We start from the raw sequence: 55249 nt of genomic DNA, 5'->3' as shown, positions 1-55249 counted from the left end.
GGTCGACAAGGCCCTGGATTCCATCATCAACGAAGACAGCGGCCTGTTCTGAGCGCCTGCAAGGAGCCCTTCATGAAACTACAGCGCACCCTGGCCTGCGGCCTGCTGGCCCTGAGCCTCAGCTTGCCGGCCCTGGCGATGAACCTCAACGAAGCGATGAGTGCCCTCGGCACGGCCAAGAGCAGTGGCCAGCTGGGCGAACAACCCGACGGCTATCTCGGCGTGGTCAGCCCGAGTGGTTCGGCTGCGGAAATCGCCACGCTGATCAACCAGGCGCGCCAGGCCGAATACCAGCGCCTGGCCAAGGACAACGGCCTGCAACTCGGTGACGTGGAAGCCCTGGCCGGGCAGAAGGCGCTGGAGAAGACCCCGGCCGGGCAGTACATCCAGGTCAACGGCAAGTGGCTGCGCAAGTAGCCTGGCGCCTGGGTTTGCTGGCGCCCTGTAAATTATTCCGCTGCGAGAGTTTTACCTGCTGTTTTGGCGATAAAGCCCTTTAGCAGGTTGCATGGCTCTCCGAAAAAGGCGAACTGGCCAGAATTTATCGCCAAATAAGCCATTCTAAACAGTGAATAACACTGCTGTTGTCTTCCTATACTGCGCTCAATCGTGCTCAGTAAAACAAACGCCAGCGAAAGCTCGCGACGAGGGAGACAACCATGCGTGTTCTGGTTCTTGGCAGTGGTGTGATCGGTACCGCCAGCGCCTACTACCTGGCCCGTGCCGGCTTCGAAGTGGTGGTGGTCGATCGCCAGAACGGCCCGGCCCTGGAAACCAGCTTCGCCAACGCCGGCCAGGTCTCCCCCGGCTATGCCTCGCCCTGGGCCGCTCCAGGCGTGCCGCTGAAAGCCATCAAATGGCTGCTGCAGAAACACGCACCGCTGGCGATCAAGGCCACCGCCGATATCGACCAATACCTGTGGATGGCGCAGATGCTGCGCAACTGCACCGCCAGCCGCTACGCGGTGAACAAGGAGCGCATGGTGCGTCTGTCCGAGTACAGCCGCGACTGCCTCGACGAGCTGCGTGCCGAGACCGGCATCAGCTACGAAGGCCGCCAACTGGGCACCACCCAGCTGTTCCGCACCCAGGCCCAGCTCGACAACGCCGCCAAGGACATCGCCGTCCTGAAGCAGTCCGGCGTGCCGTACGAATTGCTCGACCGCGCCGGCATCGCCCGCGTCGAACCGGCCCTGGCCTCGGTTACCGACAAGCTCGCCGGCGCCCTGCGCCTGCCCAACGACCAGACCGGCGACTGCCAGGTGTTCACCACCAAGTTGGCGCAGATGGCCAAGGACCTGGGCGTGGAGTTCCGCTTCGGCCAGAACATCCAGCGCCTCGACCACGCCGGTGACCGCATCAACGGCGTGTGGATCGACGGCAAGCTGGAAACCGCCGACCGCTACGTGCTCGCCCTCGGCAGCTACAGCCCGCAACTGCTCAAGCCGCTGGGCATAAAGGCGCCGGTCTACCCGCTCAAGGGTTACTCGCTGACCGTGCCGATCACCAACGCGGCCATGGCGCCGGCGTCGACCATTCTCGACGAGACCTACAAGGTCGCCATTACCCGTTTCGACAACCGCATCCGCGTCGGCGGCATGGCCGAGATCGCCGGTTTTGACCTGAGCCTCAACCCGCGTCGCCGCGAAACCCTGGAAATGATCACCGCCGATCTGTACCCGCAGGGTGGCGATCTGGCCCAGGCCGAGTTCTGGACCGGGCTGCGCCCGACCACTCCGGACGGCACCCCGATCGTCGGCGCCACCGCCTATCGCAACCTGTTCCTCAACACCGGACACGGTACCCTTGGCTGGACCATGGCCTGCGGCTCCGGCCGTTTCCTCGCCGACCTGATCGCGAAAAAGCGTCCGCAGATCAGCGCCGAAGGCCTGGATATTTCCCGCTATGGCAACACCAAGGAGACCCACAAGCATGTCCATCCAGCGCCTGCGCACTGAGAAGCGCTACAGCGAAATCGTCATCCACAACGGCACCGTCTACCTGGCGGGCCAACTGGCTGACGACTACGCCGGCGATATCCGCGAGCAGACCCGCCAGACCCTGGCCAACGTCGACCGCTTCCTGGCTGAGGCCGGCAGCGACAAGTCGAAGATCCTCTCGGTGACCATCTACCTCAAGGACATGGCTGCCGATTACGCCGGCCTCAACGAGGTGTGGGATGCCTGGGTCGCCGAAGGCGCCGCGCCTGGCCGCGCCTGTGTCGAGGCCGCTATGTATGACCCGCGTGTGTTGGTGGAAATGATGGTGATTGCCGCACAGGCCTGATTTCCCGTTCTTGCCCGGCGCCCCCGCCGGGTCTTTTTATTCCTGACCGGCTGGCGTGCGCGCCGACCGGCGATTGCCCAAGCCGAGAGCCGCATGCGTCCCGCCCGTGCCCTGATCGACCTCAATGCCCTGCGCCACAACTACCGTCTGGCCCGCGAACTGAGCGGCGCCAAGGCGCTGGCCGTGGTCAAGGCCGATGCCTACGGGCATGGCGCGACGCGTTGCGCCCAGGCGCTGGAAGGCGAAGCCGACGGATTCGCCGTGGCTTGCATCGAGGAGGCGCTGGAACTGCGCGCGGCCGGTATCAGCCGGCCAATTCTGCTGCTGGAAGGCTTCTTCGAAGCCTCCGAACTGGCGCTGATCGAACAGCATCGCCTGTTGTGCGTGGTGCATTCGGCCTGGCAGGTCGAGGCCATCGAGCGCAGCGCGCTGAGCAAGCCGCTGACGATCTGGCTCAAGCTGGACTCGGGCATGCACCGGGTCGGGCTGCACCCGGCCGAGTACCGCGACGCCTACCAGCGCCTGCTGAGCAGCGGCAAGGTGGAGAAAGTCGTGCTGATGAGCCACTTCGCCCGCGCCGACGAGCTGGACTGCCCGCGCAGCGCCGAGCAACTGGTGGTGTTCGAGCAGGCCCGTGGTGATCTGCAGGCTGAAGTCAGCCTGCGCAACTCGCCGGCGATTCTCGGCTGGCCCTCCGTGCCCAGTGACTGGGTGCGGCCCGGTATCATGCTCTACGGCGCCAGCCCGTTCGAGCAGGCCCAGGAGCAGGCCGCGCGCCTGCAGCCGGTGATGACCCTGGAATCGAAGATCATCAGCGTGCGCGAGCTGCCGGCCGGCGAGCCGGTGGGCTACGGCGCGCGCTTCGTCAGCGAGCGTCCGACCCGCGTCGGCATCGTCGCCATGGGCTATGCCGACGGCTACCCGCGCCACGCACCGACCGGCACGCCGGTCATGGTCGACGGCCAGCTGACCCGCCTGATTGGCCGGGTGTCGATGGACATGCTCAGCGTCGACCTGACCGATGTGCCCGGCGCCGGCCTCGGCAGCCGGGTCGAATTGTGGGGGCGCAACGTCCTCGCCAGCGACCTGGCCCAGGCCTGCGGCAGCATTCCATACCAGCTGTTCTGCAACCTGAAGCGGGTGCCGAGGCTCTATTCCGGGGGCTGATTCGGGGTGCTCGGGGTAATTGCGGTCACAGTGTTGTAAATACTGAACACTGTTGCCATGATACGGCCACATTTCCGTATCTGCTCCCCAAGGAGGACTCCAGCATTGGACGTCGGTGTTCGACTGCAATCCATTCGTAAACTCAAGGGCCTTTCCCAGCGTGAACTCGCCAAGCGCGCGGGCGTCACCAACAGCACCATTTCGATGATCGAGAAGAACAGCGTAAGCCCTTCGATCAGTTCGTTGAAAAAGGTGTTGGCTGGCATCCCCATGTCGCTGGTCGAGTTCTTCTCCCTCGATGTGGAACAGGACAACCAGGCTCAGGTGGTCTACCGGGCCGACGAACTGACCGACCTTTCCAGCGGCGCCGTGACCATGAAGCTGATTGGCAAGGCACACCCCAGCCGCGCGATCACCTTCCTCGACGAAATCTATCCGCCAGGCTCCGATACCGGCGACGAGATGCTCAACCACGACGGCGAAGAAGCCGGCATGTTGGTCGACGGGCGCCTCGAACTGAGCGTTTCCGGTGAAGTGTTCATCCTTGAACCGGGCGACAGCTACTATTTCGACAGCACCAAGCCACACCGCTTCCGCAATCCGTTCGACCGGCCGGCCCGCTTGATAAGTGCCACCACACCGGCCAACTTCTAATAACCTGTCTAGGATCTCTTGATCGTCGGCCATGCTGCGTTGAAATCGGGCTCGGACTGCTCATTTACACTTCGTAAACTGCGCGTCCTCGCCCAATTTCGCCTTGCCTGGCTCTAGCTCAAAAGATCCTAAACAGGTTCTAGCAACCTGTTCCACGTCGGCCTGACGACACCGAGCGCAAGACCCGCTAGCGGGTTCAGAAGGCAGACTTCAGGCCTGGTCCTGAGGTCCAATGCCCCTGCGACAAGTTGGGTTGTTCCGGCCGGCGGGTCTAACCGCTATACTGCGCCCGCTCGCGAAACCGTGGCCGCGGGCGTGACTAGCCACAATGAGGGTGTACCGTGAACCTGATCAAGAAGATGCTGGTAGCCAACGCTGCCGTATTGGCCCTGTGGGCTGTTAGCGCTCAGGCTGCGACCAACGACGATATCGCCGAGCGCATCAAGCCGGTTGGCGAAGTCTGCGTCCAGGGCGAAGAGTGCAAGGGCATTGAAGCGGTTGCCGCTTCTGCCGGTGGCGGCGCGAAAACGCCGGACGACATCATCGCTGGCCATTGTGGCGCTTGCCACACCACTGGCGTGCTGGGTGCTCCGAAAATCGGCGATGCCGCCGCCTGGAAGGAGCGCGCTGATCACCAGGGCGGCCTCGACGGCCTGCTGGCCAAGGCGATCTCCGGGATCAACGCCATGCCGCCGAAAGGCACCTGCGCGGATTGCTCGGATGATGAGCTGAAAGCCACCATCAAGAAGATGTCCGGCCTCTGATTTTCAGACGCTGCTGACCTCTGCAAAGCCGCCTCCGGGCGGCTTTGTCGTTTCTGCGGGAGCAAAGTTGCAGAAGTGCCTGTCCAACCTGCGAGACCTTCGCAGGAGAACACCCCGGTGCATATCTGCTCGCTGGAACAGGCTGTGGAAGAGGTGCTGGAGCGCATCGACGGGCCGATTCGCCTGGCTCTGCCCCTCGGGTTGGGCAAACCCAACCATTTCGTCAACGCGCTCTACCAGCGCATCAAGGAGCTGCCGCAGCGTTCGCTGACCATCTACACCGCGCTGTCGCTGGCCAAGCCCCAGGCCGGCAGCGAGCTGGAGCAGCGTTTCAGTGGCCCGTTCCTGCGCCGCGTATACGGCGACTATGTTGAACTCGACTACCTCGGTGACCTGCGCTGTGGCGAGCTACCGGCCAACGTGCAGATCGAAGAGTTCTACCTGCAGCCGGGTAGCCAGTTACATAACCCGCAGGCGCAGCAGAGCTACATCAGCCTCAACTACAGCCATGTCGCCCGCGATTTGCAGCGCAAGGGCGTCAACCTGATTGCCCAGTTGGTCGCCACGGACCCTGAGCGACCCGAGCACCTCAGCCTGAGCTGCAACCCGGACATCACCCTCGACCTGATGGCCTTGCTGCAGGTACGCCGCGATGCCGGCGAGCAGATCTTCTACCTCGCCCAGGCGCATCGCGACCTGCCGTACATGGGCGGCGTTGCAGAGGTCGAGCGCAGTCGGTTCGACCTGCTGCTGGAGCGCCCCGAACGAACCACCCTGTTCTCCACCCCAAACATGCCGGTGAGCCTGCAGGACCATGCTATCGGCCTGCACGCCAGCACCCTGGTGCGCGACGGCGGCACTCTGCAGCTCGGCATCGGCGCCATGGCCGATGCGGTGGCAGCGGCGCTGATTGCTCGTCAAGCGGACAACGCCAGTTATCGTGCGGTGCTGGAAACCATGCGCGTGCCGCAACGCTGGGGCGAGCTGATCCGCCATGAGGGTGGGCTGGCGCCTTTTGCCACCGGTCTGTATGGCTGCAGCGAGATGTTTCTGCTCGGCCTGCTGGTGCTGGTCGAAGCGGGCGTGGTGCGGCGACCGGCCTATCCCGACGTGCACCTGCAGCGCCTGGCCAACCTCGGCGGCCTGGACGATGAAGAGCACCTGCGTGGCGCCGAGTCCCTGCGCCAGGCCGGGATTCCCCATGTGCTGGATGGCAACACGCTGGCCTGGCTGCAGCGCCATGGTCTGCTGGCCAACGAGATCACCCTGGAAGGCCGCGAGTTACGCCTGCCGGATGGTCAGAGCCTGTCCTGCGACCTGGCCAATCCCGCCACGGCAGAGGCCATCCGTCCGTACCTGGGCAGCGCCATCGGCGGGGTGCTGGTACACGGCGGCTTCATCCTCGGTCCGCAGGCGTTCTACGAGCGCTTGCGCGAGTTGAGCGAAACCCAGCGCCAGCGCATCGGCATGACGGCGATCAGCTACATCAACCGGTTGTACGGCGACGAGTCGTTGAAGCGCCTGCAGCGTCGCGATGCGCGGTTCATCAACAGCTGTTTCTGCGTAACCCTGCTCGGCGCCAGCGCGGCCGACCAGCTGGAGGACGGCCGCGTACTCAGTGGTGTAGGCGGGCAGTACGATTTCGTCGCCCAGGCCCATGAGCTGGAGGGCGCGCGCTCGATCCTGATGCTGCGCAGCTGGCGCGAGACCGGCGGCGAGGTGACCTCGAACATCGTTTGGCACTATGGCCACGCCACCATTCCGCGGCACCTGCGTGACCTGGTGGTGACCGAATATGGCATCGCCGACCTGCGCGGCAAGAACGATGCGCAGGTGATCGAGGCGCTGCTGCGGATCGCCGATGCGCGCTTCCAGGATGAGCTGATCGCCCAGGCGCAGAAGGCCGGCAAGCTGCCGGAGGATTTCGTCCTCGCCGCGGAATACCGGCAGAACACGCCCTGGCGCCTGCTGGCGTTGCAAGACGAGTTCCCTCAGTTGTTCATCGAGTATCCGCTGGGCTGCGATTTCACCCGCGAGGAGCGCGACCTGCTGCGGGCCCTGCGCTGGCTGAAGAGCAAGCTCAAGCTCAGCGAGATTCTCGAACTGGGCCGCGCCGCGCTGTTCGACCTGCCGGAGCCGGCGCACTACGCCGTGCATCTCGAGCGCATGGGGTTGGGCGACCCCAGCGGCCTGCGCGAGCAGCTCTACCAGAAGCTGGTGCTGGCCGGCCTCAAGGCCGCAGAGGGCGGCTGAGGCTCGCAGAAGCCAGCGTAGGCTGGGTTAGCCGCCAGCATGATGCTCCGTTCTGACCACTGGATTGGCGCGGCGTAACCCAGCAGCGGGTCCACGGGGTTGTGCATGCCGCGCTGGGTTACGCCGCGCCGAGCCTTTGCGGTAAGCACGGACCACGCTAAACGCGGCTAACCCAGCCTACGGGTTCAGCGCTGGCGGTATATCTCTCGGGCGAGACGGAAGAGCGTAAACGGGGCTCAGTCGAGGAAGCGCACCTGGCCGTCATCCAGCGAGGCAATGCGGGCCAGGGACTCGACCCGGTAGCCCTGCGCATCCAGCTCGGCGCGGCCGCGCTGGAAGGACTTCTCGATGACCACGCCGATGCCGGCGATGCTCGCTCCAGACTGGCCGATCAGGTCGATCAGGGCCCTGGCCGCATGCCCGTTGGCGAGGAAGTCGTCGATCATCAGCACATGGTCGTCGGCACCCAGGTGCTTGGCCGAGATGGCCAGGGTGCTTTCGGTCTGCTTGGTGAAGGAGAACACGCTGGAAATGTAGAGGTTGTCCTTGAGCGTCAGCGACTGGTACTTGCGGGCGAAGATCACCGGCACGCCCAGTTCCAGGCCGGCCATCACCGCCGGGGCGATGCCCGAGGCCTCGATGGTGACGATCTTGGTGATGCCCAGGCCGGCGAAGCGTTCGGCGAATTCATGGCCGATCTGCTGCATCAGGCGCGGGTCGATCTGGTGGTTGAGAAAGGCGTCGACCTTGAGCACCTGATCTGACAGCACCAGGCCTTGTTCGCGAATCTTCTGCTTCAGTGCTTCCACGCCCATTGCCCTCAGGTGTGTTGGTATTGATCGGTTGTTTATAGAGCCTGTTTACGATTTTTTGAGCATGGCACGCATGTTGGCCAGCGCGTCGTTGCCGCGCGCGGCCTTGACCTCCACCGGCGCGTCTTCCAGGCCTTCCCAGACCAGGTCTTCCTGCGGCAGTTCGTCGAGGAAACGGCTCGGCGAACAGTCGATGATCTCGCCGTACTGCTTGCGCTTGGAGGCGTATGTCAGCGCCAGGTTGCGCTTGGCACGGGTGATGCCGACGTAGGCCAGGCGGCGCTCTTCCTCGATGGTATCGGCCTCGATGCTGGAGCGGTGCGGGAGAATCTCCTCCTCGAAACCGATGATGTACACCGAGGGAAACTCCAGGCCCTTGGAGGCGTGCATGGTCATCATCTGCACACCGTCGGCACCGTCTTCCTCTTCCTGCTGGCGTTCGAGCATGTCGCGCAACACCAGCTTGCCGATGGCGTCCTCGACGGTCATGTCGCCGTCTTCGTCTTTATCGAGGGTGTTCTTCAGCGCCTCGACCAGGAACCAGACGTTGCCCATGCGCGCGTCGGCGACCTTGTCGCTGGAGGCGTTCTGCCGCAGCCAGTTCTCGTAGTCGATGTCCATCACCATGCTGCGGATGGCGCCGATCGGGTCGTTGCCGGCACACAGCTCGCGGATCTTGTCCATGTAGCGCTTGAAGCGACTCAGGCGCTCGGTGTAGCGGCTGTCGAGGTGCTCGGCCAGGCCGATCTCGTCGCTGGCGGCGTACATGCTGATCTTGCGTTCGGTGGCGTAGTTGCCGAGCTTTTCCAGGGTGGTCGAGCCGATTTCGCGGCGCGGCACGTTGATTACCCGCAGGAAGGCGTTGTCGTCGTCCGGGTTGACCAGCAGGCGGAAGTAACTCATCAGGTCCTTCACCTCCTGGCGGGCGAAGAAGCTGGTGCCACCACTCAGGCGATAGGGAATCTGATGGTGCTGCAGTTTCAGCTCCATCAGCTTGGCCTGGTAGTTGCCGCGGTAGAGGATGGCGAAGTCGCTGTACGGGCGCTCGGTGCGCAGGTGCTCGGTGAGGATCTCCAGGGCCACGCGCTCGCACTCGGCGTCTTCGTTGCGAGTGCGGATCACGCGGATCTCGTCGCCCATGCCCATCTCGCTCCACAGCTGCTTCTCGAAGGCGTGCGGGTTGTTGGCGATCAGGGTGTTGGCGCATTTGAGGATGCGGCTGGTGGAGCGGTAGTTCTGCTCGAGCATCACCACCTTCAGCGACGGGTAGTCCTCTTTCAGCAGCATCAGGTTTTCCGGGCGTGCGCCGCGCCAGGCGTAGATCGACTGGTCGTCGTCGCCGACCACGGTGATCTGGTTACGCATGCCCACCAGCAGCTTCACCAGCAGGTACTGGCTGGAGTTGGTGTCCTGGTATTCGTCGACCAAGAGGTAGCGGATGCGGTTCTGCCACTTCTCGAGGATGTCCTTGTGTTCCTGGAAGAGTTTCACCGGCAGCAGGATCAGGTCGTTGAAGTCCACCGCGTTGTACGCCTTGAGCGTGCGCTGGTAGTGCAGGTAGACGATGGCGGCGGTCTGTTCCTTGGGGTTGCGCGAGTTGGCCAGGGCCTCGTCCGGCAGGATCAGGTCGTTCTTCCAGCTGTCGATGTAGTTCTTGACCTCGTCGGCGCCGTCATCGCCGGCGTATTCCTTCTGCATGATGTCGGTCAGCAGGGCCTTGATGTCGCCGTCGTCGAAAATCGAGAAGCCCGGTTTGTAACCCAGCGCCGCGTATTCCTTGCGGATGATGTTCATGCCCAGGTTGTGGAAGGTCGACACGGTCAGGCCGCGCGCCTCGGCGCCTTTGAGCAGGGTGCCGACCCGTTCCTTCATCTCGCGCGCGGCCTTGTTGGTGAAGGTCATGGCGACGATATGGCGGGCCTGGATGCCGCATTTCTGCACCAGGTGGGCGATCTTGCGCGTGATCACGCTGGTCTTGCCGGAACCTGCACCGGCGAGCACCAGAAGGGGACCGCCGACGTAGTTCACGGCTTCTTGCTGCCGGGGATTGAGTCGGGACATGACGGGGAATTCAACGAGGGGAAAACGAGGCCGGCATTCTAGCAGGCCGCAACTGGCGGCGGGCTGCGGCGCGTGGGCGGGTCGTCGGAGCAGGAATCAGGATAAAAAGCTTCAGGAATGTGTGGTAAGTCACTATTTTTAAAGCCCATCTTTACCCGAATCGACCACCTGCGGTTGCCGCTGCTATGCCTTTCCCGCAGGATGCGCAGAAAGCTGCACAAGGATGTGTAGGTATAGAGACGCCGCATACGGCGCACGCATGTCTGCTTTGAACGTCCTGGGGAGGTCGTTTGTCCGCGCTAGTCGAACCTTTGCGCTTGGTCCTGCTGGCTGAACGGCCAGAATGGGCCGCCTTGCTGCGTACGCGGTTGGCGGCGCTGGGCAACGCCTATCCGCTGATTACCGCCCCGACCTGGGAAGCGGCCTGCAGCCTGTTCGACGACCCCTACAGCGGCCTGCTGCTGACCACCCCCGCCTGCCAGCCTGCGCCCGGGCTCTGCCCATTGCCGGTGGTGCTGCTGCTCGACGAAGAGCCGGAGCAGGCGCCGGCGGATGTCTACGACTGGCTGGTGCGCGACCGCCTGAGTGTCGACCTGCTGCGCCGTTGCCTGCGTTACGCGCGCGAGCGCAGCCAGTTGCAAGGCACCCTGCAGCGCCTGGCCGAGCAGGACCCGCTGACCGGCATCGCCAACCGCCAGGGTTTCCATACCCTGCTGGCCACGCACCTGGCCGAATACGGTGGGCGTGGCCTGAGCCTCGGCCACCTCGACCTGGACAACTTCAAACACGTCAACGATGCCCTCGGCCACCAGGCCGGCGATCGCCTGATCCTGCAGGTGGTCGGTCGGCTCAAGTCGCAACTGGACGCGGGTGATCGCCTGGCGCGCCTGGGCAGCGACGAGTTCGCCCTGCTGCTCGACACCCGCCGCGACCCGCAGCGCGCCGAGCAGATTGCTGAGCGCATCAGCGAGGCCCTGTCCGAGCCCTACTGGCTGGACGGCGAGAGCCTGCTGCTGGGCAGCAGCCTGGGCATCGCCCATTCCCGTGCCGATGCCGGCGCCGACCCGCTGATGTGGCACGCGCACATCGCCATGCAGCAGGCCAAGTCGTCCCAGGGCTGCACCTTTCACATCTTTGATGAGCGCATCAACCGTGGTGCGCGCAGCCTGGCCGACCGGGAAAGCGAGCTGCGCCGCGCCCTGCGCCGTGATGAGTTGGAGCTGCATTATCAGCCGCGTCTGTGCCTGCAGACTGGACGCATCGTCGGCATCGAGGCGCTGGTGCGCTGGCGCCACCCCGAGCGCGGCCTGCTCGCCCCGGATGAGTTCGTACCGCTGGCCGAGGAAAGCGGGCTGATCGTACCGCTCGGCTACTGGGTGATTGCCCGTGCGCTGCGCGACATGCAGTGGCTGCGCGGGCGCGGCCTGCCGGCGCTGCACATGGCGGTCAACCTGTCGTTCCGCCAGTTCCAGGACAGCCAGTTGCTGAGCACCCTACAGCGGCTGATCGAGGAACGCGGCGTCGATGCGCAGTGGCTCGAATTCGAGCTGACGGAAACCGCGGTGATGCGTCGCAGCGAACTGGTGCAACAGACCATGCAGGCCCTCGGCCGCCTGGGCGTGCGCTTCTCGCTGGACGACTTCGGCACCGGTTTCTCCTCCTTCGTGCACCTCAACAGCCTGCCCATCACCCTGCTGAAGATCGACAAGAGCTTCGTCGGTGGCATGGGCGAGCGCGCGGAGAACCGCCAATTGGTGCGGGCGATGATCAACCTGGCGCACAACCTGCACCTGGAAGTGGTCGCCGAAGGGGTGGAAAACGCCGAGCAACTGGCGCTGCTGCGGCAGTTCGGTTGCGACCAGGTGCAGGGCTACATGATCAGCAAGGCGCTGCCGCTGGCCGACTTGGCGCGCTTCCTGGTGTTCGGCGCGCGCCAGCCGCTGCTGACGGCGCTGCCTTCCTAACGAACCGGCTTTTGTAGGAGCGAGCTCTGCTCGCGAAGCTTTTGCGTGGCTAGATTCGCGAGCAGAGCTCGCTCCTACAGTTCCAGGCATACGCCCGTTACCGGCCGCAGCAACCGCGCTGTCTTCCACTCGAAGCCCAGGGTCAGCCCCAGCGCCGCGCAGGCCAGGCCACCGGCCAGCCCCCACCACACCCCGGCCGCACCCCAGCCGGCGGGAAACGCCAGGGCCCAGGCCAGCGGCGCGCCGATCGCCCAATAGCAGACGAGTCCGACCAGCAGGGTGGTCTTGCCATCCTTGAGGCCACGAATGGCGCCCATGGCGATGGTCTGGATACCGTCGAACAGTTCGAACACGGCGGCCACGGCCAGCAGGCTGACGGCCAGGCTGACGATCTCGGCGAACGCAGGGTCATGGCGGTCGAGAAACATCCCCACCACCCACTCGGGCGCCAGCCAGAACAGCAGGGCGAAGCCGAGCATGCAGCAGGCGCCGCTGGCGATGCCCAGCCGCCCGGCACGGCGCGCTTCGCGGATGCGCCCGGCGCCATAGTGCTGGCCGATGCGGAAGGTGGTGGCGTAGGAAATCCCCACCGGCACCATGAAGGCGACGTACACGGACATGATCGCCACCTGGTGCGCGGCCAGCGCGTGGCTGCCGATGGCGCCCATGCACAGGGTGGCGAAGGCGAACATGCCGGACTCCACCGCGTAGGTGCCGCCAATCGGCAGGCCCAGGCGCAGCAGCTCCCGGAACTCGCCCAGGTAGGGCTTGAGCAGGCCGTGGCGCAGCGGATAGGCGGCATAGGCCGGATGGCGTGTGAGGTGCCAGGCCAGCAACAGGGCCATGACATTGCTGACCAGCGCGGTGACCAGGCCGATGCCGGCCAGGCCCAGCGCCGGCAGGCCGAACCAGCCGTGGATCAGCGCATAGTTGAGGGCGAAGTTGGCCAGCGCGCCGCCGATGCTGATGGCCATCACCGGGCCGGGTCGACCGATGGCGGCGGTGAAGCCGCGCAGCGCCATGAAGCCGAGGTAGCCGGGCAGGGCGAACACCAGGGTGGAGAGAAACTGCATGGCGCCGGTGATGTTGTGCGGCTCCTGGCCAAAGCGCTGCAACAGCGGCTGCAGGTTCCACAGCAGTAGGCCGGCGACCAGGGCCAGGCCCCAGGCCAGCCACAGGCCGGTCTGGGTCATGCGGGTCACGCCCGCCGTGTCGCCCGCACCGTGGCGGATCGCGACCAGGTTGCCAACCGCCGCCAACACGCCCACGCAGAAGATCGAGACGAATGAATAGCTGGCGGCGCCGAGGCCGCCGGCGGCCAGTTCGGCCGGGCCGAGCTGGCCCATCATCAGGGTATCGGTGAACACCATCAGCACATGGGCCAGCTGGGCGGCGATCAGTGGGCCGGCCAGGCGGAAGATGGCGAGGAGTTCGTGGCGAACGGCATATGGCATGAGTCTGGCTCAGTAAACGGGCTTGCCCGCCGCGCTTGGGCGGCTGGAGAATGTGGCTATTCTCGGGACTCAGTCACGCCGGCACAAAAGGAAAAAAGCGATGCCTAGCATGATCAAAACTCATGGATAGATCCCTATGAGTCGCCACTTGCCGCCGCTGTATGCCCTGCGCGCCTTCGAGGCCGCCGCCCGGCACTCGTCCTTCACCCGGGCGGCTGAAGAGCTGGCCATCACCCAGAGCGCGGTGAGCCGGCACATCCGCACTCTGGAAGAACACTTCGCCTGCCGCCTGTTCGAGCGCAACGGCCGCAACCTGCGCCCGAGCGAAACCGCGCGCCTGCTGTTGCCCGGCGTGCGCGAGGGTTTCGATGCGCTGGAGCGGGCCTGCACCGCGCTGCGTATCGACGACGCCACCCTGCGTTTGAAGGCGCCTTCGACCCTGACCATGCGCTGGTTGCTGGCGCGCCTGTCACGCTTCCGCCTGCACAACCCCGACATCGAGGTGCAACTGACCAGCGCCTGGATGGATGTGGACAAGGTCGACTTCCACCACGAGCCCTTCGACTGTGCCGTGTTGCTCAGCAGCAGCGGCAACTTCCCGGCGGAGTGGGAGAGCGTCGAGCTGTTCGCCGAATGGCTGATCCCGGTCTGCGCGCCGGAGGCGGCGGCCGGGCAACCCTGGGACCTGGCGCGCCTGCAGGCCAGCGAGCTGCTGCACCCGACGCCGGACCGGCGCGACTGGCGGCGCTGGCTGCAGGCCATGCAGCTGGGCGAGCAGGTGCCGCTCAAGGGCGGCCAGGTGTTCGACACCCTGGAGCTGGGCATCGTCGCGGCGGGGCGTGGCTACGGGGTGTCGATCGGCGACCTGGTGATGATTGCCGAGGATGTCGAGCAGGGTCGCCTGGGCCTGCCCTGGCCCAGCGCGGTAGCCAGTGGCGACAGCTATCACCTGGTCTGGCCGCGTGGCCGGCGGGGCGAGGAGCGCCTGCGCCGCTTGCGTGATTACCTGCTGGCCGAAGTGGCGCAAATGCGTTTGCCGGCGGTGACCTACAGCGAGGGCTGATGCGCAGGCTTGCAGTATTCTGGACGGCCTGCGTAAAAAATAATGGACCATCAGGCCGCGATCAGGCTGGCTTCGTGCGGGCTATGCGCCGTCATCAGGCGCATACAGCTTGTCGCGCCGATCTGATTTGCGAACGACATCGAGTTGATTTGTTTGACATATTTTACGGCTCAGGCAGACTGTGCTGGCGGTTCCGACTGTTAAGCGGCCGTCGCGGAAGGTTCGTTACCTTCTACTCCCATGCCTCCAGGTGAGGCCCAGCTACGCCGCCGACAGACGGTCCGTGCCAAACAGGTAGTGCGTCGATCTCCCGACCCGCCTGCACAGCAACGGCAGACCGATTCTGCCCCAAGGTGACGTATGTCCAACAACAACAGTGCCAAGAACACTTCTGCCAAGTGCAAACCCGTCGTGTTGATGTCCATGGGCGCCCAAGAGCGCAAGGGCCACGACTATCAGGTAATGACCCACAAATACATCACGCCACTGGTGGAGATCGCCGGCTGTGTACCTGTGCTGGTGCCTACCTGCTGCGGTATCGAAGACCTCGAGCAATACCTCGACATGGCGGACGGTGTGTACCTCACCGGCGCCGGCTCGAACATCGACCCAACGCTCTACGGCCAGGAAAACCTGACCCCCGATAAGGGCCAGGATCGTGACCGCGATCTGTTCGACCTGCCGCTGATCAAGGCCGCCATCGCCCGTGGCCTGCCGATCTTCGGTATCTGCCGCGGCATGCAGGAAATCAACGTGGCCCTGGGCGGCGACATGTACCAGAAGCTCTACGCCGAGCCGGGCTTCAATGATCACCGCGAAGATTCCAACGCCCCGGTCGACGTGCAGTACGCGGCGAGCCACAGCGTGCGCCTGCAAGCCAACTCCTGGCTGGCCAAGCTGATGCAGAGCGAAGAAATTCGCGTCAACTCGCTGCATGGCCAGGGCGTGAAAACCCTGGGCAAGGGCCTGGAGTCGCTGGCCCGCGCCGAAGATGGTCTGGTCGAGGCGTTCCATGCGCCGAGCCTGTCGCCCTTCCTGTTCGCCGTGCAGTGGCACCCGGAATGGCAAGCCGCGCAAAACCCCGACTCGGTGAAGATCTTCCAGGCCTTCGGCGAAGCCTGCCGCCAGCGCGCGGCCGGCCCGGCCTACGAGATGGCCTGCTGATTCAGAGATCGTAAACAGGTTCTCTGGTTGACCCACCGGGGCGGCAACGCCCCGGTTCGCCCTCCGCAGACGGCATCTGTCCGTTTGCAGCGGCGCAATGTGCACCGCCACGGTGCATAGCTGACCGTTTGAGCAGTTTTGATCTTTTTCCCCGCTCTCCGCGCTATGCCGCACTAATCTGCTCAAGTACTCTCGCCGCCCGCCGACGTATCGTCTAGCGGCCGCGCCCTCGCGCACCTGATTACTTACCCGGAGAGCTCGCCCCATGTCCCAGCCCAGGTCCCGCATTGCCTGGCAACTCGCCGTTGCTCTGGCCCTGATCCTGATTCTGCTGATCAGCGGCAGCACCCTGTTCGCCCTGCGTTCGCTCGACCAGGCCAACCTGGCGACCCGCGAGGAACACCTGGCCAGCGAGGCGCGTCTGCTGGTCGACCAGCTCAACACCTTCCACGGCAGCCTGCGCGAAAGCACCCAGCGCCTGGCCGGGTTGTTCGAGAAGCGCTTCGCCAGCGGCCTCAGTGTGCATGCCGAGGAGCGCCTGCCCGTGGCTGCCCTGACCCCGCCGGCGCTGTACCTGAATGGCCAGGTGCTGAACAACGACTTCGCCCTGGTCGACGAATTTCGCCAGCTCACCGCCGGTGTCGCCACCGTGTTCGTGCGTGATGGCGCGGATTTCGTGCGGGTGACTACTTCGCTGAACAAACAGGACGGCACCCGCGCCATCGGCACCGTGCTCGACCACGCGCACCCGGCCTATCAGCGCCTGCTGGCGGGGCAGAGTTATGTCGGCCGGGCGCTGCTGTTCGATCGCTACTACATGACCCAGTACACCCCGGTGCGTGACCCCGCTGGTGCGGTGATCGCGGTGTTGTTCGTCGGCTTCGACTACACCGATGCGCAGGCTGCGCAGTTCAGCAACCTGCAGCGCTTTCGCATCGGCAAGACCGGCTCCCTGGCGCTGCTCGACGAGCAGGGCAAGTGGCTGGTGCCGCCGGCCGGCATGCGCCAGGCCGATGGCTTGAACGCAGTCATGGCCGAGCTGACCCAGGCACCGGGACACGGCCATTTCTGGAGCGATGGCACCGAGGAGTTCTTCAGCGTGGCCACGCCGTTTGCCGATGGTCCGTGGCAGGTGCTGGCCAATATGCCTAAGGCGGAGATCCGCGAGGTGACCTGGCGCGTCGGTGGGCAACTGGCCTTTGGCAGCGTGCTTGCGATGATCCTGGCGGTTGCGGCGGTCACCTGGCTGCTGCGCCGCCGCCTGCGTCCGCTGGGCGATCTGGTGCAGCAGGCCCAGGCGCTGGGGGCCGGCGATCTGAGCGCACGGCTGAATGTGTCCAGTCAGGACGAGATTGGCGAGCTGGCGCGCAGCTTCAACCAGATGGGCGAAGCGCTGGCGACCATGGTGGCGCACATCCGCAGCGCCGCGCAGCAGGTCAGCAGCCGTTCCCAAGTGCTCAGCGGGCTGTCCAGCGGCGCCTATGAAGGCATTGAGCAGCAGTCCGGCGAAATCGGCAGCATGGCTGGTGCGGTGGAAGAGTTCAGCGCCACCGCCCTGGATATCGCCGACAACATGCGCAGCACCGAACGCATGGCCAGCGCCAATGCGCAGCAGACGCGCATCGGCCGCAGCTCGATGGACGAGGCCTCGGCGGCGCTGGAGCAGATCTCCGCTGCGCTCAATGGCACCGCCACGGTGGTCAACACCCTGGGCCAGCGCTCGCAGGAAATTGGCGGCATCGTCGGGGTGATTACCGCCATCGCCGATCAGACCAACCTGCTCGCCCTGAACGCCGCGATCGAGGCCGCGCGTGCCGGTGAGATGGGTCGCGGCTTCGCCGTGGTGGCCGATGAAGTGCGCAACCTGGCGGCCCGCACCCGCGAGGCGACCACGGAAATCTCCACCATGATCGGCAGCATCCAGAGCGAAACCAGCAGCGCCATCAGCACCATGGAGCAGGGCCAGACGCTGATGCGCAACGGTCTCGACCTCAACGCCAAGGTGGCCGCCGCGCTGGCGCAGATCGCCGAGCAGAGCACCGCCGCCGGTGAGCAGTTCGCTGCGATCACCACCGCGACCCAGGAGCAGAGCAGCACCGCAACGCTGCTCAGCAGCAACCTGCAGAGCATTGCCCTGGCCAACAGCGAGCAGCGCGACGTGGTGGCCAACCTGGCAGAAACCGCGCGCGAGCTGGATCGCCTGGCCGAGGAACTGCGTCAGGAAGTCGGCCGCTTCCGCTGAGGATGAAAAAAGCCCCGGTGCCGTGCTGCGGCGCCGGGGCTTTTTTGTGCGTGAAGCTCAGCGCACCACGTGCAGGTAGTGCATGTGTTTCTCGTACTGGTCGAGCAGGTCGCCGATCACTTCATCGCGGCTCCAGCCCATCACGTCGTAGTCCTGCCCGCCTTCGCGCAGGTACACCTCGGCGCGGAAGTACTTGCGTGCGTCCTGGTTGTCATCGCCGGTGTCGCGGAAGGCGAAGCTGGGTTGGGCGAATGCGCGTGGGCGGATCTGGTAGGAAAAGTCGGTTTCCTCGCCATGGGCGACCGTGAGCTGGATGCGCTCGTCGTCCCCCCGACTGACCTGCACCGTGTAGCCCTGCTTGCGCAGTTCTTCGGCGACATCCTCGAAGGCTGGCTGCACCGTCTCGCTGATGAAACGACCGACATGCGAGCGGCGCGGGAACATCGCCATGTTGCGCAGTCGGCGCTGCCAGCCGCCGTGCTGGCGTTGTGCCGGGCGCGAGATGTTCAGCGCCTGGTAGCGAATGCCGCGCTTGGTGGCATCCAGACGCAGGGCCTTGAACAGGCCCCAGATGGCTGCCAGCAGCACGATGGAGAACGGCAGTGCGCTGGCGATGGTGGCCGTTTGCAGGGCTTTCAAACCGTCGGCCAGCAGCAGGGCCATGGCGACCACGCCAATCAGGATCGACCAGAACAGGCGTTGCCACAGCGGCGTGTGGTCACGCCCGCCGGAGGCCAGCATGTCGACCACCAGGGCGCCGGAGTCGGCCGAGGTAACGAAGAACACCACCACCATGGCCACGGCAATCAGCGATGACAGGGTGCTGAAGGGGAAGTGTTCGAGGAAGGCGAACAGTGCCAGCGAGCTGTCCGCATTGGCCGTGTCGGCCAGGCTCTGCACGCCCTGGTGGAGCACCAGGTGGATGGCGCTGTCGCCGAACACGGTCATCCACAGCAGGGTGAAGGCCGCCGGCACCAGCAGCACGCCGCAGACGAATTCACGAATGGTGCGCCCGCGTGAGATGCGCGCGATGAACAGGCCGACAAAGGGCGACCAGGACAGCCACCAGCCCCAGTACAGCAGGGTCCAGCCGCCGATCCAGTCGGTAGGCTCGTAGGCATAGAGGTTGAAGGTCTTGCTGACGATCTCCGACAGGTAGGCGCCGGTGTTCTGCACATAGGTCTGCAACAGGAACACGGTCGGCCCGAGGACCAATACGAACAGCAGCAGAATCACCGCCAGCCCCAGGTTCAGCTCGGAGAGGATGCGGATGCCCTTGTTCAGGCCGCTGGCCACCGAGAGCGTGGCCAGGGTGCAGGTGACGGCGATCAGGCCGATCTGCACCGGTACGCTGACCGGCACGTCGAACAGGTGGTGCAGGCCGCTGTTGATCTGCAGCACGCCGTAGCCGAGCGAGGTGGCGACACCGAACACCGTGCCGAGAATGGCGAAGATATCGACCGCATGGCCGATGGGGCCGTAGATGCGCTCGCCAATCAGCGGGTACAGGGCCGAACGCAGGGTCAGCGGCAGGTCATGGCGGTAGCAGAAGTACGCCAGGATCAGCGCGACGATGGCGTAGATCGCCCAGGCATGCAGGCCCCAGTGGAAGAACGTCAGCTTCATCGCCTCGCGCGCGGCATCCACGGTGCCGGCTGCGCCCACCGGCGGCGAGCTGAAGTGCTGCAGGGGTTCGGCCACGCCGAAGAACATCAGGCCGATGCCCATGCCGGCCGAGAACAGCATGGCGAACCAGGTGCTGTTGCGGTATTCCGGCTGGCTGTGGTCGGGGCCGAGTTTGATGTCGCCGTAGCGGCTGACGGCGAGAAATACCGTGCTGATCAGGATCAGCGCGACGGTCAGCACATAGAACCAGCTGGCGTTGCCGATGATCCAGCCTTGCAGGGCGCCGAACACGCCTTGCGCCTGTTTTTTCAGCAATACGCTGTACAGCACGAGGGCAACGATGAGGATGGTGGAGCCGAAAAACACCGGCGGATTGAGGGTAGAACGCGAAGACGAAGATGCCTCCATTGAGCTAGCTCTCCTTATGATCGGATGGCCGCCAAGGGCGGAAGGCGGACTATCCTAGCATAGTCGATAGTATTTTTCTTTTTAGAATGCGTTCCTGATAGTTTTTACGGTTGCGGTGTGGGTCTAGCCGCCTTGGCTGGGGCGGTATTGCAGGGCTTCGGCCAGGTGTGAGCGGGCTATATCTGCGGCCTGCTCCAGGTCGGCCAGGGTGCGCGCGACCTTGAGCAGGCGGTGCGCGGCGCGCAACGACAGGTTCAGGCGCTCGCAAGCCTGTTCCAGCCAGTGCTGGTCCTGCACCTGCAGCACGCAATGCTGGCGCAGGCCTGGTAGGTCGAGAAAGGCATTGGCACAGCCCTGGCGGGCCATCTGCCGTTGCCGCGCAGCCGCCACTTCGGCAGCGGCGCTGGCGCTGCTCTGACCGGGTGTGGTCGGTGCGCCGAGGGCGGTACTTTCGCGGGCCACGGTGAGGTGCAGGTCGATACGGTCGAGCAGCGGGCCGGACAGCTTGCTGCGGTAACGCTGGATCTGCTCCGGCGTGCAGCGGCAACGCCCGGCTGGGTCGCCGAGATAGCCACAAGGGCAGGGGTTCATCGCCGCGACCAACTGGAAGCGCGCGGGGAAGCGCACTTTGTCGCGCGCCCGGGCGATCACGATAAAACCGGACTCCAGCGGCTCGCGCAGCACCTCCAGGACCTTGCGATCGAACTCGGGCAGCTCGTCGAGAAACAGCACGCCCTGATGGGCCAGGGTGATCTCGCCGGGTTGTGGGCGACTGCCCCCTCCGACCAGCGCCGGGCCAGACGCACTGTGATGGGGCTGTCTAAATGGACGCTGCGGCCAGCGCTCCAGCGGCGCATGGCTGGCTACCGACTGGATGGCGGCCACTTCCAGGGCTTCCTGCTCATCCAGCGCCGGTAACAGGCCGGGCAGGCGGCTGGCCAGCAGGGTCTTGCCGGTGCCGGGTGGCCCGGTAAACAGCAGGTTATGACCCCCGCTGGCGGCGATCAGCAGGGCGCGCTTGGCGGCCAGTTGGCCCTGCACTTCGGCCAGGTCCGGATAGGGCTGCACTTCACGCAGCAGGCCGCTGGCCTGATACGGCAGCAGCGGGGTCTGGCCACTGAGGTGGGCGGCGATCTGCAGCAGGTGTTCGACGGCGAGTACGCTCAGGCCTGAGGCTAGGCTGGCTTCCTCGGCATTCGCTCGCGGCACCACCAGGGTGCGTCCGGCAGCGCGCGCGGCCAGCGCGGCGGGCAAAACGCCCTGCACCGGGCGTACGGCGCCGGACAACGCCAGCTCGCCGAGGCATTCCAGTTGCTCCAGGCCGGCAGCGGGTACCTGGCCGCTGGCGGCGAGCACGCCGAGGGCGATGGCCAGGTCGAAGCGGCCACCGTCCTTGGGTAGATCGGCCGGGGCCAGGTTCAACGTGATTCGGCGCGGCGGAAAATCGAAGCCGGCATTGAGGATGGCGCTGCGCACGCGGTCCTTGCTTTCCTTGACCGCGGTTTCCGGCAGGCCGACCAGGGCCATGCTCGGCAGGCCGTTGGCCAGGTGCGCCTCGACGGTCACGGAGGGGGCATCGACGCCCACCTGGGCGCGGCTATGGACAATGGCCAGGGACATGGATCACTCCTTGATCGCATGCCGCCGCGCCGAGCGGGAGTTACTCGGTAGGCGGCGGAGTCGGTTGGGCTTCCAGTTCGGCGACGCGGGCTTCGAGGGCCTCGAGGCGTGCACGGGTTCGGGCGAGGACAACCATCTGGCTGTCGAATTCGTCGCGGCTGACCAGGTCCAGCTTGCTGAACGCGCTCTGCAACAACACCTTGAACTGCGCCTCGAACTCACCGCGCGGGAGCGGGGAATCGCCGCTGAACAGGCGTGAGGCATGGCTGGCAAGGGTGTCGAGGATGGCTTTGGGCGGCAACATGGCGGGAATTCCGGGAACAGACGGCCGGCAGTGTAGCACGCAGGTCCGAGCCGATTGCTGCGCCACGGCGGTGCGCTCTTTTCGCGCACAACGGCGGCGCATGGTGCACCATGACTGTGCGGTCAGACTGCATCGAAATCCCTGCAAGGCCCGGCTGGCGAGGCTAAGCGCATGAATTCATCGGCTTTTGGCAGAGCTGGCAAGGTTTCTGCTAAGTCTCTGGTGACGCGTGCACCGATGCAGTACCGGTGCGCAGGGTGAGGCGGGGGAATGCTTCACCGCATGCGGTTGGTTGGCATCGGACTAGCCGGCGCCAGAGGCGGCCGATGCGTTTCAAAAGCCAGACACTGCGCTTAGACTTGAGCCGGGTTTGTTCTTCCTGGGGCAAGTCCACCAAATACGGGAGAGAGTTTCATGAAGCTAGTCACTGCCATCATCAAGCCGTTCAAGCTGGACGACGTGCGCGAGTCACTGTCGGAGATCGGCGTGCAGGGCATCACCGTAACTGAAGTCAAAGGCTTCGGTCGGCAGAAGGGTCACACCGAGCTGTATCGCGGTGCTGAATACGTGGTGGATTTTCTGCCGAAGGTGAAGATCGACGTGGCCATCGCTGATGACCAGCTGGATCGCGTCATCGAGGCGATCACCAAGGCGGCCAACACCGGCAAAATCGGCGACGGCAAGATCTTCGTAGTCAATCTGGAACAGGCCATCCGCATCCGTACCGGCGAAACCGGCACAGACGCAGTTTAAGCCTCAGAAACCAACACCACGCCCCAGGAGAAAACAATATGACTCTGCGTAAGATCGCAGGGCTAGGAGCCCTCTTGTCCCTCGTAACGCCAGGCTTGGCCATGGCTGACGAGGTTGTCCTCAACTCTGGCGATACCGCCTGGATGCTGACAGCGACCTGTTTGGTGCTGTTCATGACCATCCCGGGCCTGGCCCTGTTCTACGGCGGCATGGTCCGCTCCAAGAACATCCTCTCGGTAATGATGCAGTGCTTCGCCATCACCGGTCTGATCAGCATCCTGTGGGTCGTTTACGGCTACAGCATCGCGTTCGACACCACTGGCATGGAGCAGGGCGTTGTTAACTTCAACTCCTTTGTTGGCGGCCTGTCCAAGGCGTTCCTCGCAGGTGTCACACCTGCCAGCCTGACAGCGGCCTTCCCGGAAAGTGTGTTCATCACCTTCCAGATGACCTTCGCCATCATCACCCCGGCCCTGATCGTTGGTGCCTTCGCCGAGCGCATGAAGTTCTCCGCGATGCTGATCTTCATGGCGGTGTGGTTCACTCTGGTCTACGCCCCGATCGCCCACATGGTGTGGTCCGGTAACGGCGGCCTGATGTGGGACTGGGGCGTACTGGACTTCGCTGGTGGCACCGTGGTGCACATCAACGCCGGTATCGCTGGCCTGGTTGCCTGCATCGTGCTGGGCAAGCGCAAAGGCTTCCCGACCACCCCGATGGCGCCGCACAACCTGGGTCTGACCCTGATTGGTGCTGCCATGCTGTGGGTCGGCTGGTTCGGCTTCAACGCCGGCTCCGCCATCGCTGCCAACGGCACTGCCGGTATGGCCATGCTGGTTACCCAGATCGCCACCGCCGCCGCTGCACTGGGCTGGATGTTCGCCGAGTGGATCACCCACGGTAAGCCGAGCGCCCTGGGCATCGCTTCCGGTGTGGTTGCCGGTCTGGTTGCCATCACCCCGGCTGCCGGTACCGTTGGCCCGATGGGCTCGCTGATCATCGGTCTGGCTGCAGGCGTGATCTGCTTCTTCTGCGCCACCAGCCTGAAGCGCAAGCTGGGCTACGACGACTCCCTGGACGCCTTCGGCGTGCACGGTATCGGCGGCATCGTCGGCGCTCTGCTGACCGGCGTGTTCGCAGCTCCGGCCCTGGGCGGCTTCGGTGCGGTAGAAGACATCGGCGCGCAACTGTTCATCCAGTTCAAAGGCGTCGCCTTCACCGTGGTGTACACCGCTGTGGTCACCTTCGTGATCCTCAAGGTGCTGGACCTGGTGATGGGCCTGCGCGTGACCGAAGAAGCCGAGACTGTAGGTCTCGACCTCTCCGAGCACAACGAGCGCGGCTACAACCTGTAAGTCTTCAGGTGAGTTGAAAAACGCCCGGTTCGCCGGGCGTTTTTCTGTCCGCGCCAATGGCGGCGTGGGGGCATTAGGTACAAAGGAGTACCCATGGAAAACACGGCTCTGATTCCCTTGCAGTATGCGCTCGACACCTTCTATCTGTTGATTTGCGGGGCCCTGGTGATGTGGATGGCGGCGGGTTTCGCCATGCTCGAGTCTGGCCTGGTGCGGGCCAAGAACACCGCGGAAATCCTCACCAAGAACATCGTCCTGTATGCCCTGGCCTGCGTGATGTACCTGCTGCTGGGCTACTACCTGATGTACAGCGGCGACGCTGGTGGCGTGCTGCCCAACTTCGGTTTCCTGATCGGCAGCGAGCATGCGGTCGAAACGGTCGCGGCCGGCGGCGAAGGCGCTCCCGGATTCGCCAAACGCGCCGACTTCTTCTTCCAGGTGGTGTTCACCGCGACCTGCATGTCGATCGTCTCCGGCGCCGTGGCTGAGCGGATGAAACTGTGGGCGTTCCTCGCCTTCGCCGTGGTCATGTGCGGCGTGATCTATCCGGTGGAAGGCTACTGGACCTGGGGCGGCGGCTTCCTCAAGCACGCCGGCTTCAAGGATTTCGCCGGTTCTGGCGTAGTGCACCTGGCGGGCGCCACTGCGGCACTGGCCGGGGTCATGCTGCTGGGCGCACGCAAGGGCAAGTACGGTCCGAATGGCCAGATCAATGCCTTCCCTGGCGCTAACCTGCCGTTGGCCACGCTTGGCACGCTGATCCTCTGGTTCGGCTGGTTCGGCTTCAACGGCGGCTCGCAGTTGAAGATCAGCAGCATCGAAGACGCCAACGCGGTGGCCTCGGTGTTCGTCAACACCAACCTGGCGGCGGCCGGTGGTCTGCTGGCGGCGCTGGTGGTGGCACGCCTGCTGTTCGGCAAGGCCGACCTGACCATGATCCTCAATGGCGCCCTGGCCGGCCTGGTGGCGATCACCGCCGAGCCAGCCACGCCAACCGGCGTGCAGGCCGCGTTGATCGGCGCGGTGGGTGGCGTGCTGGTGGTGTTTAGCATCCTGCTGCTGGACAAGCTGCGCATCGATGACCCGGTGGGTGCCATCTCGGTGCATGGCGCCGGCGGGCTCTGGGGGCTGCTGGCCGTGCCGCTGACCAACTCTTCGGCCAGCTTCAGTGCGCAACTGATGGGCGCGGCGTGCATCTTCGCCTGGGTGCTGGTGGCCAGCCTGCTGGTCTGGGGCGTGATCAAGCTGGTGATGGGCCTGCGCGTCAGCGAGGAAGACGAGTACGAAGGCGTCGACATCGTCGAGTGCGGCATGGAGGCCTACCCGGAGTTCACCCGCAAGTAATGGGGGGGTTAGGCATGACACAGGGCGCTACGGCGCCCTTTGTCATGTGTGGTCGATGCAATTTCTTCATCACTGCCTAGGTGAAATACCCGCGCGCAGGCTCTAAAATGCGCCGCGAATGGTGCCAGTAGGTGGCGGTCATGTGGCAACAGCGGATGATTACCCTGCGTGCGCGAGCGCGTGGCTTCCATCTGGTCAGCGATGAGCTGGTGACGGCATTGCCGGAACTGGCGCGCTGCAAGGTGGGTCTGTTGCACCTGTGGCTGCAGCACACCTCGGCCTCGTTGACCATCAACGAGAACGCCGATGGTGCGGTACGACGTGACTTCGAGCGCTTCTTCAATCGTCTTGTGCCCCAGGGTCAAGACGGTTACGAACATGATTACGAAGGACCGGACGACCTGCCGGCACATTTCAAGTCCAGCCTGCTGGGCTGCCAGCTGAGCCTGCCGATAACCTCAGGGCGACTGGCGCTGGGCACCTGGCAAGGCATCTATCTGGGCGAGCACCGCGATCAGGCGGGGGCACGTCGGGTACTGGCGACACTCCAGGGCGAGTTCGACTGAACGCGCACCGGGCCAAGAATTTTTCCAGCGGCGTGTTTGCAAAGCGCGCCGCTGGGCTATAAGTAACGTGCTTTTCGCAAGTCATGAGGTAAAACATGAGCGACGAAGAACTGGAACAAGACGAGCTCGAAGCGGGCGACGAGGATGAAGGCGAGGAGCTGGCTGCCGCCGATGACGGCGATGCCGAGGATGACGATGGCGAAGTCGCCGCGCCGTCCGGCAAGGCTGGCAAGAAGGCCAAGGCCGCTGTCGATGTCGAGGAACTGCCGAGCGTAGAAGCCAAGCAGAAGGAACGTGATGCCCTGGCCAAGGCCATGGAAGAGTTCCTCTCGCGTGGCGGCGCGGTGCAGGAGATCGAGGCCAACGTGGTCGCCGATCCGCCGAAAAAGCCAGACAGCAAATACGGCAGCCGGCCCATCTGAGGTCGCTTCACCGATGAAAAAGCCCGCCAATTGGCGGGCTTTTTCATGGGCGTTTGCTGGGCTGTTTTCGGCACGAGCCCTGCTCGCAAATGTTGCCGTACTGCCAGGTTCGCGGGCAGAGCCCGCTCCTACTGGGTTTGCTTCCAGTTCTGCAGCAGTGCGGGCAACTCGGCCAGGCTGCGGATTTCTGCGTCTGGCGGCTGCTCGCCGCTCCATGCCTTGCCCTGCGGGTTGAACCAGATCGCGCCCAGGCCTGCGGCCCGCGCCCCGGCAATGTCGTCGCTGGGGTGGTCGCCAATATGCACGGCCTGGGCGGCAGGCACGTCGGCGTGTTGCAGGGCGGTGAGGAAGGGCTTCGGGTCGGGCTTGCCGATGCCCAGTTCTTCGGCGCACAGGGCGAACTGGAAGTAGTCGGCCAGGCCGAGACGGCGCACATCGGCGTTGCCGTTGGTGATCACGCCGAGGATGAAGCGTTCGGCCAGGTGCTCTAGGGTCGGGTGCACCTCGGGGAACAGCGCGACCTGATGGCGCGCGGCGAGAAATACCTGAAAACCCAGCTCGGCCAGCTCGGCTGCTTCTGTCTGGGCATAGCCGGCGTCTTCCAGGGCGTGGAACAGGATGCGCCGGCGCAGCTCGCTGAGGCGGTGCTTGAGGCCCGGATCGGCGCTCAGCAGGCGGCTGCGGATCGCCCACAGGTGCTCGATGGGTATCGGGCCCAGGCGCGTGGCATGTTGCGCCAGCCAGTCGCGCAGGACGGCCTCGGCGCTGTGCATGACCGGGGCGACATCCCACAGGGTGTCGTCGAGGTCGAAGGTGATCAGGCGCAGGCTCATTCGTCGCTCCCGCTGCTGCGTTTGGCGCGTGGATGGGCGCGGTCATACACCGCGGCCAGGTGCTGGAAATCCAGGTGGGTGTAGACCTGGGTGGTGGCGATATCGGCGTGGCCGAGCAGCTCCTGCACGGCGCGCAGGTCCTGTGACGACTCCAGCATGTGGCTGGCGAAGCTGTGCCTGAGCATGTGCGGGTGCAGGTGCTGGCCCAGTTCGCGCACGCCGGCCTGGCGTACGCGCAACTGCACCGCGCGGGCGCCCAGGCGGCGACCTTGCTGGCTGATGAACACGGCGCCATCGGCCGGGTTGGCCAGGGTGCGCAGCGGCAACCATTGTTCGAAGGCCTCGCGGGCCTTGCTGCCCAGCGGCAGCTCGCGGGTCTTGTTGCCCTTGCCGGTGACCCGCACCAGGCCGCCGGCCAGGTCGAGGCCGTCGAGGTTGAGGCCGACCAGTTCGGACAGGCGCAGGCCGGAGGAATAGAACAGTTCGAGCATGGCCTGGTCGCGGCGGGCGATGAAGTCGTCCTCCACGGCGCCATCGAGCAGTTGCTGGGTACGGTCGGCATCCAGCGTGCGGGGCAGGCGGCGCTCGCCTTTTGGGGCGCTGATGCCGCCGGCCGGGTCGTGCCGGCAAAGGCCTTCACGGCTCAGGTACTGGTAGAAACCGCGCACCGCCGACAGCAGGCGCGCCAGCGAGCGGCTGGCCAGGCCGGTGCCATGCAGACGGGCGATAAAGCTGCGCAGGCTGCGACTATCGAGGTCGGCCCAGCTGCCGATGGCGTTCTTCTCGCACAGGGCCAGCACCTTGTGCAGGTCGCGCCGATAGCCATCGAGGGTGTGCAGCGACACCTGGCGCTCGCGCCGCAGGTGTTCGAGGTAGGCGTCGAGGTGATCCTGCATGGAGGGTTCCAGGCGCGGGGCAGCGGGTAGGAGCGAGCTCTGCTCGCCAAGCGTTTGCGCAGACCGTTTCGCGAGCAGGGCTCGTTCCTGCGGAATCAGCGCACCGAGCGCATGGGCGCGGCAAAGCGCGGCAGCACGCGGGCCAGGACTTCAGCCACATAGCTGAGGAACAGGGTGCCGAGGCTGCTCTTGTAGTGCTGCGGATCGGGGCTGCCGATGGCCAGTACGCCGTGCAGGCCCTGATGGGTCAGCGAGACCACGGCGGCCGAGCCGACCTGCTCATGTTCGGCTTCGCCGAAGAGGAACAGTAATTCGTTGGGGCGCAGCACGCCGCAGGTGGATTTGCCGCCGCTCAGCAGGTTGCCGATGGCCTGGTGCGCCTCGGCGCTGGTCACTGCGCGGCCGACCCCCAGGGGCGCCTCGCTGAACAGGATCAGACTGACGAAGGGCACCTGGAATTCATGGCGCAGGCTGTCTTCCACCGCACCGACTACTTCTTCCAGGCTGCTGGCATCGAGCAGGTCGAGGATCAGGCGGCGGGTCTTGTCGAACAGGCGGTCATTGTCGCGCGCCACGTCCATCAGCAGCGACAGGCGATGGCGCATGTCGATGTTGCGTTCGCGCAGCAGCTTGACCTGGCGCTCCACCAGCGACACCGCCTCACCGGGAAGGTGCGGGATGCGCAGCTCCGGGATCAGCTCATCATGGTCGACGAAGAATTCCGGGTGCTGCCGCAGGTAGGCGGCGACGCTCTCGGAGTCGAGCTGAACGGGCTGATCCTGGTCACTCATAGACGGACTTGTCCTTCGTACACACGAACGGCGGGTCCGGTCATCATAACCGGCTGGCCCGGGCCTGCCCACTCGATGCACAGCTTGCCGCCGGGCAATTCCAGCTGCAGGGGCGAATCCATCCAGCCCTGGCCAATCGCAGCCACTGCCGCGGCGCAGGCGCCGGTGCCGCAGGCCTGGGTTTCCCCGGCGCCGCGCTCCCATACGCGCAGGCGCGCATGCTGGCGATCGACCACCTGGAGGAAGCCGACATTGACCCGCTGCGGGAAGCGCGGATGGTGTTCGAGCTTGGCGCCGAGGCTGTGCACCGGTGCGCTGTCGACATCGGCGACGCGCAGCACTGCATGCGGGTTGCCCATGGAGATGGCGGCGAGCTCGACGGTTTGTCCGTCGACGTCGACCGGGTAGCTCAGGGCCTGGCTGTCAGCCTGAAACGGGATATCGGCCGGCACCAGGCGCGGCGGGCCCATGTCGACGGTGACCTGGCCATCGGCGCGCAGGTTGAGTTCGATGATGCCGCCCTTGGTTTCGACGCGGATCTGCTTCTTCACCGTCAGGCGCTTGTCGATCACGAAGCGCGCGAAGCAGCGCGCCCCGTTGCCGCATTGCTCCACTTCCGAGCCATCGGAGTTGAAGATGCGGTAGCGGAAGTCGACGTCCGGGTTGCTCGGCGCTTCGACCAGCAGCAACTGGTCGAAGCCCACACCGGTGTTGCGGTCGCCCCAGGCCTTGGCATGCTTGGCCTGGATATGCGCGTGCTGGCTGATCAGGTCGAGGACCATGAAGTCGTTGCCGAGGCCGTGCATCTTGGTAAAGCGCAGCAGCATGACAATTACTCGCGAGGGGCCGAAGGCAGCAGGCTTTCGCCGGCATAGAGTTCTTCGATGGTTTCGCGGCGGCGTACTTCGAAGGCTTGCGCACCATCCACCAGCACCTCGGCGGCGCGGCCGCGGGTGTTGTAGTTGGAGCTCATGACAAAGCCATAGGCACCGGCCGAGCGCACGGCCAGCAGGTCGCCTTCGGCCAGCACCAATTCGCGGCCTTTGGCGAGGAAGTCGCCGGTCTCGCAGATCGGCCCGACCAGGTCGTAGTTGCGTGCCTGGCCGTCGCGTGGCTGCACCGGGGTGACATCCATCCAGGCCTGGTACAGGGCTGGGCGGATCAGGTCGTTCATCGCCGCATCGATGATGGCGAAGTCCTTGTGCGTGGTGTGCTTGAGGTACTCCACGCGGGTCAGCAGCACGCCGGCGTTGGCCACGATGTAACGGCCCGGCTCGAACACCAGGGCCAGGTCGCGACCCTGGATGCGCTCGCGCACCGCCTTGATGTAGTCGCCGGCCAGTGGTGGCTGCTCATCGCGGTACTGCACGCCGAGGCCGCCGCCGAGGTCCAGGTGTTTGATCTGGATGCCTTGTTCGGCAAGCTGATCGACCAGCGCCAGCAGGCGGTCGAGGGCATCGAGGAAGGGTGGCAGGCTGGTCAGTTGCGAGCCGATATGGCAATCGACACCGACCACCTTCAGGTTCGGCAGCGCAGCGGCGCGGGCATACACCGCCGGCGCCTGCTCGATGTCGATGCCGAACTTGTTTTCCTTGAGGCCGGTGGAGATGTACGGGTGGGTGCCGGCGTCGACGTCCGGGTTGACTCGCAGCGAGATGGCTGCGGTCTTGCCCAGCTCGGCAGCGACCACTTGCAGGCGCTCCAGCTCATCCACCGACTCGACGTTGAAGCAGTGCACGCCGACTTCCAGGGCGCGGCGCATGTCGTCACGGGTCTTGCCGACGCCGGAGAAGACGATCTTCGCAGCATCACCACCCGCAGCCAGTACGCGCTCCAGTTCACCACGGGAGACGATGTCGAAACCGGCGCCGAGGCGCGCGAGGACATTCAGTACGCCGAGGTTGGAGTTGGCCTTGACGGCGAAACACACCAGATGCGGCACGCCGGCCAGGGCATCGGCGTAGGCGCGGTACTGCGCCTCGATGTGGGCGCGGGAGTAAACGTAGGTGGGCGTGCCGAAGCGCTCGGCAATGGCGGACAGGGCCACGCCCTCCGCGAACAGTTGCCCGTCGCGGTTGGTAAAGGCTTGCATGGAACCCCCTTAGAGGAAGACGTCTTTATCGCGGTCTTGCGTGGTTTTTTCGTCGTCCGGGTGGTACAGCGGGCCTTTCTGGCCACAACCGGCAAGGGCGGCGGTAACGACGACAAGCGCGATGAAGGGCAGCAGCAGGCGCTTCATGGTCAAATCCTTTGCGAAATCGAGAATGACCCGGAGTATACCGACCCCCCGCCACCTTGCCTATGTACGTCCGGCGGGCCCTGGGATTGCCCCGGGCGGGGTATTTGCGGCTAGCATGCGCGGTAAAAACGGAGTCGTGATGGACGTTCCTGCCCCCCTCGCCAGTTCGGTTTCGGTCGCTTACCTGCAGGGTTTGCTGGATTACCTCGGCCGCCAGGGTTTCGCCAGCGAGGCGTTGCTGGCCAGCGTGCAGCTGAGCCCGGCGATCCTGGCCCAGCGCGATCAGCGCATCGCGGTCAGCGTTTATCTGGAGCTGCTGGCCGAAGGCGTGCGCCTGACCGGAGACGACAACCTCGGCCTGCACCTCGGCGAGGCCATCCGCCCTGGCTATTACGGGGTGCTGGGCTACCTGATCATGAGTTGCGCGACCCTCTCCGACGCCCTGCATCGCCAGGCGCGCTATGCCTCACTGGTCGGCAACCTGGGCCGCGTCGAGCTGGACGAAGAGCCCGCGCGTGACGGGCAGGAAGCGCAGGTGGTGCACAGCTGGCATCCGCTGGTGAGCCAGCAGCGCCGCCAGCACAGCGAAGAAACCCTGGCCGGCTGGCTGACCTTCGGCCACTGGATCAGCGGGCTGAAGATTCCGCCTACCGAAGTGCGTTTCCAGCACCCCGCACCGGCCGATACCTCCGAACATGCGCGGGTCTTTGCCTGCCCGGTGCTGTTCGGCCAGGCCGACAACGCCCTGGTGTTCCCCAAGCGCCTGTTGGCCACGCCGCTGGGTCAGGCCGACGCGCAACTGCGCCAGTTGCTCGATGCGCATGCCGACCGTCTGCTCGGCCAGCTCAACCTGGGCCCTAGCGTGATCGACCGTGCCCGCCACGAACTGGCGCGCCAGTTGCCCGAACAGGGCGCCGATCTGGAGCTGCTGGCGCAGACCCTGCAACTCAGCCCGCGCACTTTGCAGCGGCGTTTACGTGAGGCCGGGTTATCCTTTAGCCAATTGCTCGACCAAACCCGCGAGCAACTGGTACTGCACTACCTGCGCGACCCGGCGCTGGAACTGGCGGAAATCGCCTTCCTCGTCGGTTTCAGCGAGGCCGGCTCCCTGGCCCGTGCCTTCCGCCGCTGGACCGGGCAAAGCCCCGGCGCCTACCGGCAGGCCGACCTCGCATCCCTTCCCTGAGGACGTTGTAATGAGTTTGAGCGAAGCCCGTTTCCATGATCTGGTCGATGCCGCACAAGAGGCCGTGGAAGATATTTTCGACGACAGCGACATGGACATCGATCTGGAAAATTCCGCCGGCGTACTGACCGTGCGCTTCGAGAACGGCACGCAGCTGATCCTCAGTCGCCAGGAGGCGATTCGCCAACTCTGGGTGGCGGCGCGTTCCGGTGGTTTCCACTTCGACTACGACGAGACCCAGGCGCTGTGGATCTGCGACACCAGTGAAGAACCGCTGGGCGAACTGCTGGCGCGCGTGACTCAGGAGCAATCCGGTGAGCAGCTCGAGTTCGAAGAACTCTGAGGCCATCGCCTCGCCCTGCTGCCGCCAGTGCTGCCTGGACGACCAGGACGTGTGCCTGGGGTGCGGCCGGTGCCTGGCCGAGATCCTCGAGTGGGGCCAGGCCGCTGACGCGCGGCGCCGGGAAATCTGCAAGGCGGCCTTGCTGCGGTTACGCCCCGGGCTAAAAATCTGACCGTTCGGTCTTGTTTCCTCGGCTGCCTGTGGTACGGTCGGTCAACACTCTGCAAAACCCTGCCTTTTGGCGGGGTTTTGCTTTTTCTGGCCCGCACAGGAGATAGCCGGACGCCATGAGCAGCACCCCATCGATCACCATCACCCGTCTCGATCTGCAACGTCTTGAGCGCCTGCTCGACAGCCTGGAGGACTACGGCCCGGCCGCTCAGGCTCTGGAAACAGAGCTGGCGCGGGCGCAGGTCGTCGGTCATGCCGAGGTGCCGGCCGGCGTGGTGACGATGAACTCGCGGGTGCATTGCCGGGAGGAAGGCAGCGGCAAGGATTACCACCTGACCCTGGTCTACCCGCAGGATGCCGGTGCCGAGGGCACGGTATCGATCCTCGCGCCGGTGGGCTGCGCGCTGCTCGGCCTGTCCGTGGGCCAGCATATCGACTGGCCGGGCCCGGGCGGCAAGGTGCTCAAGCTCACCCTGCTGGCGGTGGAGTACCAGCCGGAAGCGGCCGGCGAATACAGCCGCTAACTGGCAGATCACTCAGGCGAGGATGAACGGTCCATTGTCGGGCGCCGGCTTGTTCGGTGGTTCGCCGGGCCGACGCTTGAGGTGTTCGTCCAGTTCCAGGCTGCGCGCCAGGCTCTGATTGCATTCGATGGTGCGCGCAATGCCGCCGCCGACCACGCTGCCGTGGCCAATCAGGCCGGGCGCGTTGATCAGTGCCAGCAGCGAGGCCAGCAACAACGCGTTGGAGGTGGAGAGCTGCATGGTGCTAGCTCCCTACGCGGATGCCGGCCAGCAGGCTGCGCAGCCCGGGCGGAAGCTCTGTGCTCGCGGTGCTGTGCGGTTGCGCATGGCCCAGGCCGAGGCTCAAGGCCAGCGCAATGCTGGCGGCGATTCCGTAGAGGCCGGCGCCGGCAAGGGCGCCGCTGTGGGCGTGTTTGTGAATGAAACTGGCCATGTGCGACTCCTGCGCCGTGGGTCTGGGTGGCGCTAGAGTCGCTCAGGCTGGTTCGATTGAATAATGCGCTCGCAGCGTAGTAATCATCAGTCGAATCGATGTGTGCACCCCGTGTGCTGGGCTAGAGTCAGTCCCATCGGCAAGGAGGCCCCGCTCATGTCCAGTCTGCCCCTGTATTTCCCTTCCGGCTTTTCCCTCGATCGTGCGCTGTTGTGCGCCGGCCTGGTCGATCAGGCCTATGCGCAGTACCAGCAGTGGCTGGCGCAGGGTAAGCCGCGGCGCGCCGAGGACTTCCACTGGGCGCCGCCGAGCATGCCCGGCTGGCGCTTTTCGGCGCCGGTGTGGAGCATCCTCAGCGAGCTGCACTTTCTCAACGAGTCCGAACCCTTTGGTTTTGCGGCGGCCAACGACCAGGGCGAAACCTACCTGGTGCTGCGTGGCACCGAGTCGGCGCAGGACTGGCTGGATGACCTGGACGCCGAGCAGCAACCCTGGCCCTGGCAGCCTGGCCAGGGGCGAGTGCATGCCGGCTTTCTCAAACTCTACGGTTCGCTGCGCGATCTCGCCCTGGCGGCGCTGGACAGCCTGCAGCCCCGTGGGCCGCTGTGGTCCTGCGGGCACAGCCTGGGCTGTGCGCTGAGCAGCATGGCTGTGCTCGACCTGCACGAGCGCTGGCCGGACCAGCCGTTGCAGCACTACAACTTCGCCAGTCCGCGGCTGGCGGCGGTGGATTTCGCCGCCGCCTACAACGGCCTCGGCGTGCCCACCTATCGCGTGGTCAATGACAGTGACCTGGTGCCCGAAGTGCCGCCGGCCGACAGCGATGGCCTGTTCTATCAGCACCTCGGCCAGGCGGTGAGCTTTACCGCCAGCTATGGCGGGGTGGCTGCCAATCACAGCATGGCGGACTGCTACCTGTATGCGTTGCAGCACCCGCAGGCGCCGATGCGCGGCTAAGCCTCTGCCGTGCTGCGCGTCAGGCGCTCTGCAGGGCGCTGTTCAGCGCGGTTTCCAGTTCGGTCTTGTAGCGCAGGTAGTGGATGGTCTGCGCGTGGCCGTCGCCGAGGATGCGCGACAGGTCCAGGTCGGTGATGTAGCAGGGGTAGCGCTCGGCCTCGCGGCGCTGGGCGAGGATGTGCCGCGCCACTGCGCTGAACAGTTCGTGGCCGTACTCCAGCTCGGAAAACTCGCGGTGGTTGCAGTACAGGGTGACATGCACGCGCGCGTTGTCGGCCGGCTCGACGATGGCTTGTACGTCGTAGAACGGATGGCTCACCGGCGCCTGCGGCGGCGCGCGGCGTTCCAGATGCTTGGCGCGCTGCGGCGGTGCCGGCAGCACTTCGTAATAGAGCACATCGAGAGCCGCCGGCGGCAGCGGGCTGTCAAGCGGCAGCAGGGCATTGCGGCGGTACAGCACCGATTGCAGGAAACGTTGCAGCGGGGTGAGCAGGCTCTGTTCGTCACGGTACGGCAGGCGCTGGCGCCACAGCGCGTTGTACTCGTCGAGCACGCTCAGCTCGGCCTGCTGGCCGTCGAGGCGGTAGAACACCTGGATGCAGTCCGGTCGCCCAATGGGCAGGATCAGCGCCAGGTCTTCGCCTTCCAGGGCGTAGCGGTCGAGGTGCAGCGGGCTGTAGTCCGGCTGTTCCTCACCCAGGTGCTCGATCAGCGCCGGCAGATCGCCGAGGGCGGCATGGCTGACCTGGCCCGGTTGCAGTTCGAGTACGTGATAGTGCTGCTGCACCTGCAGCAGGTAGCGCTGGTGCTGCTCGCCGAGATGGCTGAGGGCGTCGCTGAACAGTTCCTCGACGCGCTGGGCGATGGCCGCTGCGCGGTTGCGGCAGAAGCAGCGCACGCGCAGGTTGGGCCGGCGGCCATCGGCCGGCAGGCTGTTGAGGAAGTCGCGCAGGCAGTCGAGCAGGGCGTGCGGGCCGTCATAACGGCTGACCAGCAGCTCGTTCCAGCTGTTCAGGCTGAGCTGGTCGAGGGTCAGCACCAGGTTCTCGCGCACCCCCGAGTAGCCCAGCGAGTCGGTGCGCCCGGTGGTCATGTGTACGTTGAGCTGGCTGTGCGCCTTCAGCGGGTCGATGCCGACGTTGACCAGCAGCAGCACCGTGGCCGGCTCGGCGGCGTGCAGCAGGGCGTCTTCGGAAACCGTCGGCAGCGGCAGCGGGATGGCCTGCTGCAGGCTGCTGAGCAGGTTGGATAGCTCGAACTCGGTCAGGTCGCTGCTGCCCGGGTGCAGCGACAGGCGCGTGCTGCTGTCGATCACGCCATTGCGGTGGCACCAGGCGAGTAGTTCGATCAGCTCGCGGGCGCGCTTGAGCGGGGCGAAGTCCGGCCATTCCTGGCCATTCAGGCTGCCGTTGTACAGCGCCCACTGGGTTTCGCCTTCGGCTTCCGGGCTGGGGCTGTTGACCAGGGTCAGGGTGTCTTCGGCGAGGTCCGGGGCGATGCCCGGGTTGATGAATTCGATCTTGCCGGCCTTGCGCTCAAAGGCGGCGTACAGGCGCCGGCCGAGCACGCCGAGGTCGCGGCTGTTGAGCTGGCTGCCGGTCTGCTCGGTGCGGGCGAATTGCGAGAGGAAGCGGTAGCTGTAGGTCAGCTCGTTGACCAGCGCGCGGCGCTCGGCGCTGACCTGGCGCACTTTCCACTGGCTGCGGCTGTCGAGCATCGCCAGGTCGCGCGGGCTCCAGTTCCACTCGCCGGTCAGGCGCTCGAGCAGCAGGCGCTGCCAGCTCTTGGCGCGGTGGCGGGGCGGGCTGCTGAGCTTCTTGTTGACCTTGAGGTACAGGCAGCGGCGGATCAGTTCCAGGCGCTCGCGCTCGCCGCGTGCGGTGAGGTACTCCTCCAGGCGGCGGTAGACGACGATGTACGGGTCCAGCTCGTCGAGGTCCAGGCGCCCGGCGAACACCGCCTGCTTGAAGCGCAGGCTCAGGCATTCGACCTTGGGATGCTCGCTGGCGTAGACCTCGGTGAGCAGCAGTTTGAGCACCGATTTGTAGGGCGACTCGATGCCCTTGAACAGCTGCCACATGCCGGCGCCGATGAACTCGCTCGGCGGGATGCGCGCCAGGTTGCCAAGGTCCAGCACCTCTTCGCCGCGCACGAAGCGCTTGCCCAGCAGTGCCTGGGTGTAGCTGGCGTAGCTGGCTTCCTCATAGACCGGTACCAGCCACCACAGTGGCGTGCGCCCGCCGAGCCAGATGGCGGTGCGGTAGAACTCGTCGAGTAGCAGATAGTGCTGGGTGGTGCCGCAGTCGTCGGAGGTCAGCTGGGCGTCTTCGCGATCGCCGAGGGTGAAGCGTGCCGGGTCGACCAGGAAGCAGTGCGCCTCGGCGCCCTGGGTCGCGGCCCAGGCTTCCAGCAGGTCGCACTTGCGGCGCAACTCGGCCACGGCGGCGGCCGGCAGCAATGGGTCATGGCAGACCCACAAGTCCATGTCGCTCTGCTCGGCCTGAGCCACGGTGCCCAGGCTGCCCATCAGGAACAGGCCGTGGATCGGCATCGGCGGGTTGCCGCGTCGAGGCTTGTAGGTGAAGGAGCGGGTCAGGCGTATGGCTTCGGCGAGTATCGCCTCGTCCGGCTCGAAACCGGACAGCCCGGCCGGTGCGGTACCGGAGACATAGCCCGGCAGCAGCGGATGGTTGACGTGGAACAGCAGCGGCAACAGACGCAGCACCAGTTGCTGGCGTGTCGACAGCGCCTGCATGGCGCGGTCCAGGCGGCCACCATTGACCTGCAGAAAGCGCGCGCGCAGTTGCGCCAGCACCTTGCGGTCGATGCCGTCATTGATGTCCGGGCGGATTTCCTGGGTGCGCGTCATGAACTGCTCGAAGCGATGGATGGAGCAAGCCTATCAGTCGCTGCGCTTGCGCGGCAGAGGCTCTTGTTCCTGTATCGGCGCGATGGGGGATTGGCTAGAGGGTGGCGCATGGCTGACGGGGCAGCGGGCGGGATAAGAGCCTGGTTACGGTTTTCTGAATTAGAGCCAGCCAAGGAAAAAGTGGCCGAGGAAGCGCAGTTTACAGCTGTAAATGAGCATTCCGAGGTCGCTTTTAACGCAGGCTGGCCGACAGTCAGGAAGCCGTAACCTGGTTCTCAGGCGTGTTGCGGGCAGAGGATGGTGAGCAGGGCTTGGGCGTGCTCGGCGGCATCCAGGCCGAGGCTGGTCAGGTAGCCGCCGTCGGCCTGGGTCACCAGGCCTTTTTCATGCAGGCGGGTGATCGCCATCTGGGCTTTGGAGGTGGCGTTGTTATGCACCTTGATGCCCTCCTGCACGTTATCCAGGTTGTAGAGGGCGAGGATTTCCAGCTCGGCAACCAATTCGGGGGTATAGGCCATGGGGACTCCGGGTTCTTGTTGTGGGGCCAGTGTGCAGTGTAGCGGGCATGGTTCAGTCTGCTGCCTGTTGATGCTGCCATTGGGCGAGTATCTGCTGGTAGCGGCCGTTGGCCTTGATCGCACGCATGCCGTGGTCGAAGCGCTCCAGCAGGGTTTCCGCCTGGGCGTGATAACGCGAAAAGCTCAGGTACAGGCGCGGCTGGTGCAGGGTGGCGACCGGGACGAACTGCCCGGCCAGCTCGGGGTGTTCCTGGAACAGTGCGCGGGCCGTACCGCGATAGGCGGCGGTGAACTCGACACGGCCGTGCTGGAGCATCAGGAAACCGTTGTAGTCGCGGCGCACCGGCACCCGCTGCACGCCCTGCAGGGTGTCGAAGGCGGTGCCGTACTCGTAGCCGATGGTCACCGCGATCTGGCGCCCGGCCAGTTGTTGCAGGTCGTCGATCGGCTTGGCTTGGTCTTTATTGGCCCACAGCAGGATGTCGTCACTGAACAGCGCTTCTGCGGGCAGGCGGTATTCGGCAGCGATGCGCGCATCCGGCGAGGTATTGAAACAGCCGGCCAGCTGCCCGGTGCGGGTCAGCTCGATGCAGCGCGAGTAAGGGTAGGGCAGCAGCTCGATGCGCGTATCGCTGGCGGCGAAGGCGGCGCGCACGATGTCCACCGACATGCCCTGCACCTGGCCGTCACGGTAGGCGGTGAAGGGGTACCAATCATCCTCGGCGCCGATGCGGAACACCTCGTCGGCCAGTGCGGGCATGCACAGGCCGATCAGGGCGAGCAGCGACGCCGCGCCAAGGCGGCGGATAGAGCGGTCCAAGGCATGTACTTCCCGGCCGGAGGATGCAGGCACCTTAACAGTGCGCGACCGGGGAGCAATAGACCTGGGTCAACAAAGCTCAACCCTCGGCGGGCAGCTCCGGCAGGGCGCGCAGGGCCTGTTCGTACCAGGCGGTATCGAACGGGCGATCGGCGCGCAGCATGGCGTCGATCTCGTGAGCCAGGACCAGGGCCATGAGCTGGAGGATTTCCTCGCGCTCGTAGCCGACCAGCGTCAGCTTGTTGTAGATCGCCTTGGCCGCCGGCGGGTTATCCGCCTCCAGCTGGTTTTCGATAGCCTGGATCAGGGTTTCTTCGGCGAAGGCTTCTTCTTCGCTGTCGTCATGTTCGCTCATGGGCGACTCCTCGGTAGCAGGCCGGCAGTTTGCCACGCCTGGCTGGCGGGCGGCGCATTCAGCGCGCCAATGAAGCTGCACGGAATGGTGCGGCCAGCTATAACAGGGGCTTTCCCCCTGCCTAGTGGTCCCGATCATGCTCAAACTTCACGGATTCGCCGTCAGCAACTACTTCAATATGGTCAAACTGGCCCTGCTGGAAAAGGGCCTGCCCTTCGAGATCGTCACCGTGCACGGTGGCCAGACCCCGGAGTTCCTCGCCATCAGCCCGCGCGGCAAGGTGCCGGTGCTGCAGACCGAACAGGGCTTCATCAACGAGACCAGCGCGATCCTCGAATACCTCGAAGAGCGTGGCGAAGGGCGGGCGCTGCTGCCGAGCGAGCCCTATGCGCGTGCCCGGGTGCGGGCCCTGATGAAGGAGATCGAGCTGTACCTCGAACTGCCGGCGCGCAGTTGCTACCCGGAGGCCTTCTTCGGCGGCAAAGTCGACGAATTCACCAAGGCCAAAGCCAAGGCCGAACTGCTCGCCGGCGTGGCCGCGCTCAAGCGTCACGCTACGTTCGGCCCCTATGTGGCGGGCGAGCAATTCAGCCTGGCTGATCTGTATTTCCTCTACAGCGTCGACCTGGCCAGCATCGTGGCGAAGAAGGTGTTCGACTTCGACCTGCTCGCCGAGCTGCCGGCGGCCAAGGCGCTGTTCGCCCTGCTCAACCAGAACCCCCATGTGCAGCAGATCGCCGCCGACAAGGAGGCCGGGATGGCCGCCTTCATCGCTTCGGTCAAGGCCAGGGGCTGAGCGGGACTTGCCGGCCCTGCAGGTGCATTGCAGGGCCGATTGAGCAGGTTTAGCCGGCGGCGAAGTCGGTCAGGGCCTGGCCGGTCAGGCGGTAGGTCGTCCATTCATCCTGCGGCTTGGCGCCGAAGGATTCGTAGAACTCGATGGCTGGGGTGTTCCAGTCCAGCACCGCCCACTCCAGGCGCCCGCAACCCTTGCTCACGGCAAGCTGGGCCAGGTGACGCAACAGTGCCTTGCCGGCGCCGATTTTGCGTTGCTCGGGGCTGACGTAGAGGTCTTCCAGGTAGATGCCGTGCTTGCCCAGCCAGGTCGAGTAGCTGAAGAAGTACACGGCGTAGCCAACCGGTACGCCGTCCAGCTCGCAGATCAGTCCGTGGGACGTGCTGCCTTCGCCGAACAGGCTGGCCTGGATACCGGCCACATCGGTCTTTACCTCGTGCTCGGCTTTTTCGTAGATCGCCAGGTCGATGATGAAGCGCAGGATCTGCGCGGCGTCGTCGAGGGTCGCGGGGCGGATATGCAGGGACATGGGGGACTCAACCGTAGAGAAAGATCAGGGTGGCCATGGGAAGTCCGTTTCCCGTTGGCTGGCGATCAGCGGGTCGCCAGCAGTGCCTTGCCGCGTACCACGGCGGCGCGCACCTGGTTCGGTGCGGTGCCACCGATATGGTCGCGGGCGTTGACCGAGCCTTCCAGGGTCAGCACGGCGAACACGTCGTCGTCGATCTGCTCGCTGAACTGGCGCAGTTCTTCCAGGCTCATCTCGGCCAGGTCCTTGCCGCTCTGCACGCCGTATTTCACCGCGTGGCCGACGATCTCGTGGCAGTCGCGGAAGGGCAGGCCCTTGCGTACCAGATAGTCGGCGAGGTCGGTGGCGGTGGAGAAGCCGCGAAGTGCTGCTTCACGCATGATCGCGTGCTTGGGCTTGATGGCCGGGACCATGTCGGCGAACGCGCGCAGGCTGTCGCGCAGGGTGTCGGCGGCGTCGAACAGCGGTTCCTTGTCTTCCTGGTTGTCCTTGTTGTAGGCCAGCGGCTGGCCTTTCATCAGGGTCAGCAGGCCCATCAGCGCGCCGAATACGCGACCGGTCTTGCCGCGCACCAGCTCGGGTACGTCCGGGTTCTTTTTCTGCGGCATGATCGAGGAGCCGGTGCAGAAGCGATCCGGCAGATCGATGAACTGGAACTGCGCCGAGGTCCACAGCACCAGCTCTTCGGAAAAGCGCGACAGGTGCATCATCGCCAGGGAGGCGGCGGCGCAGAATTCGATGGCGAAGTCGCGATCCGACACGCCGTCCAGCGAGTTGCCGCCAACGGCGTCGAAACCCAGCAGTTCGGCAGTGATTTCGCGGGCGATCGGGTAGGTGGTGCCAGCCAGGGCGGCCGAACCCAGCGGCATGCGGTTGACCCGCTTGCGGCAGTCGACCAGGCGCTCGTAGTCGCGGCTGAGCATTTCGAACCAGGCCAGCAGGTGATGACCGAAAGTCACCGGCTGGGCGGTCTGCAGGTGGGTGAAGCCGGGCATGATGGTGTCCGCTTCGGCTTCGGCCAGGCCCAGCAGGCCCTGCTGCAGGCGAGTGACTTCGGCCAGGATCAGGTCGATCTCGTCGCGCAGCCACAGGCGGATGTCGGTGGCCACCTGGTCGTTGCGGCTACGCCCGGTGTGCAGCTTCTTGCCGGTCACGCCGATACGGTCGGTCAGGCGCGCTTCGATGTTCATGTGCACGTCTTCCAGGTCGACGCGCCAGTCGAACTGGCCCGCCTCGATTTCGCCCTGGATCTGCGTCAGGCCTGCGGCAATCGCATCGCGCTCGGCGTCGGTCAGCACGCCGACCTTGGCCAGCATGGTGGCGTGGGCGATGGAGCCCATGATGTCGTGGCGATACAGGCGCTTGTCGAACTCGACGGAGGCGGTGAAACGGGCGACGAAGGCGTCGACTGGCTCGCTGAAGCGGCCACCCCAGGACTGGTTGGTCTTCTCGGTGCTCATGGCAGAACTCGCGGGAAAGGCAGGCGCGCGCCTGCGAAACGGACAAAGTGTGCCGATAATAACAGCGTTGCCAGTAAAACCGGCCACCACTATGGCCGACGGCAAATTGTCGCAAGGCTCACACTTTTACTGTTCAGACGACCCTTTTGCGGTGCTTTTCGCCCGAATGGAGCGCTCTGGCTTGCTGGTTGCAGGGCGCACAAGGAAACTGTCCGGATGCGTATCGAATGGTTCAACAAAGGGCGCCTGCTGGCCCCCAGCGAAGATTTCTTCCTGCCGGAACTGTGCCTGCCGGAGGCGCTGCTGAGCATGGTGCTGCTGGCCGAGTTGCTGGTGCTGGTGCTGGTGCTGGCCGAGCCCATGCAGCCTGGGTTCAACTGGGTGCGCCTGGCGCTGACCTCGTTGTTCGTGCAGTGGATCGTGCTGCTTTCCGCTGCCGTGCTCTGCCGTCTGCGCCCGCTGCTGGCACGTCTGCGTGCGGCGCTGGCCGGCAGCCTGTGCTGCGCGCTGGTGGTGGGCCTGACCCTGGGCTGCACCGTGGTTGCCGATTATTACGACCTGGGCGGGCCGTTGCCGCGCGATGGCGAGGTCAACCTGTACCTGCGCCATGCGCTGATCAGCCTGATCATGTCAGCCTTGTTGCTGCGTTATTTCTACCTGCAGAGCGAGTCGCGCCGCCAGCAGCAGGCGGAGCTCAGGGCACGCATCGAATCGCTGCAGGCGCGGATTCGCCCGCATTTCCTGTTCAACAGCCTGAACAGCATCGCCAGTCTGGTGGTGGTCGATCCGCAGAAGGCCGAGATGGCCGTGCTCGACCTTTCCGATTTGTTCCGCGCCAGCCTGGCCAAGCCCGGCACCCTGGTGCCCTGGAGCGAGGAACTGGCATTGGCCAAACGATATCTATCGATTGAGCAATATCGTCTCGGCGAGCGACTACAGTTGGATTGGCAGGTGGACGAAGTACCGGATGATTTGCCGATTCCGCAACTGACTTTGCAGCCGCTGCTGGAGAACGCCCTGATCTATGGCATCCAGCCGCGTATTGAAGGGGGGCTGGTGCGGGTCGAGGCGCAGTATGCAGACGGGGTGTTCCAGCTCTGTGTGAGCAACCCCTATGAGGCGGGTGCCGAGCAGCAGCCGTCGCGCGGTACCCATCAGGCATTGGTGAACATAGACGCACGTCTAGCGGCACTTTTTGGGCCGCGAGCTAGTCTCAGCGTGGATCGCCGTGACGGGCGCCACTTCACCTGTCTACGCTATCCTTGTGCGAGACTCACGCAGGAAGCCAGAGCAATATGAATGTGCTGATCGTCGATGACGAACCCCTTGCCCGCGAGCGCCTGAGCCGATTGGTTGGCGAACTCGAGGGTTATCGTGTCCTCGAGCCCGCGGCCAGTAATGGTGAAGAGGCCCTGGCCTTGATCGAAAGCCTGCGCCCCGACGTGGTGCTGCTGGACATCCGCATGCCCGGCCTCGATGGCCTGCAGGTCGCGGCCAAACTGTGCGAGCGCGAAGCACCGCCGGCGGTGATCTTCTGCACCGCCCATGACGAGTTCGCCCTCGAGGCGTTCCAGGTCAGTGCGGTTGGCTACCTGGTCAAACCGGTGCGCCCGGAATCCCTGGTCGAGGCGCTGAAGAAGGCCGAGCGGCCCAACCGCGTACAGCTGGCCGCTTTGACTCGCCCGGCGCCAGGCAGCAGTGTCGGCCCGCGCAGCCATATCAGTGCGCGCACGCGCAAAGGCATCGAGCTGATTCCGCTGGAACAGGTGATCTTCTTCATCGCCGATCACAAGTACGTGACGCTGCGCCACGAGGGCGGTGAGGTGCTGCTCGACGAACCGTTGAAGGCGCTGGAGGACGAGTTTGGTGATCGCTTCGTGCGTATCCACCGCAACGCGCTGGTCGCCCGCGAGCGCATCGAACGCTTGCAGCGCACGCCGCTCGGGCATTTCCAGCTGTTCCTCAAGGGCATGGGCGGTGAAGCGCTGACCGTCAGCCGGCGTCATGTGGCCGGTGTGCGTAAGCTGATGCACAACCTCTGAACCTATTTACGACCTCCTGACTGTCGGCCAGCCTTCGTTAAAAGCGGCCTCGGAATGCTCATTTACAACTCGTAAACTGCGCTTCCTCGGCCGTTTGATTCGCTAGCGCTCACCCTGCGGGCCAGCCTTACGGCTGTTACTCCCGTTGATCGTAGCGCCTTGTCTGGCTCTAATTCAGACGGTCGTAAACAGGTTCTGATTCGTCGCTACCCCGACTCCGGGGCGCGTCAATCCTGCACCGACCCAAGGCCTTCTGGCCTGTTATCATTCCCGGCAGTTCTGTTTCCGGAAGTGATCATGTCCCGCGAAATTCGCATCGCCACCCGCAAAAGCGCCCTGGCCCTGTGGCAGGCCGAATACGTCAAGGCCCGCTTGGAAGAGGCCCATCCTGGTTTGCTCGTCAGCCTGGTGCCGATGGTCAGCCGTGGCGACAAGCTGCTCGATGCGCCGCTGGCGAAAATCGGCGGCAAAGGCCTGTTCGTCAAAGAACTGGAAACCGCCCTGCTGGAGAACGAGGCCGACATCGCCGTACATTCGATGAAGGATGTGCCGATGGACTTCCCCGAAGGCCTGGGGCTGTTCTGTATCTGCGAGCGCGAAGACCCGCGCGATGCTTTTGTCTCCAACACCTTCGCCAGCCTCGATGATCTGCCGCCCGGCAGCGTGGTTGGCACGTCCAGCCTGCGCCGCCAGGCCCAGCTGCTGGCGCGGCGCCCGGACCTGAAAATCCAGTTCCTGCGCGGCAACGTCAACACGCGATTGGCCAAGCTGGATGCCGGTGACTACGACGCCATCATCCTGGCCGCCGCCGGGCTGATTCGCCTCGGCTTCGAAGACCGTATCCGTTCTTCGATCAGCGTCGAGCACAGCCTGCCGGCTGGTGGCCAGGGCGCAGTGGGCATCGAGTGCCGTAGCGCCGACAGCGCCATCCATGCCTTGCTGGCGCCGCTGCACCATCGCGACACCGCCTTGCGCGTCACTGCCGAGCGCGCGCTGAACAAACACCTCAATGGTGGCTGCCAGGTGCCGATCGCCTGTTACGCGCTGCTTGAGGGCGAGCAACTCTGGTTGCGTGGCCTGGTCGGCCAGCCTGACGGAGGCCAGTTGCTGCGCGCCGAAGGCCGTGCGCCGGTCGAGAGCGCCGAAGCGCTTGGCGTACAGGTCGCCGAACAACTGTTGGCGCAAGGCGCGGCGGCCATTCTCAAAGCGGTGTATGGCGAGGCCGATCCGGAGTGATCGGCTGGCGTCTGCTGCTGACGCGCCCGGCTGCCGAAAATGCGGCCCTGGCGGCGACCCTGAGCGACGCCGGGGTGTTCAGCAACAGCCTGCCACTGCTGGAAACCGAAGCCCTGGCGCAGACGCCGCAGCAGCGCAGCACGATCCTTGATCTGCCACGTTACTGCGCGCTGATCACGGTCAGCAAACCAGCGGCGCGCCTGGGGCTGGCCCTGCTCCAGCGCGACTGGCCGCAGCCGCCGAGTGGCCCGTGTTGGTTCAGTGTGGGCGCCGGCACTGCCCTGGTGCTCGACGAGTACCTGGCGCCCCATGGCCAGCGCGTCAGCTTTCCGGCCGAGGGTGATGACAGCGAGGCACTGCTGGGTCTGCCCGCCTTGCAGCAGGCGCTTGCAGTGGCCAATCCACGGGTACTGATCCTGCGCGGGCAGGGCGGCCGCGAGCTGCTGGCCGAGACGCTGCGCGCGCGTGGTGCCCAGGTGGACTACCTGGAACTGTACCGTCGTGTGTTGCCTGACTACCCTGCCGATACGTTGCTGCAGCGCGTGCGGGGGGAACGACTGAATGCCGTGCTGGTCAGCAGTGCACAGGGCCTTGAGCATCTGTGCCGGCTGGCTGGCGCAGCCTGGCCGGAGCTGGCTCGGCTACCCTTGCTGGTACCCAGCCCGCGGGTCGCCGAATTGGCCCGCGCCGCCGGCGCCCTGCAGGTTATCGATTGTCGCGGCGCGAGTGCTGCGGCTGTTCTGGCGGCCCTGCGCGCAAGCCCGGCGCCGACTCTCTGATGCAAAGGAAGGACACGTGAGCGAAACAGCCCCGCAGATCATCACATCGCCCTCGCAACCCGATGCCGAGGCGAAAACCATCACCCCGGCTGCTCCCGCCAAGGGCCGCGGCCTTGCAGGATTGGCCCTGCTGGTTGCCATCGCAGCGCTGGGCGCCGCCGGCTGGAGCAGCTGGCAGCTGTACCAGCAGCAGACGCAGAGCGCGCGCTTGCTGGCGCAATTCAACGAAGCCGGGGCGGCCGCGCAACAGCAATTGCAGGCAAGTGAACAGCGCGTCGAGCAGCGCCTGAGCGGTATACCCACCGCCGCTGCAATCGCTACCCAGCGTGATCTTTTGGTGACTCTGCAGGGCGACCAGCAGCGACTGGCCAAGACGCTTTCCGAGGTGCTGGGCAAGAGTCGCGAAGATTGGCGCCTGGCCGAGGCTGAACACCTGATGCGCCTGGCCATGCTGCGCCTCACCGCGCTGCAGGATGTATCCAGTGCCACCGCCCTGGTGCAGGGCGCCGATGACATCCTGCGCGCCCAGGAAGATCCCCAGGCGTTTGCCGCACGCGGTGAGCTGATCAAGGTTCTGGAAGCGCTGCGCAGCCTGCCGCAGGTCGATCGCAGCGGCTTGTTCCTGCAACTGGCGGCGCTGCGTGCGCAGGTCGCCGAGCTGCAGATGCTGGCGCCCGAATACATCCTGCCGCCGCAGGCACCGAGCGCGGTGAATGCCAGTGACAGCAGCCGTTGGGATGATCTGTGGGCCGAGCTGTCGCGCTATATCCGCGTGGATCTGCATGCCGATCAGGATGTCCGTCCGCAATTGGCCGGGCAGAGCCTGGCGCAGGTGCGCCTGACCCTCGCGCTGGCGTTGGAGCAGGCGCAGTGGGGCGCGTTGAATGGGCAGCCGGAGGTGTATCGCCAGGCCCTGGCGTCCGCGCGCGAGGTGCTCGACCGTTACTTCGACCGTGACAACCAGGCCGTGATGGCCTTGCAGCAGCGCATTGGCGAGCTGAGCCAGCAGTCGGTGGTGACCGAGCCACCGAAGCTGGATGAAGCGCTGAATGCCTTGCAGGCCTATCTCAAGCAGCGTGAAGCGGCCGACCTGATGCCCGAGGCCAGCGCGCCGGCAGTCGAGGAGGGCGGGCAATGATCCGCACCATTCTCCTGCTGCTCCTGGTGGTATCGGCGGCCACCCTGCTGGGCTTGGCCATCGCCGAGCACAGTGGCTATGTGCTGATTGCCTGGAAGACCTTCCGTTACGAGTCCAGCCTGTGGGTATTCCTGCTGCTGATTGGCGTGCTCTGGCTGCTGGTGTGGGGCGTGCGCTGGCTGTGGCGCCTGCTGCGGGTCTCCGGGCGCCTGGTCAATCCCTGGTCACGGCATAACCACGGCCGTCGCGCCCAGCTGTTCGCCGACAAGGGCCTGCTGGACCTGGCCGAGGGCCGTTGGGAGCGTGCCGTGCGCCACCTCGAACGTGCCGCTCAGGGCGAGCGGCAACCGCTGGTGTACCTGTTGGGCGCCGCCCGTGCGGCCAACAAGCTGGGCCATATCGAGCAGAGCGATGGCTTCCTCGAACAGGCGTTGCAACGCCAGCCGCATGCGGAACTGGCCATCGCCCTGACCCATGCCGAATTGCAGCAGGCCCGTGGCGACTACGCTGCCGCCCAGGAAACCCTGCAGGCGATGCGTGCGCGTCATCCGCAGCATCGCCAGGTTCTGCGTCAGTTGCAGCGCCTGCTACTGAGCCAGGGCGACTGGGCGGCTCTGCTCGACCTGCTGCCGGAGCTGCGCAAGGGCAAGGTACTGGACGCGCAAGAACTGGCCAACCTGGAGCGCGAGGTCTGGCGTGCGCGTTTGCGGGCCGCGGGTGAGGATGGCCTGACTCGCGGTGAGACTGCCCTGCAGCCACTGACCGCGGCCTGGCAACAACTCTCGTCGGCGCAACGGGCCGAGCCCGAGTTGCTCGCCGCCTACGCGGCGCAGTTGCGCCTGCTAGGCGCCGAGCAAGAGGCCGAGGGCGTGCTGCGCAAGGCGCTCAAGCAGAGCTACGACAGCCAGCTGGTGCACGTCTACGGCCTGCTGCGTGGCAGCGATCCGGCGCGTCAGCTGCAGACCGCCGAAGCCCTGCTCAAGCTGCATCCTCAGGACCCGATTTTGCTGCTCTGCCTGGGTCGCTTGTGCCTGCAGAACAGTTTGTGGGGCAAGGCGCGCGAGTACTTCGAGCTCAGCCTGGAGTTTGCCCGCAGTGCCGAAGCCTGTGCCGAACTGGCCCGCCTGCTGGCCCGCCAGGGGCAGCTGGAGCAGAGCAACCAGCTGCTGCAGGAAAGCCTCGCCCTGCACGGCCAGAATCTGCCGCAATTGCCGCTGCCAACGGTAGGCTGAGTGGCACCGAACGTGCGGTGCCTGGCCCTGGGCGAGGTGCCGCACACAACCTTGTAAGCTGGCGCGGCTGTGCTCTAGCGTAACCGCCTCTCGCTGGCTTCGGAGTTCCCATGGCGTTGGCCGCCTCGCGCTGGTTGTTCCTTCTTGCTGGCTTCGGCGGTCTGCTGCTGATGGCGGGCGCGCTTTACCTGGAGCATGGGGTTGGGTTGCAGCCCTGCCCGATGTGCATCGTCCAGCGCCTGTTTGTCATCCTTTTCGTCCTGGTCTGCCTGGCCGCTGCGATCCACGGTCCGCAGCGTTTTGGGCGGCGCATTTATGCGCTGCTGACGTTGCTGTTCGCCGCTGCCGGCGCCGGCACGGCTGCCCGTCAGGTGTGGTTGCAGAATGTCCCGGTGGACCAGTTGGGTAGCTGCTCTCCGAGCCTGGATTTCATGCTGGCGAGCATGTCCTTGTCGGAAGTCGTGGGCCTGTTATGGCAGGGCACGGCTGGCTGCGCATCCGTGACCTGGACACTGTTCGGCATGAGCGTGCCGGAGTGGAGCCTGCTGGCCTTCGTCGGCATGATCCTGTTCAGCCTGCTGCAGTTGTTGCGCCGTCACTGAGCGCAGCGTCGACTTCGCCCACTCGATTCGCGCCGCCGCCTGACGCCAGATGCTCGCCCTGTGGATTGCCGCGCAGGATGGATTTGCGCCAACTGCCGAAATGGCACCTACGACTAAATTCCCGATCAAGGTGGCTTGAAGCGCGAGGCGTGCAGGCATACTCTGGCCCAACGTCTCGTCAGTAATCCGGCACTTCGCCGGGTATTTTTCCGCGGCGGCCCAAGTTGCCAAAAAATCGGCTCGGGGCTGAGTTATCCGCCTGTACCAGTAGGGAAGTGAGGACATCATGCTCGAGAGCTGCCAGAACGCCCAGGAACGTTGGGGAGGGGTCAACCAGCTGATCGATCGCTGGCTTCAGGAGCGCCACGAACTGGTGAATGCCTACGGGGCCCTGAGTGGTGACAAGCCACAGGCGCCGGCGGCCAATGCAGCCGGGCTGCAGCGCTTTTGCGAGATTCTGGTCGACTATGTATCGGCTGGGCATTTCGAGGTTTACGAGCAGCTGACCGCCGAGGCCAAGACCTTTGGTGATCAGCGTGGCCTGGACTTGGCCAAGCAGATCTATCCACGCATCGAAGCCATTACCGAAGTGGCGCTGGCGTTCAACGACCGTTGCGACAATGGCGACTGCCGCGACAGCGCTTCGCACACGGCCGAGCTGAAACGTCTGGGTCAGCTGCTACACGAACGCTTCGAACTGGAAGACTGCCTGATCGAAGTGCTGCACACCGCACACAAGCACCAGGCGCTACCGACTGCCTGAGCTGCACCTGCCGCTGGACGCCCGACTCAGTCGGTGACGTCCAGCAGTTCCACCTCGAATACCAGCGGTGCATCTGCCGGAATCAAACCCCCGGCGCCTTCGTGGCCATAGCCCTGCTCCGCTGGAATCACCACCCGCCATTTCGCACCTACGGGCATCGCTTTCAAGGCGGTCTGCCAGCCGGGGATCAGCGCGTTCAGGCGAAACCATTGCGGCCCCTCGCTCTGATCGAACAGGCTGCCATCGGCCAGTTCGCCTCGGTAATTCACCTGCACTCGGCTGCTCGCCAATGGCTTTCTTCCATGCCCGGCACGCAGCTCGCGGATCAGTACGCCGCCCGCCAGTTCATGCACGCCCGGCTGTGATTTTTGCGTGGCGAGAAAGCGTCCTTCGGCGAGGCTCGCCTGCTCGCGGCGATGGGCTTCGCTCTGCTGGCTCAGCTGCGTTTCGTGTTCCTCCAGCAGGCGATCCATCTGCTTGGCTGGCAGGCGCAGCGGTTCGTTGCGATAGGCCTGGCGCAGGCCCTCGAGCAACGCTTCCAGCTGCAGATCCGGCACTTCGCTACGCAGTCTTTCGCCCAGGCGCGCGCCCATGCTGTAGGCCAGATCGTCCTGTTGCTGTGCAGCCGGCGAGAGGCTGGAAAACAGGCAAAGCAACAACAGCGAGTAGCGCAACATGAACAGGTTCTCCGCACGGATTCGTCGGCGATTATGCCTGTTGCTGGCGTCGACTCAATGTTGCTGCTAGCGACAGCCGAAACGGGCGTCTAGTATGGGGTCACCAACGTCCGTTAGGAGGTCGTCATGTCGACCAACAACAAGAAGTCCGTTAGCACTCCTTTGCATCTGCTTCAGCAACTTTCCCACAGCCTGCTCGAACATTTGGAAGAGGCCTGCTCGCAGGCTCTGGTCGAAGCCGAAGGGCTGCTGACCAAGTTGGAAAAGCAGCGTGGCAAGGCGCAGGAAAAACTCCACAACACCCGCAGCAAACTGCAGGACGCAGCCAAGGCCGGCAAGGTCAAGGCGCAGGACAAAGCCAAGGCGGCCGTCGCTGAACTGGAAGACCTGCTCGGCGCACTCAGAGCCCGTCAGGCGGAAACTCGCAGCTACATCGTGCAGCTAAAGCGCGATGCCCAGGAAAGCCTGAAACTGGCCCAGGGTATCGGCAAGGTTCGCGAGGCCGCCTCGAAGGCGCTGAGCAGCCGTACAACTGCTGCACCGGCAGCCAAGGTAGCGGCCAAACCCGCCGCTAAACCGGCGACCAAAGCTGCAGCAAAACCTGTGGCGAAAACGGCAGCCAAGCCGGCCGCAAAACCTGCTGCAAAAGTTGCCGCCAAGCCCGCGGCAAAACCGGGTGTCAGCAAGGCGCCGGCCAAGGCTGCGGCAAAACCTGTCGCCAAACCGGCAGCGAAGAAACCAGCAGCTGCGGCTAAACCCGCTGCGGCAAAAGCACCGGTCAAGGCCGTTGCGAAGCCAGCGGCTAAACCCGCCGCCAAGCCAGCCGCTAAACCTGCTGCAGCGAAGAAGCCGGCAGCCAGCGCGGCGGCCAAACCTGCAGCCAAGGCACCGGTCAAAGCGGCCGCGAAACCGGCGGCCAAGCCAGCAGCCAAACCCGTGGCGGCGAAGAAGCCAGCAGTCAAACCAGTAGCCAGCGCAGCCAAGCCGGCTGCCGCCAAGGCGCCGGTCAAGGCTGCTACCAAGCCGGTCGCTAAACCTGCTGCCAAGCCTGCCGCAGTGAAGAAGCCTGCCCCTAGCGCGGTTAAACCTGCAGCGGCCAAGGCGCCGGTCAAGGCAACAGCGAAGCCGGCGGCGAAACCCGCTGCCAAGCCCGCCGCAAAACCGCCAGTGAAGAAAGCCCCGGCCGCCAAGCCGGTCGCTGCCAAGCCTGCAGGAGCCCCGGCTGCTGCTCCTGCGCCAGCCGCCGTGCCGGCCAGCAGCAATGGCAGCACCCCGCCAGCCGGCGTCTAAGCCTGGCTGGTTGCCGCGACGCGCAGCACCTGCAGCGCGTCGCGGTGTTGTTCTCCCGCACCGGCGGCCAGCTGTTCCAGCCAGGCCGCCGGTTCTTTGTGTGCTGGCCATTCCCCCGCCAGCACTTCCAGGCGCCGTAATAGCTCGCGCTCGGCCTCCAGCTCCAGTGCCTTGACCTGTTCGCGCAGGCGCAATCGCGCCGCATCCAGTTGTGCCGCCTCACGCCAGCCTTGGCGCAGTTCGCGCAGCGGGCGCACCACCTGGCGCTGCCAGGGTTCGCTGATGGCTTGCAGCTGCGCCACGCGCTGCTCGTCACACGCCACCCCGCGAGCCTCCAGCCACGCGCCGCACAGCAGCAGGCAGACATCGGCACCCGCCGCCTGCAGCTGCAGACAGGCCGTTTCAGCGCCGGGGCGCGCGTAGCAACAACTGGCAAAACTCCACAGGTCAGAAGGCATGCGGCTCTCCGGGCGATAGCAGAATGAAGCTGGTAGACTCCGCGGCCATTATGATCCGACTCCAGAACCTCACTCTACAGCGTGGTCCGCAACGCCTACTCGAAGGCGCCGAGCTGACCCTGCACGCCGGCCACAAAGCTGGCCTGATCGGCGCCAATGGCTCCGGCAAATCCAGCCTGTTCGCCCTGCTGCGAGGCGAGCTCGGGCCTGACGCCGGCGACTGCAACCTGCCGCCGGACTGGCGCATCGCCCACATGCGCCAGGAGGTCGACGACCTCGAACGCCTGGCTGTCGACTATGTGCTGGATGGCGACATTCGCCTGCGCCAGGTGCAACGCGACCTGCTCGCCGCCGAAGAGGCTCATGACGGCGGCGCCATTGCCCGCCTGCACAGCGAACTGGACAGCGCCGACGGCTATACCGCCGATGCCCGTGCGCGCAAGCTGCTGGCGGGTCTCGGCTTCAGCAACGAACAGATGGACAAGCGTGTCGGCGACTTCTCCGGTGGCTGGCGCATGCGCCTGAACCTGGCCCAGGCACTGATGTGCCCGTCCGACCTGTTGCTGCTCGACGAACCGACCAACCACCTCGATCTCGATGCGATCCTCTGGCTGGAAGACTGGCTGAAGAGCTACTCCGGCACCTTGTTGCTGATCTCCCACGACCGCGACTTCCTCGACGCCGTGGTCGACCATGTGGCGCACATCGAACAGCAAAAGCTGACGCTCTACCGTGGCGGTTACTCGGCGTTCGAGCGCGCCCGTGCCGAACGCCTGGCGCAGCAGCAGCAGGCTTACGAGAAGCAGCAGGTGCAGCGCGAGCACATGGAGAAGTACATCGCCCGCTTCAAGGCCCAGGCGACCAAGGCGCGCCAGGCACAGAGCCGGATCAAGGCTCTGGAGCGCCTGGAGGAGCTGGCGCCGGCGCATGTCGACTCGCCATTCGACTTCGTCTTCCGCGAAGCCGACAAGATTTCCAGCCCGCTGCTGGACATGTCCGATGTCCAGCTGGGCTATGGCGACAAAGCGGTACTGCAACAGGTCAAGCTGCAACTGGTTCCGGGCGCGCGCATCGGCCTGCTCGGCCCCAACGGCGCCGGCAAGTCGACCCTGATCAAGACCCTGTCCGGCGAGCTGACGCCGTTGTCCGGTCGTCTGGCGCGTGGTGAGAACCTCTCCATCGGTTACTTCGCCCAGCACCAACTCGACTCCCTGGACGCCAAGGCCAGCCCGCTGCTGCACCTGCAGCGCATCGCCCCGAGCGAGCGCGAGCAGACCCTGCGCGATTTCCTTGGCGGCTTCGACTTCCGTGGCCCACGTTGCGACGAGGCGGTGCAGAACTTCTCCGGTGGCGAGAAGGCGCGCCTGGCCCTGGCCTTGATTGCCTGGGGCAAGCCCAACCTGCTGCTGCTCGACGAACCGACCAACCACCTCGACCTGGAAATGCGCCTGGCCCTGACCATGGCCCTGCAGGAATTCGCCGGTGCGGTACTGGTGGTGTCACACGATCGCCACCTGCTGAAAAGCACCACCGATGAATTTCTCCTGGTGGCCGACGGGCGTATCCAGCCGTTCGATGGCGACCTCGAAGACTATGCGCGCTGGCTGGTCGACTTCCGTGCCCGCCAGCAGCCGCAAACCAGCGCGGCGCCGGCCGGCGACAAGACCGACAAGCGCGCCCTGCGTCAGGTCGCCGCTGCCCTGCGTCAGCAGCTGGCACCGCACAAGCGCGAGGCGGACAAGTTGGAAAAAGAACTGAGCAAGTTGCACGAGCAACTGGCCAAGGTCGAAGAGCGCCTGGGCGACAGCGGCGTCTACGAAGCTGCACGTAAGGATGAACTGCGTGATTTGCTGGCCGAACAGGCGCGCCTGAAAAGCCGCGAAGGCGAACTGGAAGAGAGTTGGATGGCGGCCCTGGAACACCTGGAAAGCCTGGAACAACAGCTGGCCCAAGCGGCCGACTGAACGAATTCACTAAACCACTGAGGCAAATAACATGGAATGGCTGATGAGCCCGGAAATCTGGGTCGCCTTTCTCACCCTGACCGCCCTGGAGATCGTCCTCGGCATCGACAACATCATTTTCATCTCGATCCTGGTCAGCCGTTTGCCGGTCGAGCAGCAGCCCAAGGCGCGCTTCTTCGGCCTGGCCTTGGCCATGGGTACGCGCATCCTGTTGCTGCTGTCGATCACCTGGGTCATGCGCCTGACTGCCGACTTGTTCACTGTCATGGACCACGGTATTTCCGGGCGTGACCTGATCCTGTTCTTCGGCGGCCTGTTCCTGCTGTTCAAGAGCAGCATGGAAATTTTCCACAGCCTGGAAGGCGCCGAGCAGTCGCAAGACGGCGGCGGCAAGGCCTACGGCTTCATGGGCATCATCGTGCAGATCGCGATCATCGACATCGTCTTCAGCCTGGACTCGGTGATCACCGCCGTCGGTCTGGTACAGCATGTGCCGGTGATGGTGGCGGCCATCGTCATCTCGGTCATCGTGATGATGCTGTCGGCCAGCACCATCAGTGCCTTCATCGACAAGCACCCGTCGCTGAAGATGCTGGCGCTGTCGTTCCTCATCGTGGTCGGTACCGTGCTGATCGCCGAGTCCTTCGAAGTGCACCTGCCGAAGGGCTACGTCTACTTCGCCATGGCCTTCTCCCTGGCGGTCGAGGCGATCAACATCCGCCTGCGCGGCGCCATGGCGCGGCAGAAGGGCGAGGAGCCAGTACAGTTGCGCAAGGGTTCGCCTGACTGACTGATACTGTGCTTCGCTGAAACGAAGGGGTAGGCTTTACGGCCTGCCCCTTTTTGCTTTCTGAGGTATCTGTCATGGCTCTGGAAACCTGGCTCGCTTTCTTCGTTGCCTGCTGGGTGATCAGCCTGTCGCCGGGCGCGGGCGCCATCGCCTCGATGTCCAGCGGCCTGCAATACGGCTTCTGGCGTGGCTACTGGAACGCCCTGGGCCTGCAGATCGGCCTGGCCCTGCAGATCGCCATTGTCGCCGCCGGGGTTGGCGCGCTGCTGGCTACGT

57 protein-coding genes (2 of these 57 only partly in view) are annotated in these 55249 nt (G+C 65.1%); 35 read left to right on the top strand and 22 right to left on the bottom strand.

Annotated features, from left to right (window positions below):
* The 8 genes from H3H51_RS03515 to H3H51_RS03480 all read left to right on the top strand — a co-directional run.
* A protein-coding gene (locus tag H3H51_RS03515; protein WP_183087626.1) for a YnbE family lipoprotein crosses the window boundary here: on the top strand, positions 1–52 show its 3' end. The gene continues 140 nt to the left of window position 1, outside the view; the window shows 52 of its 192 coding nt (coding positions 141–192); the start codon falls outside the window, past its left edge; its stop codon occupies positions 50–52.
* Between the two features lie 20 nt (positions 53–72).
* Positions 73–417, top strand: a complete 345-nt coding sequence (locus tag H3H51_RS03510; protein ID WP_183087625.1) for a YdbL family protein — start codon at positions 73–75, stop codon at positions 415–417.
* A gap of 242 nt (positions 418–659) precedes the next feature.
* Positions 660–1958, top strand: coding sequence for a D-amino acid dehydrogenase (dadA, locus tag H3H51_RS03505; protein WP_183087624.1), 1299 nt, complete (start codon positions 660–662; stop codon positions 1956–1958).
* Positions 1933–2286: a RidA family protein gene (locus H3H51_RS03500; RefSeq protein ID WP_183087623.1), complete on the top strand. Its 354-nt coding sequence runs from the start codon at positions 1933–1935 to the stop codon at positions 2284–2286. The genes dadA and H3H51_RS03500 overlap by 26 nt, the downstream gene beginning before the upstream one ends.
* A gap of 93 nt (positions 2287–2379) precedes the next feature.
* On the top strand, positions 2380–3453 hold the full coding sequence (gene alr / locus H3H51_RS03495; protein WP_183087622.1) for an alanine racemase: 1074 nt from the start codon (positions 2380–2382) through the stop codon (positions 3451–3453).
* A 105-nt stretch (positions 3454–3558) separates the two neighbouring features.
* On the top strand, positions 3559–4107 hold the full coding sequence (locus H3H51_RS03490; protein WP_183087621.1) for a cupin domain-containing protein: 549 nt from the start codon (positions 3559–3561) through the stop codon (positions 4105–4107).
* Positions 4108–4448: 341 nt separating this feature from the next.
* The gene (locus H3H51_RS03485) at positions 4449–4871 is read left to right on the top strand and encodes a c-type cytochrome (protein WP_183087620.1); all 423 of its coding nucleotides are present in this window, start codon (positions 4449–4451) and stop codon (positions 4869–4871) included.
* Between the two features lie 117 nt (positions 4872–4988).
* Positions 4989–7124 carry an acetyl-CoA hydrolase/transferase family protein gene (locus H3H51_RS03480; RefSeq protein ID WP_183087619.1) on the top strand — a complete coding sequence of 712 codons (2136 nt, stop codon included), beginning with the start codon at positions 4989–4991 and terminating at the stop codon, positions 7122–7124.
* Between the two features lie 236 nt (positions 7125–7360).
* Here H3H51_RS03480 and H3H51_RS03475 read toward each other — a convergent pair whose 3' ends face one another.
* Both H3H51_RS03475 and rep read right to left on the bottom strand, forming a co-directional pair.
* Positions 7361–7933, bottom strand: coding sequence for a xanthine phosphoribosyltransferase (locus H3H51_RS03475; RefSeq protein WP_183087618.1), 573 nt, complete (start codon positions 7931–7933; stop codon positions 7361–7363).
* Positions 7934–7984: 51 nt separating this feature from the next.
* On the bottom strand, positions 7985–9997 hold the full coding sequence (gene rep, locus H3H51_RS03470; RefSeq protein ID WP_183087617.1) for a DNA helicase Rep: 2013 nt from the start codon (positions 9995–9997) through the stop codon (positions 7985–7987).
* 290 nt (positions 9998–10287) lie between these two features.
* On the opposite strand from rep, the gene H3H51_RS03465 reads away from it, so the two are divergent.
* On the top strand, positions 10288–11961 hold the full coding sequence (locus H3H51_RS03465) for a putative bifunctional diguanylate cyclase/phosphodiesterase (protein WP_183087616.1): 1674 nt from the start codon (positions 10288–10290) through the stop codon (positions 11959–11961).
* Between the two features lie 74 nt (positions 11962–12035).
* On the opposite strand, the gene H3H51_RS03460 is transcribed toward H3H51_RS03465, so the two are convergent.
* The gene (locus H3H51_RS03460) at positions 12036–13415 is read right to left on the bottom strand and encodes a NorM family multidrug efflux MATE transporter (protein ID WP_183087615.1); all 1380 of its coding nucleotides are present in this window, start codon (positions 13413–13415) and stop codon (positions 12036–12038) included.
* Positions 13416–13551: 136 nt separating this feature from the next.
* On the opposite strand from H3H51_RS03460, the gene H3H51_RS03455 reads away from it, so the two are divergent.
* The 3 genes from H3H51_RS03455 to H3H51_RS03445 all read left to right on the top strand — a co-directional run bounded on the left by H3H51_RS03455 (position 13552) and on the right by H3H51_RS03445 (position 17884).
* Entirely contained in the window at positions 13552–14478 is a 927-nt protein-coding gene (locus tag H3H51_RS03455) for a LysR substrate-binding domain-containing protein (RefSeq protein WP_183087614.1), read from the top strand.
* A 360-nt stretch (positions 14479–14838) separates the two neighbouring features.
* On the top strand, positions 14839–15642 hold the full coding sequence (locus tag H3H51_RS03450) for a gamma-glutamyl-gamma-aminobutyrate hydrolase family protein (RefSeq protein ID WP_183087613.1): 804 nt from the start codon (positions 14839–14841) through the stop codon (positions 15640–15642).
* A gap of 265 nt (positions 15643–15907) precedes the next feature.
* The gene (locus H3H51_RS03445) at positions 15908–17884 is read left to right on the top strand and encodes a methyl-accepting chemotaxis protein (RefSeq protein ID WP_183087612.1); all 1977 of its coding nucleotides are present in this window, start codon (positions 15908–15910) and stop codon (positions 17882–17884) included.
* 57 nt (positions 17885–17941) lie between these two features.
* Here H3H51_RS03445 and betT read toward each other — a convergent pair whose 3' ends face one another.
* The 3 genes from betT to H3H51_RS03430 form a co-directional block, all read right to left on the bottom strand.
* The gene (gene betT / locus H3H51_RS03440; RefSeq protein WP_183087611.1) at positions 17942–19918 is read right to left on the bottom strand and encodes a choline BCCT transporter BetT; all 1977 of its coding nucleotides are present in this window, start codon (positions 19916–19918) and stop codon (positions 17942–17944) included.
* Between the two features lie 123 nt (positions 19919–20041).
* Positions 20042–21538: a YifB family Mg chelatase-like AAA ATPase gene (locus H3H51_RS03435; protein WP_183087610.1), complete on the bottom strand. Its 1497-nt coding sequence runs from the start codon at positions 21536–21538 to the stop codon at positions 20042–20044.
* Between the two features lie 40 nt (positions 21539–21578).
* Entirely contained in the window at positions 21579–21842 is a 264-nt protein-coding gene (locus tag H3H51_RS03430) for an accessory factor UbiK family protein (RefSeq protein WP_183087609.1), read from the bottom strand.
* A gap of 414 nt (positions 21843–22256) precedes the next feature.
* On the opposite strand from H3H51_RS03430, the gene glnK reads away from it, so the two are divergent.
* The 5 genes from glnK (at position 22257) to sutA (ending at position 26282) form a co-directional block, all read left to right on the top strand.
* The gene (glnK, locus tag H3H51_RS03425; protein ID WP_021700071.1) at positions 22257–22595 is read left to right on the top strand and encodes a P-II family nitrogen regulator; all 339 of its coding nucleotides are present in this window, start codon (positions 22257–22259) and stop codon (positions 22593–22595) included.
* Positions 22596–22633: 38 nt separating this feature from the next.
* Positions 22634–23950 carry an ammonium transporter gene (locus H3H51_RS03420; protein WP_183087608.1) on the top strand — a complete coding sequence of 439 codons (1317 nt, stop codon included), beginning with the start codon at positions 22634–22636 and terminating at the stop codon, positions 23948–23950.
* A 93-nt stretch (positions 23951–24043) separates the two neighbouring features.
* Positions 24044–25294, top strand: a complete 1251-nt coding sequence (locus H3H51_RS03415) for an ammonium transporter (protein ID WP_183087607.1) — start codon at positions 24044–24046, stop codon at positions 25292–25294.
* A 140-nt stretch (positions 25295–25434) separates the two neighbouring features.
* Positions 25435–25860 carry a secondary thiamine-phosphate synthase enzyme YjbQ gene (locus tag H3H51_RS03410; RefSeq protein ID WP_183087606.1) on the top strand — a complete coding sequence of 142 codons (426 nt, stop codon included), beginning with the start codon at positions 25435–25437 and terminating at the stop codon, positions 25858–25860.
* A 95-nt stretch (positions 25861–25955) separates the two neighbouring features.
* Positions 25956–26282 (top strand): transcriptional regulator SutA, encoded by a 327-nt coding sequence (gene sutA / locus H3H51_RS03405; protein ID WP_183087605.1) that lies wholly within the window; start codon positions 25956–25958, stop codon positions 26280–26282.
* A 128-nt stretch (positions 26283–26410) separates the two neighbouring features.
* On the opposite strand, the gene H3H51_RS03400 is transcribed toward sutA, so the two are convergent.
* The 6 genes from H3H51_RS03400 to lptM form a co-directional block, all read right to left on the bottom strand.
* A complete protein-coding gene (locus H3H51_RS03400) occupies positions 26411–27115 on the bottom strand; it encodes an HAD family hydrolase (protein ID WP_183087604.1) in 705 nt (234 codons plus the stop codon).
* Positions 27112–28011, bottom strand: coding sequence for a tyrosine recombinase XerC (xerC, locus tag H3H51_RS03395; RefSeq protein WP_183087603.1), 900 nt, complete (start codon positions 28009–28011; stop codon positions 27112–27114). The genes H3H51_RS03400 and xerC overlap by 4 nt, the downstream gene beginning before the upstream one ends.
* Before the next feature lie 95 nt (positions 28012–28106).
* Positions 28107–28802, bottom strand: coding sequence for a DUF484 family protein (locus H3H51_RS03390; protein WP_183087602.1), 696 nt, complete (start codon positions 28800–28802; stop codon positions 28107–28109).
* Positions 28799–29629: a diaminopimelate epimerase gene (dapF, locus tag H3H51_RS03385; RefSeq protein WP_183087601.1), complete on the bottom strand. Its 831-nt coding sequence runs from the start codon at positions 29627–29629 to the stop codon at positions 28799–28801. The genes H3H51_RS03390 and dapF overlap by 4 nt, the downstream gene beginning before the upstream one ends.
* Positions 29630–29634: 5 nt before the next feature.
* Complete coding sequence (lysA, locus tag H3H51_RS03380) at positions 29635–30894, bottom strand: diaminopimelate decarboxylase (RefSeq protein WP_183087600.1); 1260 nt, start codon at positions 30892–30894, stop codon at positions 29635–29637.
* Positions 30895–30903: 9 nt separating this feature from the next.
* A complete protein-coding gene (lptM, locus tag H3H51_RS03375; RefSeq protein WP_068825142.1) occupies positions 30904–31041 on the bottom strand; it encodes an LPS translocon maturation chaperone LptM in 138 nt (45 codons plus the stop codon).
* Between the two features lie 139 nt (positions 31042–31180).
* Here lptM and H3H51_RS03370 point away from each other — a divergent pair, with 139 nt between their 5' ends.
* The 4 genes from H3H51_RS03370 to rnk all read left to right on the top strand — a co-directional run bounded on the left by H3H51_RS03370 (position 31181) and on the right by rnk (position 33265).
* A complete protein-coding gene (locus tag H3H51_RS03370; protein ID WP_183087599.1) occupies positions 31181–32227 on the top strand; it encodes an AraC family transcriptional regulator in 1047 nt (348 codons plus the stop codon).
* 10 nt (positions 32228–32237) lie between these two features.
* On the top strand, positions 32238–32570 hold the full coding sequence (cyaY, locus tag H3H51_RS03365; protein WP_183087598.1) for an iron donor protein CyaY: 333 nt from the start codon (positions 32238–32240) through the stop codon (positions 32568–32570).
* Positions 32542–32742, top strand: coding sequence for a DUF1289 domain-containing protein (locus H3H51_RS03360; protein ID WP_407926457.1), 201 nt, complete (start codon positions 32542–32544; stop codon positions 32740–32742). The genes cyaY and H3H51_RS03360 overlap by 29 nt, the downstream gene beginning before the upstream one ends.
* Positions 32743–32857: 115 nt before the next feature.
* Positions 32858–33265 carry a nucleoside diphosphate kinase regulator gene (rnk, locus tag H3H51_RS03355; protein ID WP_183087597.1) on the top strand — a complete coding sequence of 136 codons (408 nt, stop codon included), beginning with the start codon at positions 32858–32860 and terminating at the stop codon, positions 33263–33265.
* A 12-nt stretch (positions 33266–33277) separates the two neighbouring features.
* Here the strand turns inward: rnk and H3H51_RS03350 are convergent, their stop codons facing one another.
* Together H3H51_RS03350 and H3H51_RS03345 are read right to left on the bottom strand one after the other, a co-directional pair.
* Entirely contained in the window at positions 33278–33505 is a 228-nt protein-coding gene (locus H3H51_RS03350) for a hypothetical protein (protein WP_183087596.1), read from the bottom strand.
* Positions 33506–33509: 4 nt separating this feature from the next.
* Entirely contained in the window at positions 33510–33698 is a 189-nt protein-coding gene (locus tag H3H51_RS03345; protein ID WP_183087595.1) for a hypothetical protein, read from the bottom strand.
* A gap of 156 nt (positions 33699–33854) precedes the next feature.
* Between H3H51_RS03345 and H3H51_RS03340 the strand changes: the two genes are divergently transcribed.
* Complete coding sequence (locus H3H51_RS03340) at positions 33855–34655, top strand: lipase family protein (protein WP_183087594.1); 801 nt, start codon at positions 33855–33857, stop codon at positions 34653–34655.
* A 19-nt stretch (positions 34656–34674) separates the two neighbouring features.
* Here H3H51_RS03340 and H3H51_RS03335 read toward each other — a convergent pair whose 3' ends face one another.
* The 4 genes from H3H51_RS03335 to H3H51_RS03320 all read right to left on the bottom strand — a co-directional run bounded on the left by H3H51_RS03335 (position 34675) and on the right by H3H51_RS03320 (position 39217).
* On the bottom strand, positions 34675–37524 hold the full coding sequence (locus tag H3H51_RS03335) for a class I adenylate cyclase (RefSeq protein WP_183087593.1): 2850 nt from the start codon (positions 37522–37524) through the stop codon (positions 34675–34677).
* Positions 37525–37799: 275 nt separating this feature from the next.
* A complete protein-coding gene (locus tag H3H51_RS03330) occupies positions 37800–38042 on the bottom strand; it encodes a TIGR02647 family protein (RefSeq protein ID WP_183087592.1) in 243 nt (80 codons plus the stop codon).
* 52 nt (positions 38043–38094) lie between these two features.
* Positions 38095–38862 carry a substrate-binding periplasmic protein gene (locus tag H3H51_RS03325; RefSeq protein WP_407926456.1) on the bottom strand — a complete coding sequence of 256 codons (768 nt, stop codon included), beginning with the start codon at positions 38860–38862 and terminating at the stop codon, positions 38095–38097.
* Positions 38863–38941: 79 nt separating this feature from the next.
* Positions 38942–39217: a hypothetical protein gene (locus tag H3H51_RS03320; protein ID WP_183087591.1), complete on the bottom strand. Its 276-nt coding sequence runs from the start codon at positions 39215–39217 to the stop codon at positions 38942–38944.
* 136 nt (positions 39218–39353) lie between these two features.
* On the opposite strand from H3H51_RS03320, the gene H3H51_RS03315 reads away from it, so the two are divergent.
* Positions 39354–40013 carry a glutathione S-transferase family protein gene (locus H3H51_RS03315; RefSeq protein WP_183087590.1) on the top strand — a complete coding sequence of 220 codons (660 nt, stop codon included), beginning with the start codon at positions 39354–39356 and terminating at the stop codon, positions 40011–40013.
* Between the two features lie 49 nt (positions 40014–40062).
* Here the strand turns inward: H3H51_RS03315 and H3H51_RS03310 are convergent, their stop codons facing one another.
* Together H3H51_RS03310 and argH are read right to left on the bottom strand one after the other, a co-directional pair.
* Positions 40063–40542, bottom strand: coding sequence for a GNAT family N-acetyltransferase (locus H3H51_RS03310; RefSeq protein ID WP_183087589.1), 480 nt, complete (start codon positions 40540–40542; stop codon positions 40063–40065).
* Between the two features lie 65 nt (positions 40543–40607).
* Complete coding sequence (argH, locus tag H3H51_RS03305) at positions 40608–42002, bottom strand: argininosuccinate lyase (RefSeq protein ID WP_183087588.1); 1395 nt, start codon at positions 42000–42002, stop codon at positions 40608–40610.
* A 216-nt stretch (positions 42003–42218) separates the two neighbouring features.
* Between argH and H3H51_RS03300 the strand changes: the two genes are divergently transcribed.
* The 8 genes from H3H51_RS03300 to rsd all read left to right on the top strand — a co-directional run bounded on the left by H3H51_RS03300 (position 42219) and on the right by rsd (position 49794).
* Positions 42219–43301, top strand: coding sequence for a sensor histidine kinase (locus H3H51_RS03300; RefSeq protein WP_183087587.1), 1083 nt, complete (start codon positions 42219–42221; stop codon positions 43299–43301).
* The gene (locus tag H3H51_RS03295; RefSeq protein WP_183087586.1) at positions 43298–44044 is read left to right on the top strand and encodes a LytR/AlgR family response regulator transcription factor; all 747 of its coding nucleotides are present in this window, start codon (positions 43298–43300) and stop codon (positions 44042–44044) included. The genes H3H51_RS03300 and H3H51_RS03295 overlap by 4 nt, the downstream gene beginning before the upstream one ends.
* A gap of 294 nt (positions 44045–44338) precedes the next feature.
* Entirely contained in the window at positions 44339–45280 is a 942-nt protein-coding gene (gene hemC / locus H3H51_RS03290) for a hydroxymethylbilane synthase (protein WP_183088023.1), read from the top strand.
* Positions 45277–46059 (top strand): uroporphyrinogen-III synthase, encoded by a 783-nt coding sequence (locus tag H3H51_RS03285; RefSeq protein WP_183087585.1) that lies wholly within the window; start codon positions 45277–45279, stop codon positions 46057–46059. Before hemC ends, H3H51_RS03285 begins: the two co-directional genes overlap by 4 nt.
* 16 nt (positions 46060–46075) lie before the next feature.
* Entirely contained in the window at positions 46076–47197 is a 1122-nt protein-coding gene (locus H3H51_RS03280; protein WP_328803612.1) for a uroporphyrinogen-III C-methyltransferase, read from the top strand.
* Positions 47194–48429, top strand: a complete 1236-nt coding sequence (locus H3H51_RS03275; protein ID WP_183087584.1) for a heme biosynthesis HemY N-terminal domain-containing protein — start codon at positions 47194–47196, stop codon at positions 48427–48429. Before H3H51_RS03280 ends, H3H51_RS03275 begins: the two co-directional genes overlap by 4 nt.
* A gap of 110 nt (positions 48430–48539) precedes the next feature.
* Positions 48540–49031: a disulfide bond formation protein B gene (locus tag H3H51_RS03270; RefSeq protein WP_183087583.1), complete on the top strand. Its 492-nt coding sequence runs from the start codon at positions 48540–48542 to the stop codon at positions 49029–49031.
* A 286-nt stretch (positions 49032–49317) separates the two neighbouring features.
* Positions 49318–49794: a sigma D regulator gene (rsd, locus tag H3H51_RS03265; RefSeq protein ID WP_183087582.1), complete on the top strand. Its 477-nt coding sequence runs from the start codon at positions 49318–49320 to the stop codon at positions 49792–49794.
* 26 nt (positions 49795–49820) lie between these two features.
* Here rsd and H3H51_RS03260 read toward each other — a convergent pair whose 3' ends face one another.
* Positions 49821–50471 (bottom strand): FKBP-type peptidyl-prolyl cis-trans isomerase, encoded by a 651-nt coding sequence (locus tag H3H51_RS03260; RefSeq protein ID WP_183087581.1) that lies wholly within the window; start codon positions 50469–50471, stop codon positions 49821–49823.
* Between the two features lie 126 nt (positions 50472–50597).
* On the opposite strand from H3H51_RS03260, the gene H3H51_RS03255 reads away from it, so the two are divergent.
* Positions 50598–51761, top strand: a complete 1164-nt coding sequence (locus H3H51_RS03255) for an AlgP family protein (protein WP_183087580.1) — start codon at positions 50598–50600, stop codon at positions 51759–51761.
* Here H3H51_RS03255 and H3H51_RS03250 read toward each other — a convergent pair.
* Entirely contained in the window at positions 51758–52219 is a 462-nt protein-coding gene (locus H3H51_RS03250) for a TIGR02444 family protein (RefSeq protein WP_183087579.1), read from the bottom strand. The two genes, H3H51_RS03255 and H3H51_RS03250, sit on opposite strands and share 4 nt — an antisense overlap.
* A gap of 50 nt (positions 52220–52269) precedes the next feature.
* Between H3H51_RS03250 and H3H51_RS03245 the strand changes: the two genes are divergently transcribed.
* The 3 genes from H3H51_RS03245 to rhtB form a co-directional block, all read left to right on the top strand.
* On the top strand, positions 52270–54183 hold the full coding sequence (locus H3H51_RS03245) for an ATP-binding cassette domain-containing protein (protein ID WP_183087578.1): 1914 nt from the start codon (positions 52270–52272) through the stop codon (positions 54181–54183).
* A gap of 31 nt (positions 54184–54214) precedes the next feature.
* Positions 54215–54973: a TerC family protein gene (locus tag H3H51_RS03240; RefSeq protein WP_183087577.1), complete on the top strand. Its 759-nt coding sequence runs from the start codon at positions 54215–54217 to the stop codon at positions 54971–54973.
* Between the two features lie 74 nt (positions 54974–55047).
* Positions 55048–55249 carry the beginning of a homoserine/homoserine lactone efflux protein gene (gene rhtB / locus H3H51_RS03235; RefSeq protein ID WP_183087576.1) on the top strand. 431 nt of this gene lie beyond the right edge of the window, so the window shows 202 of its 633 coding nt (coding positions 1–202); the start codon lies at positions 55048–55050; its stop codon lies beyond the right edge, outside the window.

Origin of the sequence: Aquipseudomonas ullengensis, from assembly GCF_014174475.1 — a bacterium.
In the GTDB taxonomy this organism is placed as follows: Bacteria; Pseudomonadota; Gammaproteobacteria; order Pseudomonadales; family Pseudomonadaceae; genus Aquipseudomonas; species Aquipseudomonas ullengensis.
Note: the sequence above shows the minus strand (reverse complement) of the source record. Positions and strands in the feature narration are given on the sequence as shown.

What these genes read in the sequence shown, in the direction of transcription:
- H3H51_RS03510 (WP_183087625.1), top strand. Translation starts at nt 73, where the DNA reads ATGAAACTACAGCGCACCCTGGCCTGCGGCCTGCTGGCCCTGAGCCTC.
- dadA (WP_183087624.1), top strand. Translation starts at nt 660, where the DNA reads ATGCGTGTTCTGGTTCTTGGCAGTGGTGTGATCGGTACCGCCAGCGCC.
- H3H51_RS03500 (WP_183087623.1), top strand. Translation starts at nt 1,933, where the DNA reads ATGTCCATCCAGCGCCTGCGCACTGAGAAGCGCTACAGCGAAATCGTC.
- alr (WP_183087622.1), top strand. Translation starts at nt 2,380, where the DNA reads ATGCGTCCCGCCCGTGCCCTGATCGACCTCAATGCCCTGCGCCACAAC.
- rep (WP_183087617.1), bottom strand. Translation starts at nt 9,997, where the DNA reads ATGTCCCGACTCAATCCCCGGCAGCAAGAAGCCGTGAACTACGTCGGC.
- H3H51_RS03460 (WP_183087615.1), bottom strand. Translation starts at nt 13,415, where the DNA reads ATGCCATATGCCGTTCGCCACGAACTCCTCGCCATCTTCCGCCTGGCC.
- H3H51_RS03455 (WP_183087614.1), top strand. Translation starts at nt 13,552, where the DNA reads ATGAGTCGCCACTTGCCGCCGCTGTATGCCCTGCGCGCCTTCGAGGCC.
- H3H51_RS03450 (WP_183087613.1), top strand. Translation starts at nt 14,839, where the DNA reads ATGTCCAACAACAACAGTGCCAAGAACACTTCTGCCAAGTGCAAACCC.
- H3H51_RS03445 (WP_183087612.1), top strand. Translation starts at nt 15,908, where the DNA reads ATGTCCCAGCCCAGGTCCCGCATTGCCTGGCAACTCGCCGTTGCTCTG.
- betT (WP_183087611.1), bottom strand. Translation starts at nt 19,918, where the DNA reads ATGGAGGCATCTTCGTCTTCGCGTTCTACCCTCAATCCGCCGGTGTTT.
- H3H51_RS03435 (WP_183087610.1), bottom strand. Translation starts at nt 21,538, where the DNA reads ATGTCCCTGGCCATTGTCCATAGCCGCGCCCAGGTGGGCGTCGATGCC.
- H3H51_RS03430 (WP_183087609.1), bottom strand. Translation starts at nt 21,842, where the DNA reads ATGTTGCCGCCCAAAGCCATCCTCGACACCCTTGCCAGCCATGCCTCA.
- glnK (WP_021700071.1), top strand. Translation starts at nt 22,257, where the DNA reads ATGAAGCTAGTCACTGCCATCATCAAGCCGTTCAAGCTGGACGACGTG.
- H3H51_RS03420 (WP_183087608.1), top strand. Translation starts at nt 22,634, where the DNA reads ATGACTCTGCGTAAGATCGCAGGGCTAGGAGCCCTCTTGTCCCTCGTA.
- H3H51_RS03415 (WP_183087607.1), top strand. Translation starts at nt 24,044, where the DNA reads ATGGAAAACACGGCTCTGATTCCCTTGCAGTATGCGCTCGACACCTTC.
- H3H51_RS03410 (WP_183087606.1), top strand. Translation starts at nt 25,435, where the DNA reads ATGTGGCAACAGCGGATGATTACCCTGCGTGCGCGAGCGCGTGGCTTC.
- sutA (WP_183087605.1), top strand. Translation starts at nt 25,956, where the DNA reads ATGAGCGACGAAGAACTGGAACAAGACGAGCTCGAAGCGGGCGACGAG.
- H3H51_RS03400 (WP_183087604.1), bottom strand. Translation starts at nt 27,115, where the DNA reads ATGAGCCTGCGCCTGATCACCTTCGACCTCGACGACACCCTGTGGGAT.
- xerC (WP_183087603.1), bottom strand. Translation starts at nt 28,011, where the DNA reads ATGCAGGATCACCTCGACGCCTACCTCGAACACCTGCGGCGCGAGCGC.
- H3H51_RS03390 (WP_183087602.1), bottom strand. Translation starts at nt 28,802, where the DNA reads ATGAGTGACCAGGATCAGCCCGTTCAGCTCGACTCCGAGAGCGTCGCC.
- dapF (WP_183087601.1), bottom strand. Translation starts at nt 29,629, where the DNA reads ATGCTGCTGCGCTTTACCAAGATGCACGGCCTCGGCAACGACTTCATG.
- lysA (WP_183087600.1), bottom strand. Translation starts at nt 30,894, where the DNA reads ATGCAAGCCTTTACCAACCGCGACGGGCAACTGTTCGCGGAGGGCGTG.
- lptM (WP_068825142.1), bottom strand. Translation starts at nt 31,041, where the DNA reads ATGAAGCGCCTGCTGCTGCCCTTCATCGCGCTTGTCGTCGTTACCGCC.
- H3H51_RS03370 (WP_183087599.1), top strand. Translation starts at nt 31,181, where the DNA reads ATGGACGTTCCTGCCCCCCTCGCCAGTTCGGTTTCGGTCGCTTACCTG.
- cyaY (WP_183087598.1), top strand. Translation starts at nt 32,238, where the DNA reads ATGAGTTTGAGCGAAGCCCGTTTCCATGATCTGGTCGATGCCGCACAA.
- rnk (WP_183087597.1), top strand. Translation starts at nt 32,858, where the DNA reads ATGAGCAGCACCCCATCGATCACCATCACCCGTCTCGATCTGCAACGT.
- H3H51_RS03350 (WP_183087596.1), bottom strand. Translation starts at nt 33,505, where the DNA reads ATGCAGCTCTCCACCTCCAACGCGTTGTTGCTGGCCTCGCTGCTGGCA.
- H3H51_RS03345 (WP_183087595.1), bottom strand. Translation starts at nt 33,698, where the DNA reads ATGGCCAGTTTCATTCACAAACACGCCCACAGCGGCGCCCTTGCCGGC.
- H3H51_RS03340 (WP_183087594.1), top strand. Translation starts at nt 33,855, where the DNA reads ATGTCCAGTCTGCCCCTGTATTTCCCTTCCGGCTTTTCCCTCGATCGT.
- H3H51_RS03335 (WP_183087593.1), bottom strand. Translation starts at nt 37,524, where the DNA reads ATGACGCGCACCCAGGAAATCCGCCCGGACATCAATGACGGCATCGAC.
- H3H51_RS03330 (WP_183087592.1), bottom strand. Translation starts at nt 38,042, where the DNA reads ATGGCCTATACCCCCGAATTGGTTGCCGAGCTGGAAATCCTCGCCCTC.
- H3H51_RS03320 (WP_183087591.1), bottom strand. Translation starts at nt 39,217, where the DNA reads ATGAGCGAACATGACGACAGCGAAGAAGAAGCCTTCGCCGAAGAAACC.
- H3H51_RS03315 (WP_183087590.1), top strand. Translation starts at nt 39,354, where the DNA reads ATGCTCAAACTTCACGGATTCGCCGTCAGCAACTACTTCAATATGGTC.
- H3H51_RS03310 (WP_183087589.1), bottom strand. Translation starts at nt 40,542, where the DNA reads ATGTCCCTGCATATCCGCCCCGCGACCCTCGACGACGCCGCGCAGATC.
- argH (WP_183087588.1), bottom strand. Translation starts at nt 42,002, where the DNA reads ATGAGCACCGAGAAGACCAACCAGTCCTGGGGTGGCCGCTTCAGCGAG.
- H3H51_RS03300 (WP_183087587.1), top strand. Translation starts at nt 42,219, where the DNA reads ATGCGTATCGAATGGTTCAACAAAGGGCGCCTGCTGGCCCCCAGCGAA.
- H3H51_RS03295 (WP_183087586.1), top strand. Translation starts at nt 43,298, where the DNA reads ATGAATGTGCTGATCGTCGATGACGAACCCCTTGCCCGCGAGCGCCTG.
- H3H51_RS03275 (WP_183087584.1), top strand. Translation starts at nt 47,194, where the DNA reads ATGATCCGCACCATTCTCCTGCTGCTCCTGGTGGTATCGGCGGCCACC.
- H3H51_RS03270 (WP_183087583.1), top strand. Translation starts at nt 48,540, where the DNA reads ATGGCGTTGGCCGCCTCGCGCTGGTTGTTCCTTCTTGCTGGCTTCGGC.
- rsd (WP_183087582.1), top strand. Translation starts at nt 49,318, where the DNA reads ATGCTCGAGAGCTGCCAGAACGCCCAGGAACGTTGGGGAGGGGTCAAC.
- H3H51_RS03260 (WP_183087581.1), bottom strand. Translation starts at nt 50,471, where the DNA reads ATGTTGCGCTACTCGCTGTTGTTGCTTTGCCTGTTTTCCAGCCTCTCG.
- H3H51_RS03255 (WP_183087580.1), top strand. Translation starts at nt 50,598, where the DNA reads ATGTCGACCAACAACAAGAAGTCCGTTAGCACTCCTTTGCATCTGCTT.
- H3H51_RS03250 (WP_183087579.1), bottom strand. Translation starts at nt 52,219, where the DNA reads ATGCCTTCTGACCTGTGGAGTTTTGCCAGTTGTTGCTACGCGCGCCCC.
- H3H51_RS03245 (WP_183087578.1), top strand. Translation starts at nt 52,270, where the DNA reads ATGATCCGACTCCAGAACCTCACTCTACAGCGTGGTCCGCAACGCCTA.
- H3H51_RS03240 (WP_183087577.1), top strand. Translation starts at nt 54,215, where the DNA reads ATGGAATGGCTGATGAGCCCGGAAATCTGGGTCGCCTTTCTCACCCTG.